Annotated in this window: 35 protein-coding genes and 4 pseudogenes; 21 read left to right on the top strand and 18 right to left on the bottom strand. The window is 55.4% G+C overall.

Annotated features, from left to right (window positions below; translation table 11 throughout):
• Positions 1 to 198: pseudogene (locus tag EIK79_RS18265) on the top strand (RNA-guided endonuclease TnpB family protein); the annotation flags it as partial.
• Between the two features lie 1,086 nt (positions 199 to 1,284).
• On the opposite strand, the gene EIK79_RS15600 reads toward EIK79_RS18265, so the two are convergent.
• Positions 1,285 to 1,503: a hypothetical protein gene (locus EIK79_RS15600; RefSeq protein WP_124956343.1), complete on the bottom strand. Its 219-nt coding sequence runs from the start codon at positions 1,501 to 1,503 to the stop codon at positions 1,285 to 1,287.
• 665 nt (positions 1,504 to 2,168) lie between these two features.
• A complete protein-coding gene (locus EIK79_RS15595; RefSeq protein WP_124956341.1) occupies positions 2,169 to 2,642 on the bottom strand; it encodes a hypothetical protein in 474 nt (157 codons plus the stop codon).
• A 519-nt stretch (positions 2,643 to 3,161) separates the two neighbouring features.
• Between EIK79_RS15595 and EIK79_RS15590 the strand changes: the two genes are divergently transcribed.
• The 5 genes from EIK79_RS15590 to EIK79_RS18255 all read left to right on the top strand — a co-directional run bounded on the left by EIK79_RS15590 (position 3,162) and on the right by EIK79_RS18255 (position 7,384).
• Positions 3,162 to 4,487 (top strand): NRAMP family divalent metal transporter, encoded by a 1,326-nt coding sequence (locus tag EIK79_RS15590; RefSeq protein WP_124956339.1) that lies wholly within the window; start codon positions 3,162 to 3,164, stop codon positions 4,485 to 4,487.
• Positions 4,484 to 5,038 carry a hypothetical protein gene (locus EIK79_RS15585; RefSeq protein WP_124956337.1) on the top strand — a complete coding sequence of 185 codons (555 nt, stop codon included), beginning with the start codon at positions 4,484 to 4,486 and terminating at the stop codon, positions 5,036 to 5,038. Before EIK79_RS15590 ends, EIK79_RS15585 begins: the two co-directional genes overlap by 4 nt.
• A gap of 1,303 nt (positions 5,039 to 6,341) precedes the next feature.
• Entirely contained in the window at positions 6,342 to 6,701 is a 360-nt protein-coding gene (locus tag EIK79_RS18260) for a hypothetical protein (RefSeq protein WP_185715674.1), read from the top strand.
• The gene (locus tag EIK79_RS15580; protein WP_185715673.1) at positions 6,593 to 7,207 is read left to right on the top strand and encodes a phosphotransferase; all 615 of its coding nucleotides are present in this window, start codon (positions 6,593 to 6,595) and stop codon (positions 7,205 to 7,207) included. The genes EIK79_RS18260 and EIK79_RS15580 overlap by 109 nt, the downstream gene beginning before the upstream one ends.
• A 12-nt stretch (positions 7,208 to 7,219) precedes the next feature.
• Positions 7,220 to 7,384 carry a hypothetical protein gene (locus tag EIK79_RS18255; RefSeq protein WP_185715672.1) on the top strand — a complete coding sequence of 55 codons (165 nt, stop codon included), beginning with the start codon at positions 7,220 to 7,222 and terminating at the stop codon, positions 7,382 to 7,384.
• 682 nt (positions 7,385 to 8,066) lie between these two features.
• Here EIK79_RS18255 and EIK79_RS15575 read toward each other — a convergent pair.
• The 12 genes and pseudogenes from EIK79_RS15575 to EIK79_RS18250 all read right to left on the bottom strand — a co-directional run bounded on the left by EIK79_RS15575 (position 8,067) and on the right by EIK79_RS18250 (position 28,423).
• Positions 8,067 to 8,327 (bottom strand): ADP-ribosylglycohydrolase family protein, encoded by a 261-nt coding sequence (locus EIK79_RS15575; RefSeq protein WP_303645421.1) that lies wholly within the window; start codon positions 8,325 to 8,327, stop codon positions 8,067 to 8,069.
• On the bottom strand, positions 8,306 to 11,209 hold the full coding sequence (locus EIK79_RS15570; RefSeq protein WP_124956331.1) for a helicase-related protein: 2,904 nt from the start codon (positions 11,207 to 11,209) through the stop codon (positions 8,306 to 8,308). The genes EIK79_RS15575 and EIK79_RS15570 overlap by 22 nt, the downstream gene beginning before the upstream one ends.
• A gap of 6 nt (positions 11,210 to 11,215) precedes the next feature.
• Complete coding sequence (gene pglZ, locus EIK79_RS15565) at positions 11,216 to 13,366, bottom strand: BREX-5 system phosphatase PglZ (protein WP_124956328.1); 2,151 nt, start codon at positions 13,364 to 13,366, stop codon at positions 11,216 to 11,218.
• A 2-nt stretch (positions 13,367 to 13,368) separates the two neighbouring features.
• Positions 13,369 to 17,565: a BREX-5 system adenine-specific DNA-methyltransferase PglX gene (gene pglX, locus EIK79_RS15560; protein ID WP_124956326.1), complete on the bottom strand. Its 4,197-nt coding sequence runs from the start codon at positions 17,563 to 17,565 to the stop codon at positions 13,369 to 13,371.
• Between the two features lie 404 nt (positions 17,566 to 17,969).
• Entirely contained in the window at positions 17,970 to 18,092 is a 123-nt protein-coding gene (locus EIK79_RS19085; protein ID WP_267900550.1) for a hypothetical protein, read from the bottom strand.
• 84 nt (positions 18,093 to 18,176) lie between these two features.
• A complete protein-coding gene (locus tag EIK79_RS15555; protein ID WP_124956324.1) occupies positions 18,177 to 21,992 on the bottom strand; it encodes a hypothetical protein in 3,816 nt (1,271 codons plus the stop codon).
• Positions 21,989 to 22,579: a BREX protein BrxB domain-containing protein gene (locus EIK79_RS15550; protein WP_124956322.1), complete on the bottom strand. Its 591-nt coding sequence runs from the start codon at positions 22,577 to 22,579 to the stop codon at positions 21,989 to 21,991. The genes EIK79_RS15555 and EIK79_RS15550 overlap by 4 nt, the downstream gene beginning before the upstream one ends.
• The gene (locus EIK79_RS15545) at positions 22,576 to 26,295 is read right to left on the bottom strand and encodes a hypothetical protein (RefSeq protein WP_124956320.1); all 3,720 of its coding nucleotides are present in this window, start codon (positions 26,293 to 26,295) and stop codon (positions 22,576 to 22,578) included. Before EIK79_RS15545 ends, EIK79_RS15550 begins: the two co-directional genes overlap by 4 nt.
• Positions 26,295 to 27,059, bottom strand: coding sequence for a BrxA family protein (locus EIK79_RS15540; RefSeq protein ID WP_233738213.1), 765 nt, complete (start codon positions 27,057 to 27,059; stop codon positions 26,295 to 26,297). The genes EIK79_RS15545 and EIK79_RS15540 overlap by 1 nt, the downstream gene beginning before the upstream one ends.
• Positions 27,060 to 27,188: 129 nt before the next feature.
• Positions 27,189 to 27,443 carry a hypothetical protein gene (locus EIK79_RS15535; protein ID WP_124956316.1) on the bottom strand — a complete coding sequence of 85 codons (255 nt, stop codon included), beginning with the start codon at positions 27,441 to 27,443 and terminating at the stop codon, positions 27,189 to 27,191.
• 96 nt (positions 27,444 to 27,539) lie between these two features.
• Positions 27,540 to 28,001: pseudogene (locus tag EIK79_RS15530) on the bottom strand (3'-5' exonuclease); the annotation flags it as partial.
• A gap of 284 nt (positions 28,002 to 28,285) precedes the next feature.
• Entirely contained in the window at positions 28,286 to 28,423 is a 138-nt protein-coding gene (locus EIK79_RS18250; RefSeq protein WP_185715671.1) for a hypothetical protein, read from the bottom strand.
• A gap of 58 nt (positions 28,424 to 28,481) precedes the next feature.
• Between EIK79_RS18250 and EIK79_RS15525 the strand changes: the two genes are divergently transcribed.
• The 6 genes and pseudogenes from EIK79_RS15525 (at position 28,482) to EIK79_RS15505 (ending at position 32,152) form a co-directional block, all read left to right on the top strand.
• Positions 28,482 to 29,717, top strand: coding sequence for an RNA-guided endonuclease TnpB family protein (locus EIK79_RS15525; protein ID WP_124956314.1), 1,236 nt, complete (start codon positions 28,482 to 28,484; stop codon positions 29,715 to 29,717).
• Between the two features lie 79 nt (positions 29,718 to 29,796).
• Positions 29,797 to 29,928: pseudogene (locus tag EIK79_RS19080) on the top strand (Gfo/Idh/MocA family oxidoreductase); the annotation flags it as partial.
• Positions 29,929 to 29,967: 39 nt separating this feature from the next.
• Positions 29,968 to 30,657 (top strand): Gfo/Idh/MocA family protein, encoded by a 690-nt coding sequence (locus EIK79_RS15520; RefSeq protein WP_267900551.1) that lies wholly within the window; start codon positions 29,968 to 29,970, stop codon positions 30,655 to 30,657.
• Between the two features lies 1 nt (position 30,658).
• Positions 30,659 to 30,994, top strand: a complete 336-nt coding sequence (locus EIK79_RS15515; RefSeq protein WP_124956312.1) for a PadR family transcriptional regulator — start codon at positions 30,659 to 30,661, stop codon at positions 30,992 to 30,994.
• A 78-nt stretch (positions 30,995 to 31,072) separates the two neighbouring features.
• Positions 31,073 to 31,315 (top strand): hypothetical protein, encoded by a 243-nt coding sequence (locus EIK79_RS15510; protein WP_124956310.1) that lies wholly within the window; start codon positions 31,073 to 31,075, stop codon positions 31,313 to 31,315.
• A 117-nt stretch (positions 31,316 to 31,432) separates the two neighbouring features.
• A complete protein-coding gene (locus EIK79_RS15505) occupies positions 31,433 to 32,152 on the top strand; it encodes a phenylalanine--tRNA ligase beta subunit-related protein (RefSeq protein WP_124956308.1) in 720 nt (239 codons plus the stop codon).
• A 14-nt stretch (positions 32,153 to 32,166) separates the two neighbouring features.
• On the opposite strand, the gene EIK79_RS15500 is transcribed toward EIK79_RS15505, so the two are convergent.
• Entirely contained in the window at positions 32,167 to 32,580 is a 414-nt protein-coding gene (locus tag EIK79_RS15500; RefSeq protein ID WP_124956306.1) for a hypothetical protein, read from the bottom strand.
• A gap of 916 nt (positions 32,581 to 33,496) precedes the next feature.
• Between EIK79_RS15500 and EIK79_RS15495 the strand changes: the two genes are divergently transcribed.
• Complete coding sequence (locus tag EIK79_RS15495) at positions 33,497 to 33,706, top strand: PLDc N-terminal domain-containing protein (RefSeq protein WP_124956304.1); 210 nt, start codon at positions 33,497 to 33,499, stop codon at positions 33,704 to 33,706.
• Between the two features lie 509 nt (positions 33,707 to 34,215).
• Here the strand turns inward: EIK79_RS15495 and EIK79_RS15490 are convergent.
• Positions 34,216 to 34,731, bottom strand: a complete 516-nt coding sequence (locus EIK79_RS15490; protein ID WP_124956302.1) for an ATP-binding protein — start codon at positions 34,729 to 34,731, stop codon at positions 34,216 to 34,218.
• A complete protein-coding gene (locus tag EIK79_RS15485; protein WP_148094155.1) occupies positions 34,728 to 35,015 on the bottom strand; it encodes a hypothetical protein in 288 nt (95 codons plus the stop codon). Before EIK79_RS15485 ends, EIK79_RS15490 begins: the two co-directional genes overlap by 4 nt.
• Before the next feature lie 148 nt (positions 35,016 to 35,163).
• Here EIK79_RS15485 and EIK79_RS15480 point away from each other — a divergent pair, with 148 nt between their 5' ends.
• Positions 35,164 to 35,391: a hypothetical protein gene (locus EIK79_RS15480; protein ID WP_124956297.1), complete on the top strand. Its 228-nt coding sequence runs from the start codon at positions 35,164 to 35,166 to the stop codon at positions 35,389 to 35,391.
• 517 nt (positions 35,392 to 35,908) lie between these two features.
• Here EIK79_RS15480 and csa3 read toward each other — a convergent pair.
• Positions 35,909 to 36,559, bottom strand: a complete 651-nt coding sequence (gene csa3, locus EIK79_RS15475; protein WP_233738211.1) for a CRISPR-associated CARF protein Csa3 — start codon at positions 36,557 to 36,559, stop codon at positions 35,909 to 35,911.
• A gap of 289 nt (positions 36,560 to 36,848) precedes the next feature.
• Between csa3 and cas6 the strand changes: the two genes are divergently transcribed.
• From cas6 to cas2, 7 genes and pseudogenes are all read left to right on the top strand, one after another.
• Positions 36,849 to 37,697 (top strand): CRISPR system precrRNA processing endoribonuclease RAMP protein Cas6, encoded by an 849-nt coding sequence (gene cas6, locus EIK79_RS15470; protein WP_124956295.1) that lies wholly within the window; start codon positions 36,849 to 36,851, stop codon positions 37,695 to 37,697.
• A complete protein-coding gene (gene cas10d / locus EIK79_RS15465) occupies positions 37,694 to 41,017 on the top strand; it encodes a type I-D CRISPR-associated protein Cas10d/Csc3 (RefSeq protein ID WP_124956293.1) in 3,324 nt (1,107 codons plus the stop codon). The genes cas6 and cas10d overlap by 4 nt, the downstream gene beginning before the upstream one ends.
• Before the next feature lie 15 nt (positions 41,018 to 41,032).
• Entirely contained in the window at positions 41,033 to 42,031 is a 999-nt protein-coding gene (gene cas7d, locus EIK79_RS15460; RefSeq protein WP_124956291.1) for a type I-D CRISPR-associated protein Cas7/Csc2, read from the top strand.
• A 20-nt stretch (positions 42,032 to 42,051) separates the two neighbouring features.
• The gene (cas5d, locus tag EIK79_RS15455; protein ID WP_185715670.1) at positions 42,052 to 42,765 is read left to right on the top strand and encodes a type I-D CRISPR-associated protein Cas5/Csc1; all 714 of its coding nucleotides are present in this window, start codon (positions 42,052 to 42,054) and stop codon (positions 42,763 to 42,765) included.
• A complete protein-coding gene (gene cas3 / locus EIK79_RS15450; protein WP_124956287.1) occupies positions 42,762 to 44,948 on the top strand; it encodes a type I-D CRISPR-associated helicase Cas3' in 2,187 nt (728 codons plus the stop codon). Before cas5d ends, cas3 begins: the two co-directional genes overlap by 4 nt.
• A gap of 19 nt (positions 44,949 to 44,967) precedes the next feature.
• Positions 44,968 to 45,126: pseudogene (locus tag EIK79_RS15445) on the top strand (CRISPR-associated protein Cas1); the annotation flags it as partial.
• A complete protein-coding gene (gene cas2, locus EIK79_RS15440) occupies positions 45,123 to 45,395 on the top strand; it encodes a CRISPR-associated endonuclease Cas2 (protein WP_124956284.1) in 273 nt (90 codons plus the stop codon). The pseudogene EIK79_RS15445 and the gene cas2, both read left to right, overlap by 4 nt.
• The last annotated feature ends 156 nt before the right edge of the window (positions 45,396 to 45,551 follow it).

Below are 45,551 nucleotides of genomic sequence, written 5' to 3'. Positions count from 1 at the left end.
CGGGCAGCCAGATTCCGGTGGAATCTGGCGACGGCGGCGAACATTGCACGTCGCGTAGACCCGTGGGGAGAGAGCGTTCCTTGGAAACCGGAACGCGATGACTCACCACAGGACGGGAGCGGTAGTGACACCGCCACAGTCCACCGGAAGACGAGTGCGAAACCCGCACAGATGACGCTTTCGGTGTATTCGGGCTGAAACCTACGGCCACGGTCGGCCGGAATCCCCTTGAAAGGGAAGCCCCGCCGTTTACGGCGGGGAGGATGTCACATCGTTTTCACCAATGACGACGATTTCTACACAGAGACGCTCTCCCACGATCTTATCACCTACAGTCAAATCGAAGATCCAACACTACAAACGGTATGCGACGCGCCTGCGGTGATCGAGGCTGCTTATGATGGCACCCACTCATCTGGGGAGCACGTGCCGAATGGATAGGCGTGACTAGCGGATGTTGTGTAATGATGGCGCTATTATCAGTATTCGTCTTAGTGTTTCTACAGCTCCTGGGGGTGGTTCTTACTCAAGCTCTCCAAATCCCTCCTCTCGCATACGCTCAGCAACTTGCTCAGGATCATTGTAGGCCGCGAGGAGGGCAAACTCGCGTTTGGGACCTCATCTACCCCAAACTGCTCAGCAAGCTCGGTCCGGAACTTAGCTTCTCGGTCGGCTACCTTGTCCCGAACGGGATTTCGAGCCGGTTCTCCCGCTCGTCGCCAACATTGGTTCGCCGAACAAAGTATGGATATTTTGATGAGTTTGTTCGCTCTGATGAACTTTCTGCTTACGATGGCGACTGCTGGGCCGAGGTGGCGGCGTTACTAGACGTTGAATCAGTAGATATCTCGCTATCAGCAGCCTCTTTTGTTTCTTTTTCTTCACTGCTGTCATTCTCACTGAAATCAAGGTTGCCTGAACCAGACTTGAAACTATTCATGCGGTTGCTCCCTGTGTCGTCTCTTCTTCCTCTCTGAGATCGATGGCCCTCGCGTCCCGTAGTCATCTCTATCGAATCAGGTGGCGTCGACATCTTCTGTCCTATTTTACTTCACCAATTTATTCTTTCAATAATAGTATTGAAAATTGTTGGTTGTGTAATATATTACATGATTGTGTGGGCAATGTATTATTTGTCCTACAAGAATTCATCTAAAACGATCTCAGAGCAGGTCCGCTTCGTCTTCCCCTGCAGTTCAGTTTTGGTGAGCTCATTGGACGAAGTGGACATGCGATGTACACTGTGGATCGACAACTGTATTAACAACAGTGATGTCCGCGGTATCACCCATTTGGCATCCCCGTGAGGTAAACGACAAGCGCGACCCCAGTTGCACTCCCTGCAGCGGTCAGTGCTGCGTTGAGGAAGGTGTTTGACGGGAACATGAGGCCGGTGGGAACACCGACGCTGAATGCAGCGACCCAAGCCAAAAGCGCGTACTGAAGCGATGAGAGGTTCCGCACCCAGTTATCAATTCTGTCGTAGATTGATTTGATTTGCATAATACCTAGTAGCTGTGGTGAGGCCTACTCGAATATATAGTCGTGATATCTATCGGGTGGTGAATCGTTTCCTGACATCGTCCCCTGATCACAACTACTCGTCGTTCACCAGATGTCGGATCGCCGGTATGTGATTTTCACTGTGATATATGCTGATGGACGTGATGCCCTCTCTGAGCAGTTCCCCTCAAAATGCTCAAGCGACAGGCTGTTGTCCACCCCGTTGATCAGCCTGAGAGCTAACTCTCACGATGAACAACACTGTTGTCCTCACCATGCTAGACTGCTGCCCAGAGTGAAGTTACGTCACGTCCCCTCTATCATCGGTTATTATGTGAGCTTTTGCCGTGGCGTAAAGGACACCTTCTCACCGTGGTAAGAGACAACACCATTCTACAACTCGAATGGATTTTGACTCATGGGGCTGTCAGTTGAAGCCCTCCCAACGATTGGCGGACACACACCGTTTTCGAAGTAGACACAGACTTTTTTGATTAGTCGGGACCGTCCACCGAACAATGTTGGAGACGCCGACCACGACAACACACTGCCGGTCTCATAGAACTCAGTTTGTAAACGACCTCAAACCTCACGACCAATCACAGACGGAATATAGTTTCAGTAGATATCATCGTTGGCACATATGTTATCAAAGAATGACAATTTCACTGCTCTAGCAGCAGGTTCACTCGAACCACTGTACCATCGTGTCTGATGTAATGTCCAGCTTCACCTAATGTTTCGTTATATATTGGCAACTTTTTCAGTGATTCATCAGTTCTTGTGAATTGCTCGTCTTCAAGCCTTATACCTGCTTTTCCACGAGTAGCATCTTTTGCAATCGCTTTTTCAACTACTTTCTGGATCGGTTTTACATCATCAAGCCGATCATCATTTGAAGAGATGATTATTGCACTCGAAGGAGGATCCGCTACTACATTCGCTTGGATTGGTCCACTCTTGTTAGCCATGGAATTATTGGGTCGAGTCTCTCCTGCGGTAGGAGTGTCAGTATTTCCTGTAGTAGGAGTGGTAGTGAGACAGCCAGCAATACTACCCGACAGAACTAACAATACCATCAATATCAATTTTTGTATTCTATTCATTATCTTATTTATAATATCTTCACTCTCTTCCATCAAAAAACATTCGGAAAACAATCGTATTATCACGCATCACAATCGCGTCCTTACGGTACCGTTCAGATGCTGGTTCGTACTGTTCATCAGCTATCCTGTCGTACTCTGACAACTGGCTGTTGTTGACATCACGCCTCCCTGTATCCGACAACTGAGACGACATGATTGAGTGCGCCATCTGTAGCAAGAACGACCTGCGCGAGGAGTTCGACGCGAGCGGAATCGGGGAGTAGTTAGAGAGTGACGAAAGCCACTGCCGCGGTTGAGACACTGTTCGCAACACAGACCCGCACTGCTTGTTCCGTATCACGCTCGCAATCCGCAAAACACTCATCTATAGGTGATTGTCGATATGGGCATCAGTAGGGCTCGGGCAGTGGTGATCGTCCGTGTTGGCTACCCACAGCATCGAATACGGAGTTGCTCCAATCGACGTGAATTGCAAGACAGCACTCCATCAACAATGTACTACTCATGAACGTAGCACGTTTATTAGTGGGAGGATCAATCCGGACAACGATGAGCGAGACACGAACCGACGTGACGGCACTCGACCGGGGCAGCGTCCGATCCTACCTGCGCGAGATGGGGCCCTCGTGGGTGGCTGGCGCGATTGCCGCCGGTCCTGCGACGATGGGGTCGCTAATCACCGCGGGCGGCTCGTACGATTACGCGCTTTTCTGGGTCGTTGTTCTTTCGGCGATTGCCGGCGCACTGGCGCAGTACCTCGCGATGCGTCTTGGCTTACTCACAGAACGCGGGATTGTCGGCGTTATCGAGGACCACCTTGGCGACACGTGGGCCTGGCTGCTCGTTATCGACGTGGTGCTGGCCGCTGGCAGCGCACAGCTGCTGATTATGAAGACCGTCGCTGCTGTCTCAGCGACCCTCACGGGAATCGATGCCCGCGTTTGGGGCGTCGTGTGGGCACTCGTCCTTGCTGCGGGGCTCGCCACCCAAGGCTATCGCTTCCTCGAAGCTGTGGCGAAGGTGCTCGTGACGGGCGTCGTAATTACGTTCGTCGCCTCACTGTTCGTCGTGCCGCTCGACATGGGCGCCGCTGTGTCCGGGCTCGTACCTTCCCTTCCGCGGGGAAGTGCCCTCGTCGCAGCGGGCATCCTGGGCGGCGCCGTGCATATCACGCTAATCACGATGCACTCCTACACGATGCGGACGAGGGGCTGGCTCCGCGAGGAGTACAGCTTGGCGACGTTCGACGTTGTTGCCTCCATGCTCATTGCTTTCGGGATCTACAGCGTCTCGATCTTCCTCGTGGTTGCGAGTGTCCTCACGTCGGGTGATCTTTCGACGGTTGAGGCAGCGAACGCGCTCGGTCCCCTAGTCGGTGAGAGCGCGAAGGGACTGTTCCTCCTCGGACTCGCGGGCGCCGCCGTCTCAACCCTCGGGGGAAACACCATTGTCCTCCCATTTCTGGTCGCGGACAAGCTCGGCTGGGGGACAACCGTCGAGGACGACCGATATCGCTGGCTGCTGGTCGCCACCGCGCTGCTCTCCGCGCTGGGCGCGTTCATCGGCGGGCCTGTGTTGAGTCAACTTGCGCTCGTCCTCGCGATCGGCACTGTCGGGACGCCGTTCGCCATCGCAGTCGTGCTCTACCTCCTGAACTCCGAGGTGGTCCCGGAATCCAATTCAACGTTCTCGAACCTCGGCGGCCTGACCCTCCTGTTGGTTTCGGGAGGTCTAGCCGCGAACTTCGTCTGGGAACAGGTTGCGGGCGGTCTCGATCTCCTCTCAGGTGCGATCCTTGTGTTCGCAGCCGCACTCGGCATCGCAACGGCCGGGTTGTTCGCGAAGTTTGTCCACGAGGAGGCGGTCCTCGCGTGACAGACGTTTCATTCCCACTCGCAGGATCGACGCTGATCGTCGGCCCCTCACAGGCGGGAAAGACCCGTCTTACTGCCCGTGCGCTTGAAACCTGGGTCGAACACAATGGGCCAGAGGGTATGGTCGTCTGGGAGTTTGCGCCCGAGGTCGAGCGCGGCGGTGAGATTCTGGGAGGGCGTCTGGATCGATTTACGGACGTCCCCGACGGTGCGTGGCTCGGCGTCCTTAACGCCCACGCGCCCCGATATGAAGGCAAGACGACAGACGAGTCGGTGGCGCTCGCGAGGAACAACACAGAGCGAGCGCAGGAGCTTATAGATGCCGCGCCCGCGGACCCGCGGGCGGTGTTTATCAACGACGCGACCATCCCCTATCAGCACGAAGCCAGTGAACCGAAACGCCTCATGGCTTACTGCAATCGCGCGGAGTACGTCATCTTGAACGCCTTAGAGAGCGATGAGCTGGGGACGGACGACCCGGTTTCGCGGCGGGAACGGGAGGCCCTGTCAATGCTAAAGGACTGGGCCGACCGGACGGTCTCGCTCGGGTAGAGATGAATCGTATTTGATTGATGTCCTCCCACGACTGAACTACGGGATTCCCCCACTCGGAGCGGATCTTTTCTGCCCTGCCGGAGGAACTTCTCGACTGTACTGTCCGGTAAAGATTTCGGTGGTCACTCATCGGTACTCACCTCGGTTGCGTGGTACTCGTGGTTCATTCCCCTGTCAGCAGGGACATGATGACAGGGTGACATCAACGCTGGGGCTGTTTGCTCAGAGAAGGGGCTTTTGAGACTAGGTTCGTGCTTCTCAAGAATATTTACGCAATTTCCTCACTCATGTCGTATGGAGAGAGTGAGCGGGCAGATCAGGCCGATTCAGTGGCGGTTGGTGGCATTCGTAGCCGGTTAATCATACAAGTCGGTACCACTTGGCGGAGCCAGTGGTTCGGGACGACTGGGGAATGTTCCGCAAATACTGTTTTGGCACTTACGGTGCGGAGATGCAGGCTAGCAACTCGCAGGAGAGAGTGACTGTAAGCAGAACGAGGAATACTTATTCAAATATCCATGCCAATATACTGTGTCTCGATTTCGATCAGCAGTCCGCGTGATCGTGACGTTCTTTCTGGTGGGTTGGGCCGTGTACCCAGCCTTTGCGTTGCTTGGGGTATATCTCCTGCCTCCAGACGCACTCCTAGCGATCTTGCCGATGGTCGGGACAATCCTCGGAGGGATCGTTGGAACGCCCCTATTCATCTCTCGCTCGGGATCCCTCCGTCAACTCGGACGATTCGATGTCGCACAATACGGTATGTTCATTGTCTGCTTGCCAATTGATATGCTGTATGACGTGATTATACACTACTCCACGATCGATACGCGCAATATCGTACTGTCTGTACTTTGGGCGCTGCTTCTGATCGGTGTGTGCTATGGTGGTGCTTATACACTCGTCTATGGTGACGGATATCAACGATTGGTACACTGGTTCAAAACAGGCGATCTCTACAGTTGAGTTTGTAGCGGATAAAGCCTCACACGCGACATATAGACGTTGAATGAGCCGTCTTTGTGGCGCTCGGTTCTCATTGATTCACGTTTTTCCTAAGGATTTCGTATAATTTGCAGCTGTCGGTTGCTATATTGTTCTCGTGAGGCGACCAAAACCGGGCAGATAGTGCGGGTTGGGGGTGAGTTGCACGTTTCTGTGCAAACATGCAATCAGTAGTAAGGACTGACCGAAACCATTTTTATCGACTGCCCGAACCGTCTGGACACCTTCTCTCGGCCGTAGCCGTAGCACTGTCCTGCGTACGGCCGATCGCCATCCGTCACGTGGCAACTTACCAATGAGGCACACTGTCCACGATACGTTCGCGGCAGCGTTTGAGAGCTACAGCATCGTGCGCCAACTGCATGACGTTCCACCCCACGAAGTGTATGAAGTCACCGTCAATGGCCATCGCGCCGTGTACAAAGGCGATACTGGCCCGACAGGGAATGCCGCGATCGAGGTACGGGTAGCCGCATTCATCGGTGAACAGACATCCGTCCCAGTACCGCGGATACTACTTGTGGGAGACGATCACTTCGTCGCCGCGTGGCATCCAGACGCCCCCCAGTCGACACAGGAAGGGACACAGACGAAACGTGGGCATTCGCCGCGGGACGTGGTCTCGCGACCTTACATGCTGAAACTGATCGATTGATCGACACGTATGGCCAGTTCCAGCCACAGAGCGGCGAACTCGCGATTACCGAAGCGGGCGACTGGCACACCGCTGCAATCGCGTATGTCCGTCGTCACCGGTCAGTCCCCGACCAACACGGACACGCCGACATCGTCGATACCGTCATCGATGTCCTCACCGATCATTCGGATCTCTTCGAGGGCGCAGGCAATCCTGTCTGCTGTCACGGCTGGGCAACGTCCGAACACGTCTCAGTGACAGATGACCGTGTGAGCTGCATGATTGACTTCGAGCACGCACTCGCAGCACCGGGCGAGTTCGATTACTGGCGAACCGTCCTGACGATCACATCCAAAGCGCAGATACCACCCCTGCTGGCGTCACCATCGAACCTTGGGCAGGAAGCTATCCCGTACGTGTATGTCGTCACCACCGATATCGACGCAGAGGCTAGCATTGCTAAAGCCGTCAAAAAACGCGTCCCCAGAGCAGATCGATGTCATCGGTGGGTTCGATCTCATTGACCATCTCACTACATGACCACTACCGGTGGACCAGCCAAACCAGCAGGACAGCACGGTCAGGTACCCGATGGGGTCCGGTGGATGCTGCTCGATCTCATCGAACACGCTGCGGACTTCGATTGGATAACGACCTACGAACAGACGATCGAACTACTTGATGCACACATCGACAGCTGAGCAAAGGCGATCTGAGCCAGTCGTCGATCGACATGCTTTGGTACTATTTGGAGATAGGTGCGAATCGACTGTTTACTCAACGCTGCTGAAGATCTTCTCACACCGACTGCCCGCGACGGTGATGTTCCAGCGTAGGACGCGACCGATGCCGCATGGGCAGCCATTCGATACGCTTGCTGATTACATGGCGCAGCACAATGCGGCGCTTGAATGGGTGTGAGGACAATCATCATGACGAGCTTCAATCATGGTCTGATCGACAGAGCCGGTGTTCCGTCTACACTCCGTCTGGCAGCGTCGGCGTCGGTGTGTTCCGATCGACTGGTGCAGACACCCCGGATTGGGAGTGAAAAACCACGTGACGAGCCGGGGATCACACACCACCACTTCCAGTGTTTCCAGATCGTGCGCTACCCGATCAGTTGCGCTCGGAACACACCATCTGCAATATGAAGAACGTCCCGATGGAACAGTTTGTGAGGTCTGTCTCATTCCCTCTCGGTTCGGTGGGCCGTCTCTACGCGCGAGGATGAATGTATCCGACGTTTATACCATGCCGATAGTCACCATGTCGGTAATACATACTAACCTATATGAATATACTGCCATACCGACTGAGGAGAGGCGATATGACCGTCGATTCATCCCTTCTGTGCTGATTCCGAATAATGCGGTACTCTGGTTACAGTTTCATGAGCTGTGCTGCCAGCCAGCGGTCGGGAAGCGCAGTTGCCCCAAAGCGGGCTCCGGCGATGGCTCTGGTGACAGCGCCGATGGGATTCGTATCACCGCCGCGATTCACACTTCGGACGATCGCCGTCTCAACATCTCCTGCATGGAGGCCGTCGTGGAGCGCCGTCTGGAGGGTATGAATCACGTATCCTGACGTCGGCAGGGAAGCGCTCTCACTCGGATCGCCACTTAGACCGGAAGAGCAAAGCAAATGTTCTCTACGTCGGGCGCGAGTGAGATGACCTGAGCCTTCCGTTGCAATTCCTGACGCCGGTCTTCGATACGCTGTTCAAGTTTGTTGAGGCGTTCTTGTTGTCCCCGAATCGCGATATCCATATTCGATCCGGCCTCTGCCTTCCGTTCGTAGTCTTCAATGAACTCCTCGATCCGTCTGCGTTCTGCTTTGGCATACTCCTTGAGGTCATCCAGTTCTTGCTGGGTTTCCTCTCTACGGCGTTCATGTAGTTCCTCTCTCAGAGACGCGACCTGCTGACTGATATAACGATCAGCCGCTGCTCGCAACTGCTCCTGACTCTGAATGAGCGATCGTACGCGATCAGTGTCGGGCGATCCTTTGATACTATCACCCTGAACAATACGCTGCCCTATTCGCTGTTGGGGATCGTGGTGGCGGGCATCGACATACACAGGGATCATGTCTTCGCGGATGACCTCGCCTGTTCCGTCTTCGAACTTCACACGGTAATTGTACGCAATTCCTGATGCGTCGACGAACGGGAGAAGCTTCAATCCAACATCGCCGTGCTCACTCTCTAGCACTTGCTGCATGAGTCGCTGGACCAGATCATCGTCGGGCGAGACGTAGTCGATACCATCGTGGTCCATAGCGAAGTCTCGACTGAACGTGAACGGACCGTATTCTTCGTCCGCTTGCCGAAGGGGGCGAGGGAGTTGGGCTCTGTAGAGATTGTTCCCGGCCTTCTCGACATCTCCTCCCAGGGCCTCGACACCGCGTTCCACGAACTCGTGAATGTCGGCCTCGGTCCCGTAGACGTCCTCTGACTCGTCCATTACTTCTTGAATCTTCTCCCGACTTTCTTGGTCGAACGTACTCGTGTCAATGAGGCTGCGTTCGTACCACTCTTGAAGTGTACGCTGGCGCTCGTCGATGAGTTCCTCAAGTTCCTCTTTGGTCACACTCGCAGGCTCCTCATTCTGGATGGACTCCATGATGAGTGAGTCTACATTGATGTCGTCGAGCACCCCGAGGACGTCGGCGGTGTTCCCAAGCTTCCCCCGAATGTTCTCGACTTTGTTCTGGAGCATCTCGAAGATCTCACCCTCTCGAGTGTCCTCAAACGTGAAATTCCACACCTTCACTTCCTTGTCTTGGCCATACCGATGGAGACGGCCGATCCGCTGTTCGAGCCGGTTGGGATTCCAGGGCAACTCGTAGTTGATCATGATGTGGCAACTGTGCTGCAGGTCGATCCCCTCGCTTGCTGCGTCTGTCGCGAAGAGCAGTCGAGACTGCCCGTGATTGAACTCGTCTTCGATCTTCGCTCGATCCCCTTTATCGATGTCACCGTGGATCACGAGAATTTCGTCTGCCCACGGTTCGTCTTTCACGAGACCGAGGATGTAATCGAGTGTGTCACGGTATTCTGTAAAGAGTAGTACCTTCTCGTTCGGGTTCTCCTCAAGTAATTGCTGGATGTAGCGACGAACCTTCTGGGCCTTGGAATCGACTGGAATACCTTCAGCAAGCGAGACGAGGTCACGTAGCGTTTCGATTTCTTCTTCGAGTTGAGCATCGCTCTCGGTGATGGTGAGACCTGCGAGTTCTTCCTCGGCTTTCTGCTTGTCTGCTTCGTCGAGATCTTCGCCTTCGAGATAGGCTGAAGCTCCTTCAGAAAGCGAGGTTGCAGTGGATTGCTGGTCGACAAGATTCGCAAGCCTGCGGCTTAGTGTGGCTTTAATCGCTCCAATACTACTCACAAGGCGTTTTTGCATCAGCGCCATCGCGAACCCGACTGCAGGTTCGTTGAGCTGCTCTGAGCGATTGTAGACGTGTTTGACGTACTCGGTGACTGCCTGGTAGAACTGCCGCTCTTCGTGTGTCCGCTCGACAGGGATCGTCCCAACCTCGCGATTCGGGAAAATTCGTTCACCGGTATCGTCGTAGATCGTCTGCTTGCCACGACGCATCATCACGCGGTCGACCGCTTCCTTTGAAAGCTCTTGATCTTCTGCAACGAGGAACGGATCAATATACTCGATGAGAGAACCGAAGGCATCCCCTTTGCCGTCGTGTGGCGTCGCACTGAGGAGCAACAGCGAGTCGGAGTTGTCGGCAACACGTTCGACCATCTTCGAAGTCTTGCTCGGGGACTCGCCTCGCTTGGCTGTCTTGTGTGCTTCATCGACGACGACAACATCCCAGAACGCGTTGTCGAGTTCGTCGCGGAACTCTTCCTGACGCAGAAACGCCATACTTGTGACCATCTGCTGGTGGTCCTGGTTCCAGATGTTGGCTGCCTCGCCAAGCCGTCGCCGCTCGCCCTCGACCCACTGGCGATCGCCCGGAGTGAGCGAGATATCGAAAAAGCGGTCCATGTCTCGGATCCACTTTTTCTGGAGATGGGCTGGGACGACAAACAACACCCGATCCGCACGGTTGCGTACAGTGAGCTCTTTGAGGATAAGCCCCGCCTCGATGGTCTTTCCCAGTCCGACGTCGTCGGCGATGAGCGCTCGCTGGCGGAGCTTCTGCATGACCCAGTTGACTGCGGCGAGCTGGTACGGTTCGAGACGAACCAGCGAGTTTGAGATACTGAGTAGTTGCCCTTGTTCGTGTGCGATTTGAAGCTGGAGGGCTTGTGAGCGTAAGTCGAACCACTCGGCCGATACCGCATCGTGATCTGGGTGGAGTTGCTCTGCAATCGCTGTATCGAGTGTACCGAGCTGTTCTCGCCTTGACTCGATGTTTACGTCGTCGACGCAGACGGTTTTCACACCGACGTTCTCGACGTAGGTCCTGAGATAATCGAGATCACCGACGGAGTATGTCTTGATGACCTCAGCGGGTTGATCGTTGAGGAGAATCGCGTCTCCGGATGCGAGATCATTCATAGCTCATTACTCCTGTGTGATTGTGATGAAGTTCAAGACGAACTCTTGTGGGAGGACGCCCCCATGGTAGAATCGAGCATCTGGAAGCCCCTGATTCCTGAAACGCTGAATCGGGTCCGTCAGGATGCTGATTTTGGTATCGTCGTTGAGGTAGCCCAGATGTGCGTCTTCGCCCAACAGGACGCCGGGTGCGTCCTCGTCGAGATCTTCGCCGGCGATCCACCGACGAGTCACTTTCTCAGCGTCGCTCGGTGGATGCAGATCGTCGATGTCGACGTGTCGGGGGAGTGAGACGAAGCCGTGATCCGAGAGGATGTAGGCGCGGTCGAACCCGCTGTTGCCGAGTTTTTCACAGATGATCCGAGAGATAGCGTCGATCCGGTCGCTGAACAGTTCTTCAAAGTCCGTGAGTTCCGTCTCGCCGGTTTCATCGATGTCGTTCCAGTAGTAAGCGACGCGGGACTGCCCCCAACCGCTCTCGTACTCGTCGTCTTGCACAATGTACGTCCATCCCTCGTTTTCGAGGAGCGTCTGTCGCCAGTAGTTCGTGATCTTGCGTCCGTTTCGTTCGGGAACGAGTTCTCCGTCCTGCAGTTCGATGTTGAAGCTGAACTTGCTGCCGGGGGTGAGCGCTGCCTTCCCGAACTCGGTGTCAGAGGGCAGCGTGCTAACCCACTTGCTCTCGTCTATTTCGAGCTGGGGAAGCTCACACCGGATGGACTCTGCGAGTTCGTGAGCCAGATCGAAGCGCAGTGCGTCAACAATGAATAGCGCGACGCTCTGGCCGCTCTGGAGGTGTTCCTGTTCTTCAGCGAAAAACTGGTGGACGTGATTCTCGCCGACGAACGGGGATCCGGCGTCAATCTGCTCTGCGACGAGTTCACCGAGATCGGTGAGGTAGTCTAGATATCTGGATTCAACGAGCGACGAACGGAGATCATCGAGCTTCGTAGTTGCAGGATGCTCTTCTGGAAGCGCGGCTTCCGGTTCACCGGAGACAATGAGGTTGAACACAGCGTTATCGATCTGCCACGTTCCGTCTTCTACGTCGCCGTACAGCTTCACGACGTCACCAGTATCACCGGTTTCTTCCCAGGTTTCGAGTTCGTTCGCAAGCGTCGCAATATCGATGGCCTGATCCCAGAGTTCTGTCCACGGAACGTCGCCGTAGGTCGCGTTGAGGCGTTCGTGGCGTCGTTTTGCCTGAGTTGCACACTGTTCGTAGTCGCCGGCGTAGAACGACCGCGTCCACTCCTCCCAGAGGCGGTGTTCGAGCGAAGCGTCGACCGGACAGTCCACGAGGTCCCACGGATCGTCGTGGGTGCGAAGGATGTCGTGCCAGAACCGCTGTGTAGGGTCGAGATAGACGCGAGCCAACTCTTGTTTGCGTTCGGTTTTGCTCAGCACAGAGCGAAGTTCGGGTCTGGAGACGCCGATCCCTGTGTGTGGTTCGGGCTGGTACTCAGTTGGCAGCACGGACTTGTCCAAGCCCTCATCGACGAGCCACTCAGCGACCCCCCAGCGTCTCGTTCGGTCGACGATGGTCTGGGCGTCGTGTTCGCCGTCGACGGGCGTCATGCCGTTGTCGACCAAGAGTCCCTGAAGCTTGGTCAGGTCGTCACCGCTGGGAAGCTGTTCCGTGCCGTGTTCGAGCACGAACTGCACCGGGTCATCGTGGCCGTCGAGAACGATCTTCGTCTGGAGACCTTGGAGTGATGGAAGCCCACCGTCGCCGTTCAGTTCTTCATAGAGCGTTTTGGCGACGGTCTCCCGATCATCGGCGTCCTCGTACGCTGTCCGAATGGACGCAGCTTGCAGACGGTCGGTCTCGAAACAGCGGGCAGCGAGCTTCCCGATATGCTGTTCGATCACGTTGCCGGTGTGCTCGACGTCTTTGAACCAGTCCACGTCGTCGCTGCTGGCGTGTGGGACGTACCAGACAGCGCGGTCTCGTGGTGCTTCTGTGCGAAGTTCGAGGGGCGTCTGTTCTACGGCTTGGAACGCACAGCCGAGTTGCTTGCTCGCGTTTCGGACGATGTCACGGAGGTAGCCGCCGTCGTCCCACCAGAGAATGACCGGCTCCTCGTCTGGGGCTTCATCGATGGCACTCTCGATGGCGTCGTGAGCGCACTGGGGGAGGGTCTTGGTCGCTGGCATGGTCACAGGACGTTGTCGTCGACGGTTTTCGGCACGATTTCGGCCTGTGCGAGCGGTGTGATGTTGATCTCGACGCCGTGCTTGTGGTTGGGCTGGTAGCCGGCGGTCGTTATCTCTGAGAGCGCACGGTCGGACCAGTCCGAAGGGATGTCGGCTGCGATCTCGTCGCAGGCATCTGCGATCTCGTTGGCGAGTTCTTGATAGTCATCGAGATCGCTTGCCAACTTGGAGAGGAGGCGCTGGCGTTCGGAGATTCCCTTGTCGCCGATCTGTGTCTGTTCGGGATCCTCGAATTTGTCGAAGTAGTAGGTCATGAAGAGGATGCCGTTGCTCGCGTAGTGGGTGGATCCGACGAGGTCGTCGTAATACTCAAAGAGATCGTAGAGATGAGCTTCGACGGGTTCGGAACCATCCTCGGCGTATGTCTCGAAGGCGGTTTCCAAGGCGTCGAGGGCGTCCAGCCACTCCTCACGGTTTTCCTGAACGGTCTCGTAGAAGGTGGGGCTGAACAGGTCGGCCATGTCGGTGTCATCGAGAGCGGCGAGCGTGTCGAGCGCGTTCAGTCTGGTGGCTGTCCGCTTGCGGAACGCCGCGACCTGCTCGGCTGCCGCCTCGGCGAGCGTCTGGTTTTCCTCGGGCCAGTCTCGGGCGGCGGGCTGTGCGAGTTCTGCGAGCCGGTCTTCGAACACGCCGATCTGTTCGAGACCGCTCTCACATCGCGCGTACTCCTCTGTGGCCGCTGCTCGTTCGGAGGCCGAGAGCGAGTCGTCGCCCCGTCGGCGGTTGGCCGCGCTCCGGCGTTCGCGGAGCAGTGCCTTTCGCGGTTCGAGGTAGCGGTTCTGGAGTCGGTCGAAAACGTTCGCGTCGAGTTGGTGGTAGTCGACGAGGCAAGCAAATCCTTCGCCCTCCGGATCGGAGACAAGGCGCTCAGTCGTGAACCGCCAGAGGATCGGCGTTCGGTCGAACGTCGAAACGTGATAGTCGAAGAGGTCGCTTTCGAGCCACTCTCGGAGGTTCGGGTACGCCTCTTCGTCGGCTGTTTGGCTTCCAAGGAGTTGATCGACCTCTGCGAGGCGTTCGTCCGCGTGTTCGCCGAATATCCGTTCGAATTCGTCTTCGAGGCGGGTAAGTAGGTCGTCCTCGCTGTCGACATCTGAGAGAGGAACGATCCCGTCGTCGTCCTCATGGACGATGCGGAGAGTGAGATGGAGCAGGAGATCCTTCACCATCTCCGAGAATTCGTCCGACGGTTCAGTGATCGACTCGGGATCGTGTTCTTCGCGCTCGCGGGGGTCCTCGTTGGTTCGGAGTGCGATCTCTTGGAGGATGGTCTCGCGCTGCTCGTCGGTGATGTCGAAGGAGTCGAAGATTGCCTCGTCAATAGCGTCCGCACACGACTGGAGATCCGATTCGATGCGTTCGAAGTGTCGTGCTGCTGTCATCCCGAATTCCTCCAGCGACGCCGACCGGTCGACAGTATCCACCGGATCGTTGAGATCAAGATCCTCGCGGAGGCCGCGATGGGGATGGTCATACTGCGGCAGGGAATCGTTGACGCCGAGGACATCAAGGAGTACTGGCCCATTGTAGTGCGGCGACACGAAATCGTACTGGCGCTTCGAGACAAGGTAACCGACCGCCTCCTTCGAGAGCGACTTGAGTTCGTCAATCTCCTCTAACTCCTTCCGCCACGGAATTTTTGAGACTTGGCCGACCTCCCACATCCGCTCAGTAGTCTGAGCGAGCATCAGGTAAGTGAAGAGGCGACTGTTGGTAAAGGATAGAACTGTCCACTGGTCGACATCTGCAAAAATAACCGGTCCCTTGTCACCGAATACAGATTGTGGGTGAAGATATCCGAAGCGACGACCGCTTTCCTTCACCCGATTGAAAGTGTTTCCCTCTCGGTAATAGTATGCTGTGTTACGAGGATATGACCCGGAATACCGTGTCACCTCGGTGCCATTATCTCCCCAAAGGACAGTTTTTCGAATTCTTGGTAGCAACCAAGAATCTTCACCGCCTTTGGCTAGCGGGACCCAATTCGCTCCTTCATCTTCCCAGAAGGCCTGTGTAAACCGTCCATCGTTACCCGTCTGTAGTCCGACTTTGATGTTTCCCACGCTACTCTTATCGAGGCCTGCGTTTGGGGCGTCAAGTACGACATTCGAGTCGTAGAGCTTCCTCAGATCCTGCGAAACCCAATAAGTGAGAGGGGAACCAGGAACGAATTCGAATTCAGACACAGGACGGGTAAAGCGACGACGAACACCATTTTCGGACTCGCTTACAAATGCAGCATGTAAGAAGGACTGTTCTTTCTCACCCTTCTCAACGTCATCTAGTCGAATAAATGTCCCTTTATCATTGCCTTCGCCATCCGAGCGAAGCACCGTCCCTGCCGTTCTAACCGTCGCATTGTCTAGGATGTCGATACCGTACTCAGCAAGAAAGTCGAATGACCCACGGCCACCGATGAAGTCTTCGCGGAAGTTCTGAAAGGATTTGAGGAACATGAACGAACGTGGAACGAGCATCCCAATACGTCCGCTTGTCTGAACAAGACGACCACAGGTCTCAAAAAAGTTGATGTAGTATTCGGTGGTGTAGTCGTAGTGCACCTCAACGTATGATTTGACATCATTCGGCATCCGCCCTTTTGACCCGTACGGCGGATTCATCAGCGCCACGTCGTAGTCCTGCGTCAGCACCACTAGCAGATGCAGAAAGCTCCGGAGGTTCTGCTCGCCAAACGAGTCCGCCGTTTGCTCCTCGACGGCCGCTCTGAGTCGTTTCAGAAACTCGTGCAATGTCTGCGGACCCTCACCGCCCCACTCTAGCACGTCGGACTGACCGCTTTCGAACTCCTCAGCGAGCGTGCCTTGCACGTCGAGTAGGCTCCCGAGCGCCTCGGTCGTCTGGAATTCCTCGATGACCTCTCCGATCGCCTCCCGAACGCCCGTCTCGTCACCAGTGATCTGATCAAGAACATCGACGGCCGTCTCGACCTCTGCCACCCGAGCGTCCGCACAGACGATTCCCAGATTCGGCATTTCGAAACTAGCATTATCCTCGGCTTCCGCCCGCGTGCGAGCCTTCAGATACAGGTTGAACGCCGACAGTTGACAGGAGCGCAGGTCGATGTCCACGCCGTACAGATTGTGCTCCAGCACCTTCGCTGGGATCTCGCCGCGATCCAGATCCGTTTCGGCCCACCAGATCCGCTCCAGAATGTCGAACGCATAGAGGAGAAAGTGACCGCTCCCACACGCCGGGTCGATCACCTGAAGCTCGGAGGGGTGGTCGAACGACGGCGCTTGCTGGTCTTCCTCGTCGGGAATGAGATACGTACAGAGCGACGACACGTCAGGCGCATCCTCGGGCGTAACAAGGCGTTCTTTCCGCTCTTCGGGCGAGAGTTCCTCGGGAGCAGGAACGGATGATTCCTTCCCAGTCGCTTCGAGATAGAGCTTCCCGAGCGAATTATCAGCGAGCATCCGGACGACCCAGTGTGGCGTGTAGAACTGATTCGCCGGACCGACGTCTTCCGGTTCGAGCGTGTTCTTCGCGTCGAGCGCCTCCACGACCGGACGGTTGTAATACTCGTACACCCACCCCAGCACGTCGTCAGCCCGCCAGACCGCATCAGGAATCTCATCGAGCATTCCACAGAGTTCCCCAAAGGTATCGTCGTCGGGATCAACCAAGCTGTACGCCGACGAGCGATCGAAGAGGATCTCGATCTCCGCAGCGAGGGCGTCACACGCACGATGGTACGCCTCAAGGATAGCTTCGTCCTCCAGCAAAAACTCCTCGTGGACGAGCGTCTCGGCGGCGGGTGTTAGCCCGTTCTCTTTGAAAACAGTGACCTCCTCGTCGATGAACCCGCGAACCTCCATACAGCGCAGCGCAGCCAGTCGATTGACGATCGTGTAACCAACGCTCGTGATATACTGCTCCAATCCCTTCTCCCAGTCGTCTCCATCGACAGCCTCCAGTTCGATCGCCTCGACAAGCGACGAGATGTCGTCATTTAGTGCATCCGTATCATCCGGTTTCTCGTCCAATCCGTTCTGTGTGAGTTGGAATCGGACGTTGTCTTCGACCCGCTCTCGCATCCCAGCAACGATCTCTTCGAGCTGTTCGCGTTCGGCCTTATCCAACTGTACCTTCTGTTGAGAGAGAGAATCATTTTCCATGCGACAATGACCTGTATGGTAATTTCAACCGACAGCAGCGTCTTTAATGTTGTTAATGCCTCCTAGTCCGATCTTCCAAGTTTCTTTCAATATTTAAATAGTAGGAACAAATTCTCATCTACAACTCGCTGAAGCAACTGTCACTGAATACCAACACACAGAAACACACTCGTGGACAAAAGATTCTGCTGCCCCCGATCAGAAAGCTGGTTGAGGGCACCCCGGATCTCCTCTACCGCCATTTCCTGAAGTCCAGAGGAACGGTACGCCGTATCTCCAATGAAGACCACTGGCCCCTCGATGTCTGCGACTTCGTATTCACCGACGGGACTCAGTGAAATCGACTCAGAATCGATGGTGAACGAGCTATCGAGATCAGTATCGTTTACGCGTTAAAAGCTGCTCTATTCGATTTGGGCCTCGTATTTGTCCCACAGCGTATCGATGTCTGTGCCGGTCTCTTCGGCGATATAGCGCAGTAGTTGCGCTCTGTTCTCGAACCGCCGGAGCCGGCCCTTTGCGCTCATACCCTAGTGTGATGTGTGATCACTCCTACAGCAATAACTCACGGGAGTACATCTCTAGAATTGTGTGATCGACCGGCTACCGGGTCATTGTTCAGCTTTGTCGATGAGCACAATCTCGTCATCACCAAGACCATCCAACTGCTCTTGGATTGTCCGCATCCGGTCCAAGATCGTTTTCGCTTCCGAGAGGAGTTCTTCCGACCGTTCTTCTGTCGGACGCTCGTCGGCGTTCACAGCCGCGGTCACGTCATCGGTGATCGTCGCGTTCGGCAGTTCCTGACGGAGGGCCTCGGCGACACGCTGCAGTTCCGCCCAGACATCGTCATCGGCTCCCGGTGGCTTCGGATCGTCCGCTTCATCGATGAGCTGCTGTACCCGCTGGAGTGACGGTGGTCGGGATGAACCGAGCACGGTCTCCACCGCCTCGGTCGTGGGTGAGTCCGGATGTTCTGCACGAAGGGTTTCCCCGGCTGATTCCAACTGTGTCCACGGACTTGGATCGCCATCGAGAATTTCACGGACCTTGTCGTACGTCTTCGCCTGCTGGCGCACACTGGAGGTAACGAGCGTCTCCTCCTCGATTTGGTCACCAGCCCACGCTGTTTCGAACACCGTTTCAAGGCTGTCGAACGAAACGCCACTGAACGTGTCTGTAGCGTCATCAAGCAGCGTTCGAACCGACAATTCGTTCTCTCGCACCCACGTCGTGAGATCCGCACAGATTTCTATCGGATCTGCGCCGTCGATCGTCCCGCCTGTGATTTGCCGGTACTGATCGGACAGGACATCGACACGGTGGCCGGTCGCATCAACAATCCGAGTTGTTAGCGTTTCCTTCGTGGGCACGGAGCCGCTTTCAGCCGTGGTCTGCATTCCCGACGTGATCGTCGCACTGGGATACAACGACTCTACCACCGCTAGGGTCTCTGAAAACTGCGCCCAAAGAGATGTCTCACCATCCTCGACGGCGAAGAGTTCACGCGCGTCTGCGAACGTTTCGGCATCCGATTTGACGCCATCTTCGACGAGATCCGATGTAGTGATCGCTCCGCCACTGTACGCGGGTGTTAGTGCGGCTTCCAGCGCGTCCAGAGAGACATCGAACTCCCGGGAGACGCCCTTGAACGTTCGCTTGATGAGGACGCTCTGTTCGTCAACCCGAGTCGCAAGTTCGGCAACCCATTCGTCGGGGTCGTCGCCGTCCGGATCATCGCCAAGGACAGTCGACACGACCGTCCGGATTTCCTTCGGATTGATCGTATCGACGCCGAACCGCACCTGCAACGAGGTGAGACCGCTCTTCGTACGCACCTGGCGTCCAATCGCTGCTGGATCGGTGACGTAGTCGGTGTCTTGTTTGAGAGCAACCTTCTCGTTGGATGTTGCAAGCGTGATGAGCAATGCCGCGATCGACTCTTGGGGCGTCCCCCGATAGTCACCGTTTGCGGTCCGCGTTTGCTGGAGTAGCGTTTCGACATCGACCGCACTCTGTGGCTCGTATTCGTCGATGAATACCCGACACCAGCCATCGTTCCCGATCCGGTGATCCGACGTGTCTATCCCCAACATGACCGCATCGCTATCGGCCAGCGGCCACTCGCCACTGCCTCGGAAGAACTTCGCTATCTCCTTCGCGTCGTCGACCTCGATGAGAGGGCGCGACAGTACCTTCCGGGTCGACCCAAAGACGGACTGAATCTGGTCTTGGACAACCGTTTCGAGAACAGTTGGGCGTTCACCGCGATACTCGTGAACAGTGTGGACGGACGCAGTTTCAAGGAGATCACTTACAGACGATTTCAACCGACGTTTCTCCGTTCGATGTTCCCGTTCGAGTTCCTCGTGTGTCTCTCCATCGAGGACATTATCCATCCCGAGGACGTTCCGAATCCTCTCAAGCGTCGTCTCAGGCACCGTAATCGCGATGAGAATGTGCTCTCCACCTGCTCGGCCGTCGTTTGCGTCCTTCCACGTGTTGACCTGCTCAGTAACTGTCTCTGGATCGTCGGCTACCACACGGATTCGGACGGCATCGAATTCCGTCGTTGGCGCTCGACCGACAGGATCGAGGATGGAATACTCGTATCGAAGTGGAACGAGTCGTTCGTCGCCGACAGCTGCTTCGTGCAGGCTACTATCGCTACGGAGGAAGGCGTCGTTTTCCCGGAGTCGAGCCTCCAGCCACGCAGAGAGCTGATGGGGCGAAATCCGCTCAGCTTCGGTCTGTGCTCGGCTGAGAATACTCTCCTGTTCCTCCGAGACCAGTGTGTACACGTCGTCCCCTTCGTCGTTGGTCTCGGAGAGCACCTTTCGCTTGTCTACGAGCGTGTTCAGCGCCGATTCGGTCTCTTCGATTGTCTCATCGACAGACGAGTGGGTATCATCGAGCATCAGTCGACCCAGATTCTCTGGCGTTGTTGGAACTGCCGGCGTCTGATTGATGAGGTACAACGCTTTCGATACCCGGACCTCCCAGACGCTCTCATCGCCGTCAAAGGTCGGAATCAGCGTGTTGTCGAGCATCTCCTGCACCCACAGCGGGACGTACGTTGTTTCCTCGACCAGCAAGTCGAACAGCTCATCCCAGGTAACGAGTGCCCCCTCGTCGGCCGTCGCCCAACCGAACTTCGTGAAGAGCGACCGAACCAACACGAGCAGCGCTCGTCCTTGGATGTAGTCCCGGTCGGTCTCTCTCCCCTGTGTGATCAACTCCTGCATTACCGTTCGAAGCAAGGTCAAATCGTACTCACGGAATGGATACGACTCGACCGGGTCAGGGTTGGCACTCCTGACTGGCGAGTACGTCTCTAAAGAGAGATCGGACATCGATGAGACGATCGAGGTGATCCGATCGTTGCCCGCGCTGTCCTTCTGCAACCACCGTTTCCGAACGATAATTTCCGTGTCAGCGCCTTTGAGTGGGACCTGCTGGTACGTCCAGTGATTTTCTCTCGGCTCACCGATGAGACTCTCTCGCGTAACCGGGAGTGAATACTGCCCAGTCGTGACGACGACTGGATTCGGGCCATGCTGGAGCGCTTCCATCGTCTCCTCGAACTCCCGGTAGCGGTGACGGCTATCGCCGACGAAGAGCGCGACCTCGTCGAGTCCGAGCAGCAACTCGGTCTGTGATCCACTTTCGCTTACTGCGTCGGTGACAGTTTCCACCCGCTTGACCAACTCTTTCGGGTCGAACGACTCTGGGTTCACCTCCTCCTCTGCTCGCTCAATGGATGCTTTGACGCCGGATTTGCTCTCGAGATTGGTCCCACTTGTCTCTGGCAATGACGGTAGCGTCTCGTAGAGCCAGCGTCGCAACGATGCGCGTTCTTCGCGGACATCTTCGAAGGTCTGGCCGTTCTGCTCGGTCGTAGTGAGTGCGTGCCAGACACCGTCGTATTCCATATCAACAGTCCAGGCCCACTCAAGCAGCCAGTTCGGATCAGTCGGATACCCGAGTTCGCGTCCGATTGCCTCGAAGATGAGAAACGGGAGTGGTGCCTCTTTCGAGGCATCGCGATCCAAGAGATTCAAAAACACGGGTTTGAGCCGGTCGACGTGCGAGGCGTCAATCGACTGTGCTAAGTTGTCGAAGCCAGGCCACCGTTCTGCCAGCTTTTCACCCAGAGGAGCGAACTCGGATTCGCGGTCAGCAACGAGACCGATCAGTTTCAACAGGTGTGTCTTCCCAGACCCGAACGTCGCGTTGAGGTAGAGAAAGCGAGCCGCCTGTCCAGGATGTGTTTGGATGACGCCTCCGAGTTCGGTAAGAGCGCGCTTTGCGCTTTCAGTTTCGTGGAACTCTGCGACGTCGGTTTCTGCTCGCTCTCTGGCGTTTACTTTCTTGACTTCTTCGAGTTCTCGTGTCGGATCCCTCCGGAATAGCCTCTTGATACTCATTGTTGGAGATGCACCTCTCGAATCTGCACATCAATCTGATGGGCTGGATAGTAGTGCCTCGACTCCCCGCCGAAGAAACTCAGCTTCCCACCGACGATGTCTCCGGGGAACGGAATGCCAATGGTGGATCTGACGTTGCGACGATCGAGTTCGTCGAGGAGTTCGGATGCACGGGTGAACGGATAGAGGCTCCCAAGATTGAGGAGTAGTACGATGTGTTGTTGGGTTTGCAGTCGATCGTCGTCGATCTCGCTCACGATTATCTCTTCGACGAGTTCCTCGGCTAGGCGATCTTGCATCGTCTCTTCGATGCGCTCGGCGGTCGTTTTACCTCCCAATGCTACCGAGAGATTGTGCACTTTCGTCTCTGGGAGGAGTTCGTCAAGCCAGATCAGCTGCACGGAGGCTCCGTTTTCGATGGCTGGTGCTTCGTCAGCGTTTGTCGTCCACGCACTGAGCCGATCTGTAACCCGATGCTCGATCGATGGGTCGACTGCTGCAATGACAAACGGATTCCGGATTCCGGCCTGTCCATCGGCGAACGTACACAGTTTTTCTTTGAATGCGAGATACGGTGAGTTTGTCATCGAATGATCACTCCCGAATCAACCCGCTCGATATCCAACTCCCGGTTCTCGATGAGCCGTCCGAGGCGCTGGCTGATGGCATGCCGATCATCTGGGAGGGCGCCGATCTGGTCTACATCCTCGGGGGCTTGATTGCCGACGATTGTCGACAGACGTTCGAGTCTGGACTCTAGTACATCGATATCGTCGTCAGTAGCGTCTGTACGAGGTTGCACGCCGGCGATGTCATCTGCCGCTGAAATGAGCGTATCTTCGTCATCGGCGTCGAGTGCTAAGACTGTCTCCGCGATAGTTTCGTACCAGCGCCGACGTTCGCGGAGCGGCGTGATGTACGTCCGCTCAAACGCTGGTTGCACACTCATCGGAAGCTCCGTTGCAGGAACGATCCACGGATGTTCTTCGAGGCGAGCGACGAACGAAGAGAGACCCTGTTTGTTGACGTACTCGTTCCACGAACGCTGGAGTTCGTCGCTAAGCCCCGTGGTCGTTTCCCCGACCAACACGTTCCATCCATCAGTCGTCCACCAATTCCCGCCGAACGTCGTGAGTGTCTCACGTTGCTCCATCACTACCGATTGGGTTTCCTCATCGATCCATTCGAACTCACACTCACCGACGGTGAGCTCCACATCGAAGCGGTAGAGGGACACGAGCCGGCGATTCCAGACATCTGCGACTTCGTCGAGCCATTCCTGTCCTTCGTTGGTCTGTTCAATCGCGTCTCCGAGCCCGTCACCTTGTGACCTGACGACAGCGAGCCGGGTGGAGGTGGCGTCAATCTGGTCGGATAATTCGTCGGTGAGAGAATCGAGCAGGGTTTCGATAGCATCTGAACGGATGTCAGTGTCTGCAACCAGTTGGATGTCCTCTCGGAGTCCAGTGAGCGCTGAATGGAGCTGTTGATTCGCTTCCTGAAGGTTGATCAGCCCGTCGGCAACTGTCTCCGTGGTTTCTTTGAACCCGCCTTTTTCGAGGAGCTTTCCGATCGGTTTGCGTGGAAGAAGTTTCAGTCTCGTTGTCGGAAGTTGGTTCTGATTGAGCACGACCGCGTTTTCGAGCGTATTCCCTTTTTCGTCGACAGGAACGAGCCGTCCCTTGCGACAGAAACCCCAGATGATGGCGCACAATGCGGGGCGGGCGTCATCGTAGAACGGCTTCTTTCTAGTGATCCCATCGAGAACCGTATTCATGTTGAGACCGTCTTCTTTGTCCTTCAGCTGCCGTCCAGTAAGCGCCATCACGTTGCTTTGTATCGTTTTCTTCCCTTGGCTCGCGGCTGGCTCCGAAGACGGCACTTGGATCGTGTGTGCCCATGCTGGCAGTGGATCTTCAGTGGAAAGCTCCGCGAGTTCCTGCAGACGATCCTCGGTCACTTGAAGCATCATCGGATGGAAATCATCTGGGTACCCGACATCGACCGCAGTCTCCACTGCCGTTGATAGACCCCTGATACCCGTTCGATCTTTCACGGTGTAGGAACCACTCTGCATCACGCTAACGAGCTTGCTTCTGACAGCACTGGCTCGTCGTTCGAGATCACGTTTGACAGCTGGTGGTGCAGTGTGTGTCGAAATTGCATCTCGAAGTGCCCACCACTCGATGATGTGTTTCCGAAGATCGTCGAGCCCATCCGTATCGATCTCCCAGTAGAGAGTCTCTTCATCCCCGTTTTGTGGCGAGTAATCGGGATGAACACCCTGAACTGCGGTGAGGACCTCTAAGCTTCCGTCGGCTTCCGTGGTCGTCTCAAAGTCTACCCCGTCGAGACTGAACTCGTATGCAACGGGATATTCATCGCCAGACGCTCCATACGGGACGGACTCCGGGAGGGAAAGGTCTTGAATGATTCGCCCCCAGAGATACTCATCCAATGTATGGAGAATGGCTTCCCAGTCCGGGTTCTCCTCGTTCGCTTCCGTGTCATCGTAAATGAGTCGTTCTTCCTGCGTAGCGAACCGATATCTGGCGCCAGATTCGTCCTCAGTTGGGCGAATGAATTTCTGAAGCCGGTTGAGCGATTCTTCGACTCGATTTTGCGTACTGATCCACGACTGCCCGTTGAGGTCAGCCATTACGGAGACGGCGATGTTCCCCTCATTCAGTGGGACGATGTCGTAGACATGCTGCAGCAACAACACCGCCTTCGCCACATCAAGGTCGAACTCTTCGAGGGTACCGTCTTCGACCTCGTCAACGATTCCACGGATCGCATCCGCTCCCTCGATAACGCGCACATCCTGTGTGAGTATTTCACGAAGCTCTGGTTTGATCAGCTCATAGAAATCGACCACGGTGATGATGTGGTCTGATTTTCCATCCTCAACCCAGCCCTGAAGGAGATTGTGCATGAGCGCGAGAATCGCGCGAGCGGTTCCTGAGAAGATCGATTTTGCGGGATCTGGGGCTTCCTGCCTGAGATTGAACAATATTTCGAGGAACAAGGGGGCGTGATACGGAAGGAAGGGGTAGAACTCGACGAGTTCGTCGTCGTCAATGCTATCGAGCGGCGGTTTCGTGTTCTGCTTGATTTCGTTGTAAACCAGCGATTCAGTTGGTTTCACCGAGGCCGTGTCGAGTATCTCACTAACTCGGGCCTCACCGTGGGCGGACTTCTCGAACAGACGCCGCTTTGCGATGTCGCCAACGTGCTTACTGGGTAGCTGGTAACGGTGCGGAAAGCGGTCTTTGACGATATTAAAATCAGCACCGTGGGCGGCGAACTTCGGCTGGACGTCTTCGATCTTGGCTTGAGCAGTCGCGACGAGTTGGATGTCGCCACCGCCGATGTCGTCGATATTTTCTGCGAGCGTCTGGAGTTCGGTCAAGCGTTCGAAGTCAGTCCCGATAAAGAGACTCACTTCGTCGAGAAGCAACACCAGCTTCACCGGTTTCTCTAACTCCTCCTCCCGCTCCACTCGCAGTTGATTCAGTCGTGTCACCACCTCCTCTGGATCAATATCCGAGGGTTGGAGGTCCGTATACCCATCCCGGGTTCCGTTGGCTTTTTCGAAGAGTGTCGGGAGAATTACCTCCGCCAGTGCGTTGTATTTTTGGATGTCTGTCCACAGATTCTCTGAATTCCAGTTGTACCCCCCAGATCCGGTGGCGACAGTCGCGAGTGCATCTTGTGCACGAGTCTGGCGCTCGGACCACGCGTCGGTCGTCCGGAACCATTTCTCGAAGTACGCAACATCGAGTTGCGAAGAGAGTCCCCTTGAAATGTCGTCTTCAACCCCAGTCAGATTTGGATCCTGATGAGCATGTCTGAGAACGATTTCGCTGAAACTTCTCTGCTTTTGCCCTTGATATTTGAGGAGATTGACCGAGATGGGAATTATGTTGTACTCGTTGTGGATCGTGCGCCAGTGGTCGCACAACTGAGTTACACTGTCGTCTTCTGTTACCTGCGTAAGGTCGTCCCAGACGTCCTCGTATCGCCCATTGAGCCAGTCGGAGTCAAGCAGCCCGTCGAGGACAGTCAGAAGGTGGCTCTTCCCGCTGCCGTAATAGCCATAGAGCCAATAGTTCGACCCTGTTCGCATATTGTCCTCCTTTCCGAGCATCCGGTCGACGAAGTCTCGAATAAAGCGCTGGGAGTCCGCCGTCATGTGGTATGACTGGATAGCGCGTTCACGATGATCACGTTCATCCCTGTCGATACGAACTGATTCCTCGAAATCTTCTGGAAGGTCCTCAAACCAACTCGCGTCGACCATCAATTGTCACCTCCACTGTTGATCCACGAATACGTTTTTTCGGTGGGACGGAGATTCAGGTTACCGTGGAGTTCGCGATACTCCCAGGCAGGGGTGGTGGCAGCGCGGTCAAACAGCTCTTCCCAGCGTTTCTCCGGTTGGAAGAGGTACAGCAATCCTCGTGGGGCCGTGATCCATTCATCATCACTAATTTCGTAGGAATAGTCCATCGCTACGAGAAGTGGCACAGTGCTGATCGATGGGATGGAACGCATCACTGTTTGTTGCTCTTTGAGCACATCGATCTTACGCATCACTGATCGGATTCCTTCACACCACCGTTCTGTCGTCGATTCTGCATAATCGAAGCTGCTCCCATCCGAATACGTGAGTCCGTTGAGGATGTTCTGGAGGGTTTCGTTAGAGAAGTTCAGTGGTTTCGACTCCTCGCGAGCGAGACGAGCACTGTATTCGTGAACGACGTACCGAACCAAGGCATCGTCGGAAACAAAATATAGGTAGAGGATCTGTGCCTTATCTCGTGTCGTCTCACAGTGCTCGAACACGTTGGGGAGACGACTTGGATTCGGAAGTGCTGTCGGTGCGTTCTTGAATCGAGATGTCAGGATACGAAATATTTTCTGCGAACTCTCCCGCGTGCTCCGATTCGAAAGACGCTCGTCGAACCAGATATGCTTCACGTCGTTCCAGTTTCCCAGATCTGCATAGAGTCGAGCCAGTTCCTCAGCCCGGTCAACGAGAAGGCCGCACATCGTTAGATCCATATTGACTTCATCTGGCGAGAATTGGCCAGACAACGATGGAAGAGGAACGTCACCTCCGTCGGATATGAGGGTCATACGATGATAGAATAAACCGACCCACTTCATATTTCGTCTATACTGATTGCACTCTCATTGGTGGTCTCGGGGTCGGGTTCGAAGGAACAGCAACGAAATGTCAACGCGTAGTACCGCAACTACGAGCGATTCGAAGTTCACTGTTCGTGGAACGATGTCGAAGCAGCCTACGTCAAGGGGAATATCGATCCCTTCGAATATCTCTAGAACGAGGACCATGAAGATGTCGTCCTTACCGACATCGATGGGACCATTGAGGAAGACATCCTTGACTGACAACCCAAGTCGGACGAGAAACTCGAGAAGCACGTCGAACAGCTACAGAAGACGAAAAAGCTGCAGGCTTCTGAGGCGGTAGTGGCACACGACGTATCCGATCGACAGCGTCTCCCTGACGTGTTGCACACGGTTGAGGACATCAGTCCGCCAGTCATCGTACACGTGGGGGAGGCCGTCAGACTCGGCGTAGCGTTTCCGCTGGCGGAGGCCGACCGGATCCTGAAACGTAATCGTTCCACTCCCACCACCCGATGGCGGGAATCGCCCTCTGTTCATGTTTGCGAGCACGACGATCGGATGTTCAAGCCCCTTTGCTGCGTGAATCGTTTGGACAGTCACCGAGTTCGCACCGGCGTTCGCGTGGACATCGTGGGTGCTCCCCGCTTCGATGCCACGCTCGATAAACCGGATCAGATCGCCCCGGGTCAGCGTCGTCGCGGTGTGTACTGACTGAATCGTGTGGAGGACAACATCGGCCGTGGCGCCGTCGTACCCGTACCGCGAGAAGACACATTCTGTCACCCCACCGAGCGTCTCCAGTTCTGCTAGTTGCTCGCGGAACGAGTGCATGTTCTCGGGATACACCTCAGTCTCGACACCCTCCATCATCGTGCCCAACTCGGACAGGATAGCCACCCCACTGGGAGTCCGTTGACATGGAGTAAGTGGAATCCACCGTCACACCTGCGATCGACCATGGCATTGTCGCATCATGCATCCCAGTGGGTGCAGCTCGTCGAAGACACGACAAGGATAGCCACCGACTGTCAGAGGGAGAGACGGTGCAGTTTGGGGACGATGTCATCTTTCTACAAGCAGGAAACCCCGCCCCTTGGGGCGGGGAGGAATGCGACACTTAGCCGTCTGTCCAACTACTGCGTTTCGTTGGTGTCGAGTGCGCGGTAGCCTTCGAGAAGAAGGCCTTTCCATGTGTAGCCGCGCCGCTCTTTGAACTCGCTTAGTTCCTCGTATTGGTCCTCGTCTACTTTGATGTGGATGCTCTTTGGCATACATGAGTATCTCATTCCATAGTCTTATGTATCTTCGGATGCTACGTATCGGTGTCGGATGACCGCCACCGCCACGAAAACGCTCGAAGCCACGCTCGCACCACCGACGGCGCACAAAGAGCATCGGCTTCAGCGTACTGTGGCGACGTACCGGCGTGCCCTTGCCGAGTCGTTCGAGAGTGGCGCGGACACACAGACGGCGGTCAACGATGTCGTCACCGGCTACAACCTCACGTCCTACGCGAAGGACGCGCTCAAGAACTACGTCCCGCAACTCCGCCGGACGTACAACGCTTCCGGGTTGGACGACGACCACCCCGTTCGCTTCACGAACCGAGGGTGGAAGCTCGACCACTCCGAGGACCGCGAACACGATTTCTGTTGGCGCGTCCCGCAGGCCGGACGTGGTAACGCCTTTTGGATTCCGCTCCGCATCAACCCCGCTCAGCGGGAGTTGTGGAACGGTCTGCGCGACGACGACGTGAGTGTCGGAGAGTTTCGACTGCAAGAGCACCGAACCAACTGGGTGCTTCACGTCACCGTCGAGTACGCGGTCGCGGAACCAGAGGAGCCGGACGACCCGACGCCGGTCGGCTTCGACATCGGTGAATCCAAGCTCCTGACGGGCTGTGCCTGTCGGGACGGTACTCCCACCCAACCGTACATCTACGACGGCGGACGCGCCCGACACCTCCGCAAAGAGATGTTCACCACGCTCCGCCGTCTCCAAGAGCGGGACGCCGCCGAATGGCGCGTGGACGGGCGCTTCAGCCACTATCAGAACGCGCTGACGGACATCGTGGAGAAGGCCTCCCGCGAAGCCGTCGAGTACGCTCGGTCCTTCGAGAATCCCGTTATCGTTCTCGAAGACCTGTCGTACATCCGCGAACATCTCGACTACGGCAAGTGGATGAACCGCCGCCTCCACAATTGGGCGTTCGCGCGTCTCACCGGACGCATCGAGGACAAAGCCCGCGACGCGGGTATCCCGGTGCGGTTCGTGAATCCCGCCTACACGAGTCAGACGTGCCACGCCTGCGGCCACCTCGGTTCGCGCTCGTCGCAGGCGTCGTTTCGATGCACGAACGACGAGTGTTGGGTTTCGAAGTACCAAGCGGACATCAACGCGGCGGCCAACATCGCCGGTCGCCTCAACCCGTGGGGAGAGAGCCTGTCGCTGAAACCGACGGGCGATGACTCGCCTCGGGACGGGAGTGCTTGTGACAGCACCACAGGACACCGCACGCCGAGTCCGAAACCTGGACAGACGACGCTTGCGGCGTTTCAGTCCTGAAACCTCCCTCGACGCGAGGCTTCCCTTGTAGGAAGCCCCGCCCTTTAGGGCGGGCGAGGATGTCACCACGACGCCCAATCGGTATCACGAAGAATACGCACTCGCCGCCTTCGAGGCTGGACTTGACGTGCTCATCGAAAAGCCGCTCGCGCACACCACTGAGAGCGCCGAACGTATCGTACAGGCAGCTCGGGACGCCGAATCAATTTGTCGGGTTGGATTTCACAACCGCGTCGCCAGCCCCGTCGAGGTGTTACTGAGCTATCTGTGGGACGATCGCTTTGGTGACATCTATCACATCGAAGCGAACTACCTCCGTCGGCGGGGCATTCCCGGCCGTGGGTCGTGGTTCACAAGCGAAGCACTGGCGGGCGGTGGGGCCCTCGTCGACATCGGTGCCCACGCGATCGATCTCGCGTTGTACCTGCTCGAATTCCCGGCGGTGACGGACGTATCAGGTGTGACGCGGTCGGTGTTCGGTGATCGGTCGGAGTACACGTACCTCGACATGCACGGGACAGAGGGAGATGGAGCGTTCGATGTCGACGATTCCGCGAGTGCGTTCATTCGGTGTGGGGATGACACGACGATCGCGCTCGACATCGCCTGGGCGGCTAATCGCCCACCCACGACCGATGTCGTGCTCCACGGGACGGAGGCTGGCGCACGGCTCGATCTTCAGACTGGGGAGCTGACGATCTTCGAAACTGGCGCTACTGGTGCACCACACTTTGCAGACAGCACCATCACGACGCGCGAGAACAACGCCCACCGGATCGAACAGCGCCGGTTCCTTGATGCCATCGCTGGTAGTGAGTCCCCGCTTGCCATGCCTGAGCAGGCACTCACCACTCAACGTGTGCTCGACGCTATCTACCGATCGAGCGCTGACGGAACCGGCGTGGCTCTCGAATCGAAACCGTTGCTCTCTGCTCACTAGTATGCACGATCTGACTGCCTTCCAACGGGATGTGCTGTATGTGCTTGCAGGCCGAAACGAACCGCATGGCTTTGCGATCAGAGATGAACTCGAAGACTACTACGATAAGCGAATCAATACCGGTCAGCTGTACCCAAGTCTCGACAGACTTGTTGAAAAAGGGTTAGTCGAGAAGGGCAAGCGCGACCAGCGGACGAACGCCTACACACTCACGCGTCGGGGCCAGCGCGAGATCGATGCTCGCACCGACTGGGAAACACAGCAGGTGGCCACTCTCTCACACGACGGAAACGATGAGCAACGGCTCCCCGAGAAGAGACATGTTCAACACGTTTAAGAGGACATAGCGGAGTTGTACGATTTCTGGGTGTAAATCCATCATCTCTCAACCGATGAAACAGAGTGCATAACAGCAATGGGGAACGAAACCGAATACCAGGCTGCTCTCATCGTCCAATCAGCTTTTCCGACAAAACGGGTGAAGCTTGAGCCGGGCATGGGACTGTTTGCAAACCAGCACGTCTGGGCGATTGTAACAGAAGCAAACGAGAAGATCGACGCCGAGCACGTGCCGGAAGGGACGCGTGTCGGACAGATCTGCTGGCAAGGTGAGGACATACTTACGCACGAGCTTGATGAGACGTATGTCACTGATTAAAGTACTGATAATTTGGCAATTTTTAATTTTTCCCAGGTTCGATCTCAAAACCGCAAACGAATTAGGTAATTTATAGAAAATTATAACAACTCTGCTTATAAAGGTGAGTATGTGGTAATGGATAGCAACATACTAGTCGTCACGGACGATGTTCATGCCTTGGGCATCGCTCCTGTGGGGTGTCAGATCCGGAATCTCGATGTTCAGTCGGGACCAGACGCATTGGACGCGGAGATCAACGAGATCAATCAATTGACTGGCGACGCATCAGCGAGGTTGGAGTCCGACATTGTCGAGGGGTCACGGGAATTGTTCCGTCGACTTGGACGACCCGATCAGGAGCCAGCTGGTGAGCAACTCGTGAAACTGATCGAGGCGAGAGGCTTCAATCGCAATAACAACATCGTCGATGCATACAACATCGTTGGGGCACGCTCGGGCGCGGTCATGGGGATGCATGACGCGGGCGAGATCGACGGCCCGGTTACGATCCGCCGGGCAGAGGGTGGCGAGACGATGCTGCCGATCTTCCACGAGGACTCGGAGACGGCCGCAGCGGGTGATCTCCTCTGGGAATTCGACGGGGATCTCTTAGCGCTGCTCGGCCCGGTGAGCCGGGACGCAGACGCATTCAAAGTCACCGAGGCAACTGACGACGTCCTGCTGGTCGTCCCGGGTAATCCGGCCCTGTCTGAAGCAGACGGCCGTGCACTGTGTCGTGACACGTTCGAACTGATCAAGCGCACGTGTCCAACTGCTACAATGGAGTTCCTCGACGTACGGCGTGACGTGGCCACGGACAGTCATACGGCCACGTCAATGCCAGCGGACGACTGACCGTCCGTTTTCCCTTAGACCGGTCCTCGTTTCTTGATGGTAGATCGAAGCTCAACTGACACGGTTTCAACGAGAAATTGATCCTTGAGACCGGTAATAGCTATTTGTAACTCGATATCCGTTGCGAGCTCAAACTCCTCGGCAACCTCGGTGCCGACGAACTGTTTACTGAACGATTTCACCGCTCGACCGTAGGCTTCAGCGGCTGCTGCAGTCAGTTCCCATTGGAGTTGTGGCGTCTTTTTCAGGTCAAACCCGCACGTCAGCGATTGCATGAGCGAGTTGGTCGACGGTCTGGGTTTCATTTTCGATAATGGATTAGGGGCGTCGCTATCTTTCTCATCGTCTAGTGGTTCAGATAGCCGCTCAATGACCACGTCCCGATGATCAACGATATCACTGAGTGCACGTGCCTCGACGACACGCACTCTCAACGGTAGCGACCGGCTCAGATCTCATCGCTACTCACCTCTGCTTGCTTGAGATCGTTGATAAGCCATTCCACCGTTAGGGGAACGCCCAACGTCTGGGAACCGATCGGCGTCGGCTTTCACTTCACGGGCGATGCGTTCCCGATTACGCTCGGGAACGTCCGTTATCGTCGCTTCACCAGCAACGATGCATCGCGTCCATGGAGTGAGCTTCTGTGGAGGGGCAGTCCTGTCGATCGATTTTCCATCACTGGCGATGACTGCCTGTGCTATACCATACGTAATGGTTACACTAGCATTCGTTTTAGAATTACAATAACCAATATTAAAGATACCAGTCGGTTAAGCAGGAAGTACTCCCGTAACGACGGAGAAATCGGGCATAGAGTTGGAAAGTTTTTTAGCAGCCTCTTAGTAGAGTCAAAATGGATGATATCGAGGCGCTGGTGCGTACGACAGTCCGGAAGCCACGGGAGAATCGGGTGTCATCTCCCACCACAGGAGTAATACGGTGCTCAACGGGGGTTGATAGAGTAATGAGCACCCATAGACGGTCGATGCCGCTGCCGATCAGTCGACCCCCTTGATTTCTCCACTGATGACCCGGTTACGAACACCCCTGGTGGAGCGAAGATGAAAGAGACAGCCCTTCTCACAGGCCAGAGTGGCCAGTTGTCGACCTCCGGTCAACCGAGGGATCAGAAGGTCCATTGAATGGTGACCACGTAACCGCCAGATCAAAGCCTATTTTACCCAATATACACATGGTTACAGACGAATCCCAGCCGGGTGAAGCCTCAGTACGATCATCTACTGTGAAGGCTCATCGTTTTTACCGGCTCTCGCCACCTCAGATTTTCTCGATATAACAGCGTCCGAAAATGATTTATGAGAACCGATAGATACTTTGTATATGGCAAAGATCGGTGGACTTCTCATGATTGGCATTTTGTTTTACGCTGTCTGGATTGGTGTCAGCTATTGGGTCTCCCAAGATGCCAAACGCCGCGGCAGTCGCCATCACCTCGCCTGGGGAATCGGTGTGTTCCTGATTGGACTCACCGGCCTCATTCTCTACCTTGTCGTCCGTGGTGATATGAATCAAGGCAGTAGCGCATATTGAACTGCGGGTCGGAAAAGAAGATGTCCGATACATCGCCACACGACGCAGTTACACTCCTTCCGTGGGACGACATCCCCTTCTCGACGATGCCGCCATGTGTGGCCCGACCGGTCGTTCCAGCCGTCACCTAGTCAGAATGTCATAGAACAGTACTCCATTCCTTTACGACTATTCCTGAACGATAAATATAGACAGGCGACGTAATATATCAGCGGATGATCATTCTTTCTCTGATTCCCAATATGCTCGTGTTTCCCATCGATTCATCTGCATAATGCCGTTCCATCAGCGGAATACCATCTTCGTAGAGCCAGTACGATAATAGCGATGGATGAACCCACGACTCTGTCGGACAGCACGATGAGGTCGATCTGTGAGATGTTTCTCCTGTACTTAGCGTTCGTCGGGACAATGAGGATAGTGAACTATTTTAAATATTAAATTATATTACAATAACAGACTTACTACAAGAAGTCGGTGACTAATCCGATTCCATGACTGGGCACCGTCTAGTCGAAGTGTGCGCAGGTCTTGGGTTTGGTGTTCATGCAACACCAAAACCCGCTCACCACGGTCTTACAGCCAGCTTCAATTGAGTGTTGGGACGAATCGCTCGCCCGATTGAGATCGTCCACGACGAGCAGGAGGCGATCGGTATCCCGCGCGATCCGTAGGGCATCCTGCCCCGCTACCAAGTTCAATGTCGGATACAGCCGATCAAACGCCGACTGGATCGCCTGCGAGAGACTCGTAGCTCCCTGAATGTCGGCTGGTTCGAGACGAAGGGCCGGTCCGGAGTCCGACCACTCCTCCATTGCCTGATAGCACGTGACGGTTTTTCCGAATCCCGAGTTCCCGACGATCGGTAGCAGGTAGTTTCTTGAGCTGGAATCACGAGCATGCTCGAGAATCGTGGTCAGTTCCGAGTGCTGAACGACGGCCTTCTCCTCAGTGCGGATACGGACCCGTTCCCGATACGCGTTGAGGCTTTGTTCTGAGAGTTCAAGGTAAGAGCCGTTGCTCACAACATACACTCAACGACGTCAATTTCAACGAGGTTTAGAAATACGGGAACAACCACTGGCAGCAGGGCTGCCAGCAGCGAGTAGGAACCATTCTGTACTTGATGGGCGAAATAGCCGCGTTTCACGTGAATGCTTCCGGCTTTGTCGAGTCCTTTCATCAGTCGGAGCATGAACTTGAGAATGAGATACATCGAGAACAACCCTAATACAACCGTGATGAGTTGGCCGATCGGAACCTGATTATTGCACAAGACCTGTTCGGCTGCAGATATACCAATCTGCATCGGAAGTACTGGAAGCAAGACAGTAGTTGACTGAGCGTGCGATCCGCGATGAAGATGACAGTTCGGAACAACTTCTCTCGACAGCTCGCTATCGCCGATACTGGCACGGACCCGAACAGTCTCGGTTCTCGGGGCCGTTCATGTCTGTATGCGGAACCAGCGGACACCATTGAGTCACACCGAACAAGCCGCCCTTGAGCGACTGTACGAAGACGACGAGCCGGTTGCAGACAGTTTTTCACGAGCGGTGGCCGTCAGCGCACTTGCAGAGCTCGACTGTGAGCCGTCCGTTGCCCACAGCGTCCTTGATCGGTTGCTCTCAAAGGGATATCTGTATGCCGTCGATGGAGACCTCCATATTACCGATAGCCCATAAAGAACGTGCTCCAACCCGACGAGGGGTCGTCTGTAACGTGCTGTGACGCACGTCGTCGAACGAGAGTTCCTTTGGTCGGCGGTTTCAATCCCGTATTGGGTTTCTAGGGTACTGTGACGGGACTGTCCCTGTGCAGATCCCCACAGACACAGTTTCAATCCCGTGTCGGGTTTCTAGGGTACTGTGACACGTTCGTCCCGACCTGCGCCTCAAGGACATCGCCGTTTCAATCCCGTGTTGGGTTTCTAGGGTACTGTGACCCATTCACGCCTTCGGCGCGATAGTAGCCGCACGCGGTTTCAATCCCGTGTTGGGTTTCTAGGGTACTGTGACAGGGGGTGAACATGCGCCGAGAGGGCCTATAAGCATTTCTCATTCCGTGAGCAACAGGGGCATCTTCGTGGACCCCCCCTGTACACAGACTTTATAAAGGTCCACGAAGATCACTCCCTCACAAGAGGTCTCACCCGGGGGTGACTCTGAGAGTGGAGTCGGGACGTGCTTCCAACTCACCCCCTCACTCACTGTTCACCACCAGTTGGCCCGTCAGGGTCAGTGACACACGCTTCGTTTTCCCCTCGCGCCGGCCGGCGACAGCATCGTTCTGTTCGAGGAGATCAACATGACGGGCCACCGTGCTCTTTGGACGGCCAGTGGCCTCCGTGAGTTGCGGTATCGAGATCTCTCCGTCGGCCCCGGCGATGGCGGTAAGAGTCTCATACACGGTGTCGGACACGGTCGTGCTGAGGGTGGGCAGTTCCCATTCACGGACCTTGCCATCAACATCGCTGAAAACGAGAACGCTATCGATCTGCTGGATCTCTGTGAGGACAGCCGTCATCAGCGGCAGCAGAATATCACGCGCACCGCCCCCCAGATTAACCGTCACAGCGCCCCCAGCTGCCTGGAGTAACTCCTGACACCGGACCACAGCCGTTTCAAAATCGTCGTGTGGGATCCGTTCCGTCGTCACCGCGATCTCCGGCTGGACCTCGCCGAGTAGCCGCTGCACATCGTTGATCGCCTCGTCTGCACGACTGGTATCTGTCTCCGCTGTCGGCCGAATTAGAACGATCCGATCGTCGCCGTCTACCCCATGACTCAACACTGTCCGGGTCACACTCGTGCTATTGTAGCCGATCGGAGAAAGATACGTTCGCATTGTCATGCTCCTCGAACTGCAGCGATAAAACAACACCGTCCTATTACCATGGGATCAAAGACGTGAATCCCAGATAACTTGGATCGTCTCACAATATCGAAAGGATTTAGTAGGTGATACTCCATGCAGAGATGTGTGATACAAATTGAAACACATCAGGATAACAGTTGTGGCCAACAGGCAGAGATTATCAGCCCGAGCTGTCAGGGAGGGCCTCTGTAGTGGATAGCATCGTCGATTCTGTCATCAATATACCAATTCCCGTCGGAAATAATCCGACTCTTCAGGTGACACCATGCGACAGATTACATTGACACTTGAGCCAGAGGGGGCGTTCGCTGTGCCGACATGGAACGGCTATCAGGTGTACGGAGCGCTGCTTTCGGCACTCGGAGACGTTTCCGCGGGAGTGAGCGAGCGACTCCACGACGCCCCCCTCGGGAGTCTCCACAACAGTGGGTTGGTGGGATCGTTCGCGAACAGTGAGCGAAAGCATCACAAACAGACGATCACGGACCAGACGTACACGCTTGATCTCGGCGTCACCGATCCACGTGATCAAGACGTGTTCGAAGCGCTCGCGGACGCGTTCGTATTCAGTGGTGACTCATTGGACCTCGATCGCGGCAGCTTCCACGTGCGTAGCTTCGCGAGCATGAACGCGACGCACGAGGAACTGCTAGCCGATGCAGCTGAACTGGTTGAGCAGGCTCCGCCGAACGTCGAGCTCGAACTGACGTTCCGGACGCCGACGTGTATTCGGGAAACAGCTGAGATCACCACGATGTTCCCTCATCGAGCGAGCACGTTCCGCTCGCTGCTGCGTCGCTGGAACAAGACGGTGCCGACCGAACAGGCCGACGAACTGGAACTGAGTCTGGCCCGAGCGGACTTCGAGGAGAACCTCATCGAAAAGCCCGACTTTCGGTCGCTCGACTCCCACAGCGTCCTCGTGAACCGTGGCGAGAACGGCAGACCAATCCAACGTCAAGGCTTCTCTGGGCAGTGCACCTACAAGTTCAAGGGTGCAAGCGAGGCGGTTCGGACGGCGGTGACAGCGCTCGCGCTGTTTGGCGAGTTCGGAGGCGTCGGTGGCTTCGTCGCGCGTGGGTGTGGTGCTGTCGCTGTGGAGGTCAACTCATGAATCCGGCGGAGTTTATCGAGGACGTTCTCAAAGCAGACGATGGCGACGAGGGGCTGAGTCCCTCTGACAATGTCTACTTGCGGTTCAGACAGACAGTTGATCCAGGGATGTTCGACGCCGAGTTCGATGTCATTCCGGCTAAGAGTCGTGCGGTCCGGAGTCGCTGGACGGGCAAACCGTACACCGATCAGACATTGCGGAGTCACGTACTCAACGGTGCTGCTTTCGGGGCTCGTCTCAATCATGCACTCAGCCGACTAGACTCAAGTGCTGCGCTGCCGGAGACGGAGCTACTTAAAGTGCTTGCTCTCTACGCCTGCCATGATCTCCACAAAACCCGAGAGGCCCAGCAGCGGAGAGCGGGGGCCACCGATCGAAAGAACGCCGACAAAGATATTACGAAATCCGAGACGAAGGCATACGTCGACCGCCTCCGACTATCGCAATTGGACACAAACCTTGACCCCGACGACTACAGAGCAAGTGCCCTTGCTGCCGAGGAAAATAGTGGTCGTCACGCCGAGTCTCCAAGCCGTGTATTCACTCGATACCGTGAGTGGATCCGTGTGATGGACGCTGCTGCGGGGCTCGATGTCCCAGTCGTGGACGACCACCTTGAAGAGCGTGTGCAGGCGATCGACTCCGATGTCTGTCTCGCCAGCCACTCATTTGACGATACGAAAGGCCTATCGACAAATATCCTCCATACGACCATTACTGACGAAATCTGCGCTTCGACACCGGCTGCCCTTGTGGTCTACTTTGTCGATGGTGCTCTCTATCTGGTGCCTGATGGAACCGATATCGTGGACCCATTCAAGAGCGAGAATACGTCAGCGAAGGAGATAACAGACTCGTTCATTGAGACCCTCCGTGAAGCTCGAACCGAATTCGCCGACCCGGAGCGGATGACGACGGGAATCAACCCTGATTTCCAGAAAGGGAAACTCGATATCTCAGCCTCGATGTATCTTCTCAGTGGGGTAGAGACGTCTCTCCGGAGTGCACGTCATCTACTCCGTGACCGCAGCGAAAACAGCGATTGGGGAGAGTACAACACATACGAGTACGCTGTTCAGGTCGGAATCGCTGGGGATCTTCTCTCGGAGCCACTACCCTCCACCGAGAAGGCAATCCCGCTCGGACTGCAACTCAGTACCTATTACGGGGAACTCTATTATCCTCTCTCAGGCGAGGAGAGACGTGACGCTATTAGACATTTATGCAAGGCACTGAACATCCCGGATGTTGGAGAATGGATTAGTGCTGAAACCGAGAATTGGTATCTTGAGTACGTGACAGATACACCGTCGAGACGCACGCTCAGTACGCTCGCCGAGCGATTTAATGCAGATCAGTCGGACGTCGCGGAGGACCTCACGTCTGGTGTGAAGTTGACGAGTGGGGGAACGCGGTCGTTCCCAATCTTGATTGCGGCGGCATTCTTACAATCTGACAATGAAGCAGGAGTTAGATGGGATGAGCGCCCGCTTGAGACGATTCTCGAAGCTGCCGAAGAGCACCTGCTATCATACTATCGGTCGTGGCCCACAGACTGGGACCACAGTGCTCCGATCAGCGTAACAGATTCTGACACCTCAGCCAGTAAACGCGAGCAGTTTGAGCGCGTTAAGGAAGGACTCATTTGGAAGTCACACCCAGAATACGTCCGACAGAACCTTCAGGTCAACCAACGTCCGATCTTCGACACGGACGCATCGAAGACAAAACTTGGACAGTACGGACGTAGTTCACAACCGCACGTTTGTCTACTCTGTGATGACGTGCTGATCGGGTCTAGATCGCTTGACGATTTCAAAACGACTGGGAGCGGAGACATAACATTCGGTTTCTCACACTACAAGCCAATCACAACTGAGAAAGGAGAGCCAAAATCAGCCATCTGTCCACAATGTGAACTTGAGCTGACCCTCCGTGACGCTGTACATGACACGTCATCGGACGGGGAATCACATTACCTCTTCCTCGCCCCCGACTACTTCTATGCGCCAGGGGATGTTCTCATCGAGCAGCGCATTCGTGAGGCTGTCTACTTCGCGAGTGGCCTCACTCTATTGCAATTGGCCCGTTCGATAGTCGTCGGTGATAAAACCACTCGTGCATCGATCGTCGAGGAAATATTTTCAGAGTTTGATTCCGCGCGAGAGGGGGCCAACGACGCGTCGTTCCGCAACATGGTGAGGAACTATGATGCGATGTATAAACAGGATGGTGCCCTTGGACTTTTCCGGATTGACCCACCACGGCGGGGGACACAGAGTAGGAAACCCATCACTCGGATTCCAAGCGGGCTCGTCAGCTCAATGGTTGCCACAGGAATGGCATGGTTGACCTCGTCGCGGGTGTTACTCACGAAGACGCAAATTCCGGTAACACAATTCGACGAATTCAACGAACAGGTACATCTCAATAACCTCCCGGGCGTCGTCAAGCGGTTCACTGGCAACGAGGTATCCATCTCGTACCGCCGAGATCTGGGCATTAGTCCGGAATCATTCAATATCGACTCTCGGCTCACCCAGTCGATATCCTCATCGATGCTTCTCGATGACGCCGACCCCGTTGACGAATCGGCCGAGGTAGCGGAGAATGGTGCCGATTCGGCCCATGACTCTGAGTGTGGAAAAACTACGTCGCTTGACTCAACAGACAGGGTGAGTAGACATGTCAACATCGAATTAGAGACGGATCTCGAGACTACACTGTACAAACTCGCCAGTTTGTTCACCGTGGCCTTCCGTGCGCATGGAACGGAGATACAGCGGGTAAAAACCGTTCTCAATCGCGCGAAAGAACCGTTCCCGGGTGCAGAAACAATGCTCAGGGGTAAGGAGCAAAGCACTGATCCGAGAGCATTGCACTCTGCGCTCGTCCTTGATACCCTCCTATATCCAACAATGAGCAATCGAATTGATGCCCTCGCCGATGCAGGGTTCAATACACTTCAACCGGATGCACAGAGCACGAGCAATTACGAGTACGAGCGGCTGTTTCGTGTCGCTCGTGAGTCGATTAGCGATGGGCTGGCACAGAATGCCTCGCAAGATGAACTGATCGATATCGTCACTGGCGATGTAATGAAAGCTGCAGCCCGGGCTGAGACTCCCGGGTACGACGATGTCTCCCGCAAGCGTGAGCCCGCAGAGGAGTTCTCGACGATCTTCGTCGATGACATCTTTTACGGGCTCTGTGATGGGGATTTCTACGAATTGCGGCGTCACGAAAATCATCTCGCCAGCGGATATAATGCTGCTATCCGTCGACGGCTGCAAGAATTCTTCGATGAACACAGAGAATAACCACAGAATACACTAATGACCCTCGATACCTTTACCGACGAGCTTGAACCCGGAACAGTCGCACAGCTACAGAACACCCGACAGAACCGATTCACTCACCTTTTGCTCCTGCGGGAGGTTACTGCTCCGGCTCGATTCACTACCGACGGTGAGACGGTCAATACGATGCGGATACGGACCGGTGATCCACAGGGCGAGACGCAACTTGCTCGGGTTGTTGACCTCTTCTACCGGAAACAACCCGGCGCGGAACGCCGGACGGCCAAAAGTATTCAACGCGATCTCCTCAGCCACATTGATGCATGTGCTGATGACCATATGGCTCCTAATGAGATGCAACAGAACTCCGTTGAGAGTGTCTTGTTCGGGAGTGCGGCAGGCGACGAACAGATCAGTCAACGCAGCCGAGTATACTATAACAGCGCTTACAGCATCAGAACGGCTGAGGCTGCTGTTCAACAGAACGTCCAAAATGCCCCCGGCGATGAGACCCGTGTCGACGCAACTGAGGGGCAGGGAACTTGGACACCTGACTTCGTGAAACCAGGGACGCTATTCCCGAGTGTTGTCACGCTCGATAGCGCTACTCCAGAGGAGGTGGTTTTCGTCATGGCAGCGATTGCTCAAACGACACGCTATGGTGCCAACGAAACGCGCGGCGGAAACGTCCGCAATCACTTCCTCGGAGTTTATACCGGTCGACAGGATGGTCCAGCAAACCTTGAACTTACACGAGTAGCAGCTGGCATGTTAAGTGGTACGGGTGATGAATACGCTGTCGAGGATCTTAAAACAACGATCAGGTCAGATCCCATTGACATTGCAGCGGCTACTGACGCCGTCCAGTCTGCATACACACAACTGCAGGAGCGGCGAGGCCTTGATTTCAACAGGGTTCCGGATGAGATCCTTGAGGGCGTAGTTCAAACATTAGGAGACGATAACCAGCTAGCAACTATACTCGAACGGCAGTACGAAAAAGTCGAAGACTACATCGCCCGCGTCGAAGACTGATGCCGAGGGATGTGACTAGTGTGGTCGAACTATCGATCACACCACTTGACCAGTACTACTACGTCTCCCGGGAGAGTGGTGATCGGTTTTCGACGAAGCCCTACATCATGCACTCCGCGCTGTTTTACGCGCTTGGGCTGCTTCCGACCCGATTCCGTGTCAGCGAACAAACACCCGAATACACCACCCACTACAAACAGTCGGAGGCGGCCAGAGGAATCTATATTCATCCTGCGACGATCGTCGGTGGAGGTCGGCACATGACTCGGCGGTTCAGCGTCAAAGGCGACACATATCGGAGTGAAGCCCAGCAGGAGAACAAAAACCTGCTCGAAACGGGACATCAACGAACGTATGAGCCTGACATCCAGTTTCGAACCTTTGTGACGTGTGATGGCGGGACAGATGCTCTCGCGTTCGCACAGCAACTCCCTTCGTACATCCGCGTCGGGAAGAAAATGACCAGCGCCCGTCTCGAAACGGATGTCCATGACGTAACTCCGAAGGAGGGCCAGTTTACTCTCGACCAACCAGTCGGGAAGCAAGATATTAGCACCGACGAGTACGATATTCTGGGGTCGGTTCGCATGGAGTCAATGGCACCCGTAGACCTGCTTACCCAGAGCGACTTATCGGGCCAATACGTGCGTGTCGACGCTCAGTTTGGTCCCGAAAAAAATGACACAGGGATCACACTCCCCACCGACGTCTACTTTCTCGGAACTGACCAATGACGCTCGACCGCCTCTTCGATACGCAGTTGCGCCTCGCTGGAGCGTGGATGCCTGGTACCACGACAGCGGAATACTTCCCGCTGCCGAGCGAGCACGTAGACGCCCACCAGCTGGAGATGTGTGCAGCACTGCAGAGCGATGCGACTGTCCTCCTCAACACGAATCCGACGGGCGGTGGAAAGACACTTTCATGGGTCGCCCCGATTATTCGGGAGAGTATCACCGACGTGCCATCGCTTGTGATGGCAACCTACCCGACGACAGCTCTGATTCAGGATCAGCAACGGACGATACTGAATCTGTTCCGACGGTACTATGGTACTGACAAAGCACCGTGGGTGAGCGAGCGGTCGTATGAGCTAAATACCCGTAGCGACCTGAATGGCGAGAAAGAGGCGACGGAGGTATTAACCAACGGATCAGAGGCCGTCCCGCTAACGGAGCGTGTCGCCGCAGTGAGTTCAGGCATCGGCGATGAGAGCATCAAGACACAGCTACGTGACATACATGACAAGGCTGTCGATACGCTTCAATCAACGGGGCTTCCGACGGTTATCCTCACGACGCCGGATACACTGACATACATGGCGACGAACCGATTCCATGACAACGATATCTCTCGGATAGTCCCGGAGTTGGACGCCATCGTGGTTGACGAATTCCATCTCACAACCGATCGCGCCCGCCGCTTGCTCCCACTCCATTTGGATGTCTATAATCGTCTCGCTGGCCGATATTTGGATACTTTCGTGTTCCTCTCTGCGACACCAGAGCCCAGCTACATCGAACGTATCAAACGTGCATTCAATCCGACCCATGTTTCCAACACGGTCTTGGATAAAGCACCTAACAAACAGTCGGCTCGCCAAATCCTCCCGGAGGTACAACTGGGCATCACATCGCAGCCACGCTTCACGAGTGACAGATTGCTTGTGAACAACGTTGAGGCCCTCGCTGCGGCACACGAACCACCAGGCCAGTTGCTCATCATCGTCGATAGCATCCGCGAAGTGGAGGCCGTCACCGAGGCGTTTGAGAGTGAGACAGACTTATCGGTCGGCCGAGTCTATGGATGGAAGAAGAAGGGACGGCAGCAGGCAATCGAGAAGAGCGACGTAGTCGTCGGTAACAGTGCAGTTGAGGTTGGGGTAGACTTCGATCGAGTTAATCGACTAATCTGTACAGGTTACGAACCGAGTAGTACCCTCCAACGAATCGGTCGAATGCGGTATCGGTCACAGTTCAATGACTACCGAGCACTCCTCATCACGACACCAGCCGTTCAAGAGTATCTCGTGACGATGACAGATGGAGACACTCTTGCGCGGTCTACGTTCGATGATGCGCTCCACAATGTCAACAACGCCGTCACGAACCGTCCCTACTACGATGTTCTGTGTGGAGCATATCCCCGCTATCTATGGGAACACACCGATAGATCGCTTGATGAACAATATGCCTTGAAGGATGCTGCCTACCGAACGACCGCTTTCGATCATTTCGGGCCCGATTTCGAGCAGTTCTTCGATCAGCAGATGACCGAACCAGCGTTCTGGGCTCTCGCCGACCAGTTGGTCTCAGAATCACCAACAGCCGATATCTTTGAAAGATTGCACTCCTACCGATCATCGTCACTCGGGTGTCTCGTCATTGATGTCAACGATAGTGAGGAGCGGTTAAAAATGTCCAGTCTATATCATGTCATGCGTCACCGTGAAGGCGAAGTGATTCCATGTGACGATCTTCTCAATCGGTTTGAAACTGTCATCGGACGTCAACCATCAAGCGAGGAACGGTCGTTTTTCACCCAGCATATCAACTACGCTGCTGCTGGCTTCGTAGCGACAGGTCGGTGCGAAACCCCCCGGGACTACTATCTGAACGATTTCGGTTTCCTCCATCGGATGGAAAAACGTGCTAAGTCGGGCAATCTCCACCGTGCGATTGGTACCATCGATGATCCCGAAGTGAAGACCAGTCCCGGTGTGATCGGGACCGAGCATATCGATATCGGCGACACGGGAGTCCTCGCGCAGTTCGTACGTGACGATGTTGAACGGGCACGAGCGCGATTCGGACTGGGACCGTATGCAGCTGTGATTCCAACGCCACAAAGTGGAACCTTACTACTATGGGATGATGCTATCAAGGCTCACGCGCAGTTAGTAGCTCAAAAGCGGTGACATAACACCTTAATGGAATCTGGTGAGATTTGATGCTTACATGAGTGAGACACTGACCCACCCCTATTTCGAGTATCAGGTGAGTCGGCGGAAGGCGATCCGCCAGCAAGCGATTCTCCTCCGGAAGGCGATTACAGGAGAGTTAGATGAGTATCACGCGCTGGCGGTGTGTCGATGAGACTCGTTGTAACCTACGATGTGAGTGATGACGCGAATCGTCGGCAGGTGTATCGAACGTTAGAGCGCTACGGAGCATGGCGACAGTACAGCGTCTTCGAACTGGACGTCTCGAAAACAGAACGGGTAGAACTGGAAGACGAACTCGCCACACAGATCGAGCCAACGGATGGGGATCGAATCCGCCTCTATCGGCTCTGTGAGGCCTGTTGCGATAGTGTGACTGATCTTGGTGTCGCACCACCTGAGGAACAGTCGAACGTTCTGTGAAGAGAAGCTACGTGGACCTTTATAAAGTCTGTGTACAGGGGGGGGGGTCCACGAAGATGTCCCTGTTGCTCACTGAATGAGAAACGCTTATAGGCCCTCTCGGCGCATATTCACCCCTTGTCACAGTACCCTAGAAACCCAACACGGGATTGAAAC

It is taken from the genome of Halocatena pleomorpha, from assembly GCF_003862495.1.
GTDB classification, from domain to species: Archaea; Halobacteriota; Halobacteria; order Halobacteriales; family Haloarculaceae; genus Halocatena; species Halocatena pleomorpha.
Note: the sequence above shows the minus strand (reverse complement) of the source record. Positions and strands in the feature narration are given on the sequence as shown.

What these genes read in the sequence shown, in the direction of transcription:
- EIK79_RS15600 (WP_124956343.1), bottom strand. Translation starts at nt 1,503, where the DNA reads ATGCAAATCAAATCAATCTACGACAGAATTGATAACTGGGTGCGGAAC.
- EIK79_RS15595 (WP_124956341.1), bottom strand. Translation starts at nt 2,642, where the DNA reads ATGGAAGAGAGTGAAGATATTATAAATAAGATAATGAATAGAATACAA.
- EIK79_RS15590 (WP_124956339.1), top strand. Translation starts at nt 3,162, where the DNA reads ATGAGCGAGACACGAACCGACGTGACGGCACTCGACCGGGGCAGCGTC.
- EIK79_RS18260 (WP_185715674.1), top strand. Translation starts at nt 6,342, where the DNA reads ATGAGGCACACTGTCCACGATACGTTCGCGGCAGCGTTTGAGAGCTAC.
- EIK79_RS18255 (WP_185715672.1), top strand. Translation starts at nt 7,220, where the DNA reads ATGACCACTACCGGTGGACCAGCCAAACCAGCAGGACAGCACGGTCAG.
- EIK79_RS15570 (WP_124956331.1), bottom strand. Translation starts at nt 11,209, where the DNA reads ATGAATGATCTCGCATCCGGAGACGCGATTCTCCTCAACGATCAACCC.
- pglZ (WP_124956328.1), bottom strand. Translation starts at nt 13,366, where the DNA reads ATGCCAGCGACCAAGACCCTCCCCCAGTGCGCTCACGACGCCATCGAG.
- pglX (WP_124956326.1), bottom strand. Translation starts at nt 17,565, where the DNA reads ATGGAAAATGATTCTCTCTCTCAACAGAAGGTACAGTTGGATAAGGCC.
- EIK79_RS19085 (WP_267900550.1), bottom strand. Translation starts at nt 18,092, where the DNA reads ATGAGCGCAAAGGGCCGGCTCCGGCGGTTCGAGAACAGAGCGCAACTA.
- EIK79_RS15555 (WP_124956324.1), bottom strand. Translation starts at nt 21,992, where the DNA reads ATGAGTATCAAGAGGCTATTCCGGAGGGATCCGACACGAGAACTCGAA.
- EIK79_RS15550 (WP_124956322.1), bottom strand. Translation starts at nt 22,579, where the DNA reads ATGACAAACTCACCGTATCTCGCATTCAAAGAAAAACTGTGTACGTTC.
- EIK79_RS15545 (WP_124956320.1), bottom strand. Translation starts at nt 26,295, where the DNA reads ATGGTCGACGCGAGTTGGTTTGAGGACCTTCCAGAAGATTTCGAGGAA.
- EIK79_RS15540 (WP_233738213.1), bottom strand. Translation starts at nt 27,059, where the DNA reads ATGGATCTAACGATGTGCGGCCTTCTCGTTGACCGGGCTGAGGAACTG.
- EIK79_RS18250 (WP_185715671.1), bottom strand. Translation starts at nt 28,423, where the DNA reads ATGCCAAAGAGCATCCACATCAAAGTAGACGAGGACCAATACGAGGAA.
- EIK79_RS15525 (WP_124956314.1), top strand. Translation starts at nt 28,482, where the DNA reads ATGACCGCCACCGCCACGAAAACGCTCGAAGCCACGCTCGCACCACCG.
- EIK79_RS15515 (WP_124956312.1), top strand. Translation starts at nt 30,659, where the DNA reads ATGCACGATCTGACTGCCTTCCAACGGGATGTGCTGTATGTGCTTGCA.
- EIK79_RS15510 (WP_124956310.1), top strand. Translation starts at nt 31,073, where the DNA reads ATGGGGAACGAAACCGAATACCAGGCTGCTCTCATCGTCCAATCAGCT.
- EIK79_RS15505 (WP_124956308.1), top strand. Translation starts at nt 31,433, where the DNA reads ATGGATAGCAACATACTAGTCGTCACGGACGATGTTCATGCCTTGGGC.
- EIK79_RS15495 (WP_124956304.1), top strand. Translation starts at nt 33,497, where the DNA reads ATGGCAAAGATCGGTGGACTTCTCATGATTGGCATTTTGTTTTACGCT.
- EIK79_RS15485 (WP_148094155.1), bottom strand. Translation starts at nt 35,015, where the DNA reads ATGCAGATTGGTATATCTGCAGCCGAACAGGTCTTGTGCAATAATCAG.
- EIK79_RS15480 (WP_124956297.1), top strand. Translation starts at nt 35,164, where the DNA reads ATGCGGAACCAGCGGACACCATTGAGTCACACCGAACAAGCCGCCCTT.
- csa3 (WP_233738211.1), bottom strand. Translation starts at nt 36,559, where the DNA reads ATGACAATGCGAACGTATCTTTCTCCGATCGGCTACAATAGCACGAGT.
- cas6 (WP_124956295.1), top strand. Translation starts at nt 36,849, where the DNA reads ATGCGACAGATTACATTGACACTTGAGCCAGAGGGGGCGTTCGCTGTG.
- cas10d (WP_124956293.1), top strand. Translation starts at nt 37,694, where the DNA reads ATGAATCCGGCGGAGTTTATCGAGGACGTTCTCAAAGCAGACGATGGC.
- cas7d (WP_124956291.1), top strand. Translation starts at nt 41,033, where the DNA reads ATGACCCTCGATACCTTTACCGACGAGCTTGAACCCGGAACAGTCGCA.
- cas3 (WP_124956287.1), top strand. Translation starts at nt 42,762, where the DNA reads ATGACGCTCGACCGCCTCTTCGATACGCAGTTGCGCCTCGCTGGAGCG.
- cas2 (WP_124956284.1), top strand. Translation starts at nt 45,123, where the DNA reads ATGAGACTCGTTGTAACCTACGATGTGAGTGATGACGCGAATCGTCGG.